The sequence below is a fragment of the uncultured Clostridium sp. genome, assembly GCF_963527835.1.
Lineage (GTDB): Bacteria > Bacillota > Clostridia > Clostridiales > Clostridiaceae > Clostridium.
Genome location: NZ_CAURTC010000008.1, coordinates 1 through 57671 on the forward strand (window position 1 = coordinate 1; position 57671 = coordinate 57671).

General features: G+C 26.2%; 51 protein-coding genes and 3 pseudogenes (1 of these 54 running past the window's edge). 39 read left to right on the forward strand and 15 right to left on the reverse strand.

Annotated elements, in window-relative coordinates; genetic code table 11:
- Nucleotides 1-244 precede the first annotated feature (244 nt).
- The 9 genes and pseudogenes from RYM86_RS06180 to RYM86_RS06215 all read left to right on the forward strand — a co-directional run bounded on the left by RYM86_RS06180 (nucleotide 245) and on the right by RYM86_RS06215 (nucleotide 7126).
- Nucleotides 245-667, forward strand: coding sequence for a VOC family protein (locus RYM86_RS06180; RefSeq protein WP_315078747.1), 423 nt, complete (start codon nucleotides 245-247; stop codon nucleotides 665-667).
- 226 nt (nucleotides 668-893) lie between these two features.
- Nucleotides 894-1133 (forward strand): annotated as a pseudogene (locus RYM86_RS18495) (recombinase family protein); the annotation flags it as partial.
- A 30-nt stretch (nucleotides 1134-1163) separates the two neighbouring features.
- Nucleotides 1164-2123, forward strand: coding sequence for a YafY family protein (locus tag RYM86_RS06185; protein WP_315078749.1), 960 nt, complete (start codon nucleotides 1164-1166; stop codon nucleotides 2121-2123).
- 75 nt (nucleotides 2124-2198) lie between these two features.
- Nucleotides 2199-2831, forward strand: coding sequence for a type 1 glutamine amidotransferase family protein (locus RYM86_RS06190; RefSeq protein WP_315078751.1), 633 nt, complete (start codon nucleotides 2199-2201; stop codon nucleotides 2829-2831).
- Between the two features lie 216 nt (nucleotides 2832-3047).
- A complete protein-coding gene (locus RYM86_RS06195) occupies nucleotides 3048-3419 on the forward strand; it encodes a hypothetical protein (RefSeq protein ID WP_315078753.1) in 372 nt (123 codons plus the stop codon).
- 274 nt (nucleotides 3420-3693) lie between these two features.
- Nucleotides 3694-4743: pseudogene (locus RYM86_RS06200) on the forward strand (IS30 family transposase).
- Between the two features lie 360 nt (nucleotides 4744-5103).
- Nucleotides 5104-5445: a PadR family transcriptional regulator gene (locus tag RYM86_RS06205; RefSeq protein ID WP_315078755.1), complete on the forward strand. Its 342-nt coding sequence runs from the start codon at nucleotides 5104-5106 to the stop codon at nucleotides 5443-5445.
- The gene (locus RYM86_RS06210; RefSeq protein ID WP_315078757.1) at nucleotides 5438-6121 is read left to right on the forward strand and encodes a hypothetical protein; all 684 of its coding nucleotides are present in this window, start codon (nucleotides 5438-5440) and stop codon (nucleotides 6119-6121) included. Before RYM86_RS06205 ends, RYM86_RS06210 begins: the two co-directional genes overlap by 8 nt.
- A gap of 462 nt (nucleotides 6122-6583) precedes the next feature.
- Complete coding sequence (locus tag RYM86_RS06215) at nucleotides 6584-7126, forward strand: YcxB family protein (RefSeq protein WP_252236956.1); 543 nt, start codon at nucleotides 6584-6586, stop codon at nucleotides 7124-7126.
- A gap of 362 nt (nucleotides 7127-7488) precedes the next feature.
- Here RYM86_RS06215 and RYM86_RS06220 read toward each other — a convergent pair whose 3' ends face one another.
- Nucleotides 7489-9588, reverse strand: coding sequence for a glycoside hydrolase domain-containing protein (locus tag RYM86_RS06220; RefSeq protein WP_315078760.1), 2100 nt, complete (start codon nucleotides 9586-9588; stop codon nucleotides 7489-7491).
- A 373-nt stretch (nucleotides 9589-9961) separates the two neighbouring features.
- Nucleotides 9962-10108: pseudogene (locus RYM86_RS06225) on the reverse strand (IS30 family transposase); the annotation flags it as partial.
- A 679-nt stretch (nucleotides 10109-10787) separates the two neighbouring features.
- Between RYM86_RS06225 and RYM86_RS06230 the strand changes: the two are divergent.
- From RYM86_RS06230 to RYM86_RS06265, 8 genes are all read left to right on the forward strand, one after another.
- Nucleotides 10788-11123 carry a hypothetical protein gene (locus RYM86_RS06230; RefSeq protein WP_315078762.1) on the forward strand — a complete coding sequence of 112 codons (336 nt, stop codon included), beginning with the start codon at nucleotides 10788-10790 and terminating at the stop codon, nucleotides 11121-11123.
- 236 nt (nucleotides 11124-11359) lie between these two features.
- Nucleotides 11360-12718 carry an MATE family efflux transporter gene (locus tag RYM86_RS06235; protein ID WP_315078764.1) on the forward strand — a complete coding sequence of 453 codons (1359 nt, stop codon included), beginning with the start codon at nucleotides 11360-11362 and terminating at the stop codon, nucleotides 12716-12718.
- 170 nt (nucleotides 12719-12888) lie between these two features.
- A complete protein-coding gene (locus RYM86_RS06240; protein ID WP_315078766.1) occupies nucleotides 12889-13584 on the forward strand; it encodes a PHP domain-containing protein in 696 nt (231 codons plus the stop codon).
- 63 nt (nucleotides 13585-13647) lie between these two features.
- Entirely contained in the window at nucleotides 13648-14172 is a 525-nt protein-coding gene (locus RYM86_RS06245) for an ECF transporter S component (protein WP_315078767.1), read from the forward strand.
- Nucleotides 14173-14743: 571 nt separating this feature from the next.
- Nucleotides 14744-15496: a DeoR/GlpR family DNA-binding transcription regulator gene (locus RYM86_RS06250; RefSeq protein ID WP_315078768.1), complete on the forward strand. Its 753-nt coding sequence runs from the start codon at nucleotides 14744-14746 to the stop codon at nucleotides 15494-15496.
- Complete coding sequence (pfkB, locus tag RYM86_RS06255) at nucleotides 15493-16395, forward strand: 1-phosphofructokinase (protein WP_315078771.1); 903 nt, start codon at nucleotides 15493-15495, stop codon at nucleotides 16393-16395. The genes RYM86_RS06250 and pfkB overlap by 4 nt, the downstream gene beginning before the upstream one ends.
- A 21-nt stretch (nucleotides 16396-16416) precedes the next feature.
- Entirely contained in the window at nucleotides 16417-18309 is a 1893-nt protein-coding gene (locus RYM86_RS06260; protein WP_315078772.1) for a fructose-specific PTS transporter subunit EIIC, read from the forward strand.
- A 222-nt stretch (nucleotides 18310-18531) separates the two neighbouring features.
- The gene (locus RYM86_RS06265; protein ID WP_003374574.1) at nucleotides 18532-18687 is read left to right on the forward strand and encodes a zinc-ribbon domain-containing protein; all 156 of its coding nucleotides are present in this window, start codon (nucleotides 18532-18534) and stop codon (nucleotides 18685-18687) included.
- A gap of 29 nt (nucleotides 18688-18716) precedes the next feature.
- Here the strand turns inward: RYM86_RS06265 and RYM86_RS06270 are convergent, their stop codons facing one another.
- Nucleotides 18717-19169: a GNAT family N-acetyltransferase gene (locus tag RYM86_RS06270; protein WP_315078781.1), complete on the reverse strand. Its 453-nt coding sequence runs from the start codon at nucleotides 19167-19169 to the stop codon at nucleotides 18717-18719.
- 511 nt (nucleotides 19170-19680) lie between these two features.
- Here RYM86_RS06270 and RYM86_RS06275 point away from each other — a divergent pair.
- Nucleotides 19681-20007 (forward strand): metalloregulator ArsR/SmtB family transcription factor, encoded by a 327-nt coding sequence (locus RYM86_RS06275; protein ID WP_315078784.1) that lies wholly within the window; start codon nucleotides 19681-19683, stop codon nucleotides 20005-20007.
- Nucleotides 20008-20033: 26 nt separating this feature from the next.
- Nucleotides 20034-20438: an arsenate reductase ArsC gene (locus RYM86_RS06280; RefSeq protein WP_315078786.1), complete on the forward strand. Its 405-nt coding sequence runs from the start codon at nucleotides 20034-20036 to the stop codon at nucleotides 20436-20438.
- Nucleotides 20439-20568: 130 nt separating this feature from the next.
- Here RYM86_RS06280 and sfsA read toward each other — a convergent pair whose 3' ends face one another.
- The 5 genes from sfsA to RYM86_RS06305 form a co-directional block, all read right to left on the reverse strand.
- Nucleotides 20569-21261, reverse strand: coding sequence for a DNA/RNA nuclease SfsA (gene sfsA / locus RYM86_RS06285; protein WP_315078787.1), 693 nt, complete (start codon nucleotides 21259-21261; stop codon nucleotides 20569-20571).
- 135 nt (nucleotides 21262-21396) lie between these two features.
- Nucleotides 21397-22005, reverse strand: coding sequence for a hypothetical protein (locus tag RYM86_RS06290; RefSeq protein ID WP_315078788.1), 609 nt, complete (start codon nucleotides 22003-22005; stop codon nucleotides 21397-21399).
- A gap of 548 nt (nucleotides 22006-22553) precedes the next feature.
- Nucleotides 22554-23273: an ATP-binding protein gene (locus tag RYM86_RS06295; RefSeq protein WP_315078790.1), complete on the reverse strand. Its 720-nt coding sequence runs from the start codon at nucleotides 23271-23273 to the stop codon at nucleotides 22554-22556.
- A 196-nt stretch (nucleotides 23274-23469) separates the two neighbouring features.
- Complete coding sequence (locus tag RYM86_RS06300; protein WP_315078792.1) at nucleotides 23470-26616, reverse strand: GGDEF domain-containing protein; 3147 nt, start codon at nucleotides 26614-26616, stop codon at nucleotides 23470-23472.
- Nucleotides 26617-26945: 329 nt separating this feature from the next.
- On the reverse strand, nucleotides 26946-30455 hold the full coding sequence (locus RYM86_RS06305) for an EAL domain-containing protein (RefSeq protein WP_315078794.1): 3510 nt from the start codon (nucleotides 30453-30455) through the stop codon (nucleotides 26946-26948).
- Between the two features lie 426 nt (nucleotides 30456-30881).
- On the opposite strand from RYM86_RS06305, the gene RYM86_RS06310 reads away from it, so the two are divergent.
- Entirely contained in the window at nucleotides 30882-32246 is a 1365-nt protein-coding gene (locus RYM86_RS06310) for a CHAP domain-containing protein (RefSeq protein WP_315078797.1), read from the forward strand.
- 116 nt (nucleotides 32247-32362) lie between these two features.
- Here RYM86_RS06310 and RYM86_RS06315 read toward each other — a convergent pair whose 3' ends face one another.
- Nucleotides 32363-32611, reverse strand: coding sequence for a hypothetical protein (locus RYM86_RS06315; protein ID WP_315078799.1), 249 nt, complete (start codon nucleotides 32609-32611; stop codon nucleotides 32363-32365).
- A gap of 606 nt (nucleotides 32612-33217) precedes the next feature.
- On the opposite strand from RYM86_RS06315, the gene pepT reads away from it, so the two are divergent.
- On the forward strand, nucleotides 33218-34438 hold the full coding sequence (pepT, locus tag RYM86_RS06320) for a peptidase T (RefSeq protein ID WP_315078800.1): 1221 nt from the start codon (nucleotides 33218-33220) through the stop codon (nucleotides 34436-34438).
- Between the two features lie 193 nt (nucleotides 34439-34631).
- On the forward strand, nucleotides 34632-35396 hold the full coding sequence (gene aroD / locus RYM86_RS06325) for a type I 3-dehydroquinate dehydratase (protein WP_315078802.1): 765 nt from the start codon (nucleotides 34632-34634) through the stop codon (nucleotides 35394-35396).
- Nucleotides 35397-35571: 175 nt separating this feature from the next.
- Here the strand turns inward: aroD and RYM86_RS06330 are convergent, their stop codons facing one another.
- Entirely contained in the window at nucleotides 35572-36330 is a 759-nt protein-coding gene (locus RYM86_RS06330) for a DUF3298 domain-containing protein (protein ID WP_315078805.1), read from the reverse strand.
- Nucleotides 36331-36708: 378 nt separating this feature from the next.
- On the opposite strand from RYM86_RS06330, the gene RYM86_RS06335 reads away from it, so the two are divergent.
- Entirely contained in the window at nucleotides 36709-38466 is a 1758-nt protein-coding gene (locus RYM86_RS06335) for a helicase-related protein (protein WP_315078806.1), read from the forward strand.
- Nucleotides 38467-38796: 330 nt separating this feature from the next.
- On the opposite strand, the gene RYM86_RS06340 is transcribed toward RYM86_RS06335, so the two are convergent.
- Nucleotides 38797-39342 carry a 50S ribosomal protein L25 gene (locus RYM86_RS06340; protein WP_315078808.1) on the reverse strand — a complete coding sequence of 182 codons (546 nt, stop codon included), beginning with the start codon at nucleotides 39340-39342 and terminating at the stop codon, nucleotides 38797-38799.
- A 239-nt stretch (nucleotides 39343-39581) separates the two neighbouring features.
- A complete protein-coding gene (locus RYM86_RS06345) occupies nucleotides 39582-40130 on the reverse strand; it encodes a 50S ribosomal protein L25 (protein WP_315078809.1) in 549 nt (182 codons plus the stop codon).
- A 405-nt stretch (nucleotides 40131-40535) separates the two neighbouring features.
- Between RYM86_RS06345 and RYM86_RS06350 the strand changes: the two genes are divergently transcribed.
- The 4 genes from RYM86_RS06350 to RYM86_RS06365 all read left to right on the forward strand — a co-directional run bounded on the left by RYM86_RS06350 (nucleotide 40536) and on the right by RYM86_RS06365 (nucleotide 44398).
- The gene (locus tag RYM86_RS06350; RefSeq protein WP_315078810.1) at nucleotides 40536-41627 is read left to right on the forward strand and encodes a ribose-phosphate pyrophosphokinase; all 1092 of its coding nucleotides are present in this window, start codon (nucleotides 40536-40538) and stop codon (nucleotides 41625-41627) included.
- 276 nt (nucleotides 41628-41903) lie between these two features.
- Nucleotides 41904-42401 (forward strand): sigma-70 family RNA polymerase sigma factor, encoded by a 498-nt coding sequence (locus RYM86_RS06355; protein WP_315078811.1) that lies wholly within the window; start codon nucleotides 41904-41906, stop codon nucleotides 42399-42401.
- A complete protein-coding gene (locus RYM86_RS06360; RefSeq protein WP_315078813.1) occupies nucleotides 42379-43383 on the forward strand; it encodes a hypothetical protein in 1005 nt (334 codons plus the stop codon). Before RYM86_RS06355 ends, RYM86_RS06360 begins: the two co-directional genes overlap by 23 nt.
- A 193-nt stretch (nucleotides 43384-43576) precedes the next feature.
- Entirely contained in the window at nucleotides 43577-44398 is an 822-nt protein-coding gene (locus RYM86_RS06365) for a hypothetical protein (protein WP_315078814.1), read from the forward strand.
- A 238-nt stretch (nucleotides 44399-44636) separates the two neighbouring features.
- Here the strand turns inward: RYM86_RS06365 and RYM86_RS06370 are convergent, their stop codons facing one another.
- Nucleotides 44637-45032: a thioesterase family protein gene (locus tag RYM86_RS06370; RefSeq protein ID WP_315078815.1), complete on the reverse strand. Its 396-nt coding sequence runs from the start codon at nucleotides 45030-45032 to the stop codon at nucleotides 44637-44639.
- Between the two features lie 269 nt (nucleotides 45033-45301).
- A complete protein-coding gene (locus RYM86_RS06375) occupies nucleotides 45302-45562 on the reverse strand; it encodes a hypothetical protein (protein WP_315078816.1) in 261 nt (86 codons plus the stop codon).
- A gap of 366 nt (nucleotides 45563-45928) precedes the next feature.
- Here RYM86_RS06375 and RYM86_RS06380 point away from each other — a divergent pair, with 366 nt between their 5' ends.
- Both RYM86_RS06380 and RYM86_RS06385 read left to right on the forward strand, forming a co-directional pair.
- Complete coding sequence (locus RYM86_RS06380) at nucleotides 45929-46303, forward strand: hypothetical protein (RefSeq protein WP_315078817.1); 375 nt, start codon at nucleotides 45929-45931, stop codon at nucleotides 46301-46303.
- 262 nt (nucleotides 46304-46565) lie between these two features.
- Nucleotides 46566-47567, forward strand: coding sequence for an NlpC/P60 family protein (locus RYM86_RS06385; RefSeq protein WP_315078818.1), 1002 nt, complete (start codon nucleotides 46566-46568; stop codon nucleotides 47565-47567).
- Nucleotides 47568-47839: 272 nt separating this feature from the next.
- On the opposite strand, the gene RYM86_RS06390 is transcribed toward RYM86_RS06385, so the two are convergent.
- Nucleotides 47840-48112, reverse strand: a complete 273-nt coding sequence (locus RYM86_RS06390) for a hypothetical protein (RefSeq protein WP_315078820.1) — start codon at nucleotides 48110-48112, stop codon at nucleotides 47840-47842.
- A 405-nt stretch (nucleotides 48113-48517) separates the two neighbouring features.
- Between RYM86_RS06390 and RYM86_RS06395 the strand changes: the two genes are divergently transcribed.
- From RYM86_RS06395 to RYM86_RS06440, 10 genes are all read left to right on the forward strand, one after another.
- Complete coding sequence (locus RYM86_RS06395) at nucleotides 48518-49000, forward strand: flavodoxin (RefSeq protein WP_315078823.1); 483 nt, start codon at nucleotides 48518-48520, stop codon at nucleotides 48998-49000.
- A gap of 532 nt (nucleotides 49001-49532) precedes the next feature.
- Nucleotides 49533-50273: a SprT family zinc-dependent metalloprotease gene (locus RYM86_RS06400; protein ID WP_315078825.1), complete on the forward strand. Its 741-nt coding sequence runs from the start codon at nucleotides 49533-49535 to the stop codon at nucleotides 50271-50273.
- A 527-nt stretch (nucleotides 50274-50800) separates the two neighbouring features.
- The gene (locus RYM86_RS06405; protein ID WP_315078826.1) at nucleotides 50801-51505 is read left to right on the forward strand and encodes a lantibiotic protection ABC transporter ATP-binding protein; all 705 of its coding nucleotides are present in this window, start codon (nucleotides 50801-50803) and stop codon (nucleotides 51503-51505) included.
- Between the two features lie 2 nt (nucleotides 51506-51507).
- Complete coding sequence (locus RYM86_RS06410) at nucleotides 51508-52257, forward strand: lantibiotic immunity ABC transporter MutE/EpiE family permease subunit (protein ID WP_315078828.1); 750 nt, start codon at nucleotides 51508-51510, stop codon at nucleotides 52255-52257.
- 3 nt (nucleotides 52258-52260) lie between these two features.
- A complete protein-coding gene (locus RYM86_RS06415) occupies nucleotides 52261-53019 on the forward strand; it encodes a lantibiotic immunity ABC transporter MutG family permease subunit (RefSeq protein ID WP_315078830.1) in 759 nt (252 codons plus the stop codon).
- 141 nt (nucleotides 53020-53160) lie between these two features.
- On the forward strand, nucleotides 53161-53751 hold the full coding sequence (locus tag RYM86_RS06420; RefSeq protein WP_315078832.1) for a hypothetical protein: 591 nt from the start codon (nucleotides 53161-53163) through the stop codon (nucleotides 53749-53751).
- A 21-nt stretch (nucleotides 53752-53772) separates the two neighbouring features.
- Nucleotides 53773-54435, forward strand: coding sequence for a response regulator transcription factor (locus RYM86_RS06425; protein ID WP_315078834.1), 663 nt, complete (start codon nucleotides 53773-53775; stop codon nucleotides 54433-54435).
- Complete coding sequence (locus tag RYM86_RS06430) at nucleotides 54423-55784, forward strand: HAMP domain-containing sensor histidine kinase (protein ID WP_315078835.1); 1362 nt, start codon at nucleotides 54423-54425, stop codon at nucleotides 55782-55784. The genes RYM86_RS06425 and RYM86_RS06430 overlap by 13 nt, the downstream gene beginning before the upstream one ends.
- A gap of 346 nt (nucleotides 55785-56130) precedes the next feature.
- Nucleotides 56131-57009, forward strand: coding sequence for an ABC transporter ATP-binding protein (locus RYM86_RS06435; RefSeq protein ID WP_315078837.1), 879 nt, complete (start codon nucleotides 56131-56133; stop codon nucleotides 57007-57009).
- A gap of 1 nt (nucleotide 57010) precedes the next feature.
- On the forward strand, nucleotides 57011-57671 hold the 5' portion of the coding sequence (locus RYM86_RS06440) for a hypothetical protein (RefSeq protein WP_315078839.1). Its footprint extends 422 nt past the window's final position; 661 of the gene's 1083 nt are visible here — the first part of the coding sequence; it begins with the start codon at nucleotides 57011-57013; its stop codon lies off the right edge, out of view.

The window sequence follows — 57671 nt, forward strand, 5'->3', positions numbered from 1 at the left end:
GGTGGTGTGAGAGGACGCTAAATAAAATAATTATTTAGCTCCTACTCGATTATTTTTCCATTTTTATATAGCGAAAGGCTTAATTAAATAGTTCTGATTTTAAAAATTAGCCCTATAAAAGACCATAGATTAATGGATAATGGTTTTATATTGATAATTAAGGTAGTTTGTATAGTATAATAGATAAATAGTGATTTATGTGATAGTCAAATACTATTTTTTAGGGAATTAAGGAGGATAAACATTGATTCAGTCAATTGTACATATAGCTTTAGTTGTAAGAGATTATGATGAAGCAATCGAGTTTTATACAAAAAAGCTACACTTTACATTAGTAGAAGATACATATCAACCAGAACAAGATAAAAGATGGGTTGTAGTATCACCCCCTGGTTCTAATGGAACTGCTATATTACTTGCAAGAGCATCTAAGCCAGAACAAGAGCCTTTTATAGGAAATCAATCAGGTGGAAGAGTTTTTCTTTTCCTAGGAACAGATGATTTTTGGCGTGATTATAATGAAATGAAAAAAGTAGGGATAGAATTTGCTAGAGAACCTAAGGAACAGGACTATGGAACAGTTGCTGTATTTAAAGATTTATACGGCAACTTATGGGACTTAGTTGAATTCAATGCAAATCATCCAATGTTTGAAAGAATTAAGTAAATTACAATTTGTAGGGCCTATTAAATCAAACTAACAATTTTATTAAATGATAAATTACAATATCAAGTGCAACACTAATTAATTGCAAAAAAAATAACCCATACGGGCACGTTCATGTTAAAGTAATAATTGCGAAAAACCACTTTAAAGGACGTGACTATATGAGTTATAAACATATTACTATAAATGAACGTTGTTGTATAGTAGAATATTTAAATTTAGGCTGATAAAATCATTTATGTATACATGTCTAGATTTATCAGAAGACAATCCATATGACTAATTCTTAATTACAATAATGACTGGTATTAACCAATTAGAGAGATATATTATCCATATGCGTAAACATGAAGGGATAGAACTGGCTAAGAAAGAAGGCGGTGTGACTAAAAATCAAATTCGTAAAATTATAAATGTGTCTAGGACTTTATTATATGGAAAGCTATTATCGGAAGGAAACAAGTAATCATTCCTTACTATATAGAGGTGAATTTATATGCCTAAAATTGACAATATGCTAGCGATTTTATGGATGCTTAGTTCGGGTGAAAAAGTTACTGCAAAACAAATTTCAGAAAAGTTGGAGATGAATATAAGAACTGTGTATCGATATATTGATACACTTTCAACAAGTGGTGTACCAATAATTTCAGACACAGGGCATAACGGTGGATACACTTTACTAAACAATTTCATTGAAGCTCCCCTTTTTTTTGATTCTGAGGAGCAAACCTCACTAATTCACGCTGCTGTTTTTGCAGAAGAAGCAGGATATTATGGTGGTGAAGCACTAAATAGGGCTATCTCAAAGTTAAGCAACTATTCAAATCAGGTTCAGGAAATAAACATAAACCAACATTTAACCAGTCTTGAAGTAATAAATCGAGTAAGGTTCCAAACCATGAAACCTTACTTAAAGGATTTGGAGCAGACCATAGCTAACGGATACTCTGTAAAAATTTTATACCATAAAAGTGGTGAAGATCAATCAAAGTATAGATTGGTTGATCCCTACAAAATTATTTATTGGAACAATAAGTGGTATATGATTGGATTTTGTCATCTTAGAAATAACATCCGTAGCTTTAGAGTAGATCGAATTGAAAGTCTAGTGCTTACTGAAAATAAGTTTAATCATCCAGAAGATTTTTCAGCACGTGATTTTTTTTTGAAAAACCTTGTTCCTACAGAATATAATCAAGGGATTATTCCTTTGGTTGTTAATGGAAGTAAAAGTACATTGAATGATGTTTGCCAACATTGGTTTTTGGGAAATTATTTACAAGAACGTACTTCAAATCAAGCAATATTTCTTCTTGAAAAAAGTATACTACATACATATGTACCTTATTTACTTTTACCGTATGGTAAATCTATTCAGGTTATTGAGCCAATAAGTTTTAAGAAAAAACTTATTGAAGTTCTATCAGAATTAATTCAATTTCATCAAGTATGAAAACTTCCCTGACAGTAGCTGTCAGGGAAGTTTTATTATAATAGGTTATATAAAACATGATTGGAGTGTTATTTTATGCAAGGAAAAAAAGTTTATCTTTATGTATTTAATACAATGTCAGACTGGGAATATGGATATTTAACTGCTGAACTAAATTCGGGAAGATATTTCAAAAAAGATTTAGCACCTTTAAAAGTAGTTACTGTAGGAGCTAATAAAGAAATTATTACTACTATGGGAGGGCTGAGCATTAAACCAGATATTTCCTTTAATGAGTGTACTCTTGAGAGTAAAGATCTTTTAGTTTTGCCTGGAGGAAATACTTGGGGAGAAGATATTCATCAACCCATCTTGAAAAGAGTTGGCGAAGCTTTAGAATTAGGCACTATTATTGCAGCAATTTGTGGTGCAATTGAGGCACTAGCAAATGCTGGATATCTAGATTCTAGAAAACATACAAGCAATAGCTTAGAGTATACTAAAATGGTCTGTCCTAATTATAAAGGAGAAAAATTTTATGAGATGGGATCTGTGGTAGCTAGCGAAAATTTGATTACTGCATCAGGAGTAGCACCTCTGGAATTTGCAATGGAAGTACTGAAAAAATTAGATGTATTTGCACCAGAAACATTACATTCATGGTATAATCTAAATAAGACTCATAAACCTGAATACTTCTTCCAGTTAATGAATTCAATAAATAGTTGATATAAAAAAATCAACTAGGTAGATTATATTAGTTTAAATAAAGACCATGCTTTAAGACTATGTCAGAGCATGGTTTTTATTTATAACTTAAAAAAGGTTATAACATACGACAACGATTGGAAACAGCTCCTCTCAGAAATATTTTCACAAAAAGTATACCTCTGAATACATAAAATCATTCAACCCGTTTGGAACAGCGGGTAAAATCGCCTTAAAGTGCTTTTTCCAGTTTACCCAGAGCATTATATGCTTTTACAATCAGGTGTTGTTGAGACTTTAGGAGGACTTCCAACTCATGCAAGTGTAGTTAAAGTTGATCCAATGCCACAATTTGTACTTGATGTAGTTGATAGTGATTATTCTCATAAATCTTATTCTGGTATAAAATTTGAAGATGGTACAATTTGGGGATATGGTTTGACAGAGTATCGTGATACAAAAAAAGGTGCTGAATTCAGACTACATGTTTGGTGGTCATCTGGATCTCCACAAATATTCTTTGATGACCATGCTCGTCATTTTTCAGTTGAGTATCGTAACTTTATAAATTTAGCAGTAGAAGATATTATAGCTAATAGAGAGAAATAAAAAAATTATACTAACTAGCCATTAAATTTCACTTTAGAGACTAGTTATGTATTTTACATAAAGTTAATACCCTTAGAATCCAAATAAATGGATTTTAAGGGTATTTTTGGATTTAACTTTTTATTCAAACTCAATTTTCCTAGTACTAGTTATTTTTTAAATTTAAAATTTCAGATTAATTGTAAAATGAAATTGAACTAATAAAAAATCCATAGTGGATTATCTGTGTTATGATTTAATCGCTAAAGAAAATTCAACACGGAGGATAATCACTATGGATCACCAAAATAATAACACAGAATCACGTAAAAATAAACACTTGAATTTCAAAGATCGTATGACTATTGAGCTTCGTCTTAATGATGGATTTTCACCATATAAAATAGCAAAAGAGCTAAATAGGTCAATAAATACTATTTTAAATGAGATACGTCGTGGCACAACTACACAGATTAAGCAAGGAAACTATGTTGAAGTGTATCTTGCAGATACTGGCGAAGCTGTTTATAAAAATAATCGTCAGAATTCTTGTCGTACATTTAAACGCTTAGAATGTAGTGACTTTATTAATTATGCTGTTGATAAGATAAAAAATCATTCATGGTCACCAGATGCTTGTGTAGGCAACGCCCTTGCCATAGGCAAGTTTGAACGTTCTCAAATTATTTGCACTAAAACTTTATACAATTACATTGATCTTGGCTTACTAGCTGTTATTAATGCAGATCTGCCAATGAAGCTACGTAGAAATACTAAGCCAGCAAAAGTAAAGAAGCATAAGAAAAAGCTAGGTAAAAGCATTGCTGAACGTCCAAGTGATATAAATAATCGTGAAGAATTTGGTCATTGGGAAATAGATACTGTTGTTGGTGAAAAATCCAACAATGACTGTGTTCTTTTGACTATTCTTGAGCGTAAAACTAGGAGTGCCATCATTCATAAAATTGCATCAAAAACTGCTGCAGCAGTTACGGAAGCACTTAATAACATTCGTAACATATATGGTAAGCAGTTTAGTAAAGTTTTTAAAACCATAACAAGTGATAATGGCTCTGAATTTGCTGACTTATTCACATTATAAGCAGACACAGATACAAAGGTATATTTCACTCATCCATATTCTTCATTTGAGAAAGGTACAAATGAACGTCATAATGGTCTGATACGCCGTTTTATCCCAAAGGGAAAACGTATATCAGATTATAGTTTAGATGATATTGCTTTTATAGAAGAGTGGATGAATACTCTTCCAAGGAAAATACTTAACTATAAGACTCCGGAAGAGCTATTTGAAATACACTTAGATGAAATATATGCCGCATGAGTAAAATCGAGCGTTTAAGTCATAAACATAAATTAGTTCAATTTGTTATTGCAATTTATCGTATTTTTTATTTTTAAATATTACAATAAATCCTTATATAACTTATATTCAAATAGATTTAACACTACATTTATGTAACAAAAATTGTAACTAATATGTAACAAAAATTGTAACTAATTTTGTTACATAATATGTGACGTATTATATTACTTAAAATGTAACTTATTTAGTTACATTTTTTTAAAGAGAATAACAGGAAGAAATATTAGTTAAGTAAAATAAATATTTACTTTAACACTACCTTGCTGTACAATATACCTAAAGTAACTTGCACAACAAGATAGTTAGGAGGTAGGTATTTTGGGAGATAAATCTCAATTTTTTAGGGGAACATTAGAGGGATGTATTCTTAAAATTATTAATGATGATCTGGTTTATGGCTATGAAATTGCTGAAAAGCTAAAGGGTTTCGGATTAGATGAAGTTAGTGAAGGTACTATTTATCCATTATTGCTACGTCTTGAAAAAAACGGATTAGTTAGTTCAGAAAAGAAAGAATCCCCATTGGGCCCTAAAAGGAAATATTACAAATTAACCATTTTGGGAAAAGAAGAACTGAAAGAGTTTTTTAAAATTTGGCAAGAGCTAAAAAATAGTGTAGATAGAATATTTGAGAATTATGGAGGAAATACTTATGAGTAGCACTGCTCAAAAAAGAAAAGAAAATAATAAGATAAGTGAAAACATAAATGAAGAAAATCTTAAAATTTATACAGATTTTGTTTGTTATTTGCGAGTAAGTAATTTAAAAAAAGAAGAACAAGAAGAGATTATAAATGATGTATTATTAATGTTCTTACAGTGGCAACAAGAAGGAAAATCAATAGAAAATATGGCTGGTGGAAATTTAAAAAAGTTTACAGATAATATTATAGCAGCAGTAAATCCAAGTAAAACTTTATCTCAAAAAATTAAAGAAAATTTAGGAATGATAATAGAGTGTTTCTGTATTATGCTTACAATAGATTTTATTTTCCTATACTTAAATAAGGTAGTAAAGGGGAATATAAGTATAAACTATGATTATGATTTAGCTATGTTTTTAAGAACTATAATATTTGTAGGGTTCTCATACCTTTTTGTAAACTATATTGGTAAAAATAGCTTTAAACTTAGTATTAAAGGAAAATTTTCAAAGTCTGCTAATTTTATTTTTGGTGCAAGTATCGCAGCACTATTAATATTTACAATATTAATGTCAAAAGTATTAAATAGTATAGTACTAGTTTCATTTAATATAATATATGTGATGTTAATAATGGGAATATATTGGATTAATAAAGTTATACATAAATTTGTAATTAACAAATTAGGATAAAACATTTTTAAAGACATTTTTCATTAAATACAAAAAATAAAATTATATTAAAAAGTCTTTCCTTTTATTTTAGGGAAGATTTTTTAGTTATATAATTTAAAATATTGCTTAAAAAAACAACAGTTGTTTAATGTGTTTAGACACCTCTTGAACCCAGTAGACAAGCTATTTTATGTCGCACTTGATTATACAATTAATCTCATTCTTTATATTTTCAAAAAGTATGTAAATAATTTATAAGATACCTTACTTTACAGATATAACAAGTATCATTAAAGAATAAAAATTATTCCTTGAAAATTTAATAATATTATATTTACAAAATATGTTATAATTAATCAATATAAAAATAGTAATGTATAAATCTCATGATAAAATTTAACTTAATTTACTTTTATTTATACATATATTAATATTTTCCCAAATATACATTAAAGATTTAACGTCAGGAGGGCATTATAGATGGAAGTAGAATTTAAGATTTCCAAAGAAGAATTAATAGATTTTCATATGAAATATATTGCTAATACAACAATTTTTAAATATCAAATGATCTCTAATTTTATATTTAATTTTATGGTTTTTTTATTGATAATTTTTTGTTTTAAAGATCCTCTATATAGGGGTGCTGGTTTAATCACTTTATTTGTGATGCTATTATTTAGAAAGAGAATTTTTAGACATAAATTAAGAAAAAAATTCTTTAAAATATATTCCTTCGATAAGTATAAGAATTTATTTGAACAAACTAATTTAACTTTTACTGAAGATGGATTAAAGACTAGTACTAAATTTTCAGAAAAGGTTTATAAATGGGATTCTATAAAGAGTATACATTTAGTAGAAAATTATATATTTATAAGAACAGTTAATAATGAGGACTTATTATTTTCAACACTTTCTTTTAATCCAATTGAAAATAAAGAACTATTTTTAGATACAATAACTAAAAATACAAAATTAGAAATAGAAAAAGAATATCCTAAGGATGTTAAATATCTTTAAAACTAATTTTAAAAAATAGTTATTTAAGAAAATATTTTTAGTAATCATAGATTCCAAGGATATTTTCTAATTTCTATTATTTTTTATTTTTGTTAAATTAATTCTATTAAGTACACTAATAAACCAATTTTATATGACGTTCATATGGTGCTTGCCCATAGAGTCTTTGATTTTCTAAATTCTAAGTTAGAAGCAGTTTTAACAGCTTCAAAAATATTAATTAAAAAACAAAGAGTTAAATAACATAACTCTTTGTTTTTTAATTGAAATATATATGTTGCAATTTTAATTCTTTAAAAAATTAAATATATATCATCTATTTAAGTATAGATTATTTTTTGCGACATATATAATAAAATTTTCTAAGCTAATTTAGATGTTAATTGGGATAAGAAAGTTACAATAAATACTACAATAGAAGTAAGTCCTTCAATAATACCAGAAATAATAGCACCTACGGATAAATCAGCTCCTAAGAATATTATAGCTGCAATAATTGCAATAACTGTTATTACTCCTATAGCAGGATGTTCTTTAACAAGATCAATTACACTATCTACAGCAGAAGATACTTCTTCTTTTACTTTTTTAGGATCTATTCTAAATTCAATAGATAAAGTTTCTGATAAGGATATTTTTTCTGCTGGTTCTTTAGAAATTTCTGCATTAAAAGTATTTTGAATATCTATCTTTAAGTTATCACCTTTTGATGATACTTTAATTGCTAATTCCATAGTGCTTAATTTTGCAATAGTATTTGATAACTCTATAGAACCATTTTTACTTAAACCTTCTTGAATATTCTTAATGGCAGTTTGTAATCCAATTCCATCAAACTTTCCTTCTTTAAATTTTATAGTAGTATTGCCATCACCTAAAGCACTACTCATTGATAAACCTAAACTTATCTTCATACATCCTGTATCAATTAAAATAATTTCTCCATCAGGAGATGAAAACTCTAAACCTAGTAGTTTTGCAAAACTATTATTGTTGGCAATTTTTAGAATATCTACAGTAGGAGTAACCCCACCAACACCAACATTTCTACCAGAAGCAATATTATTATCAATTTCTATTTCAGCAGCTCCATGTAAAGTTATTGTTGAAATTTGGTCAAATGCCCAGTCCTTTGGAAGTGGATATCCAAGATTACCACTAAATCCAGTAGACATATCACATACGAAGCTACTACAAGAATAACCAGCATTAGCAACACGACTACATACATTTCTAGGTGCATAAATACCTATCTTATATTTATTACCATAATCATTAAAGACTTCATTTATTGCTTTAAAATAAGGAAGAATATTATTTGTAACATTATAATCTAATGCATCAAAATCAACAGCAAAATATATTATAGTATCTTTACCAAATCCAAAGTTGGTAGAAGTTAGCATCGCAGAATGAGCATCAGCAATTCCTTGATTATAGTTAAAATAATCTAATCTATATCCGCCAACTTCAAAAATTGGAACAACCTTAAGTCCATTATCAAATATAGTTTTTAATTCAGAAGAAGTCATTCTATATCTTCCAGTAAGATATCTTCCTACAATTTTATATCCATTAGATTTAAGATTAACAGCCATTGCTGGAGTAATAGATGTAGAACAATCACAAGCCGTACCTTTTCTATTTCTATCTCCAGTACTAACTAAAAGTGAAGCCCAAACTTGTTTTCCAGCATATCCATCATCGGGTAATGCACAAAATCTTTGAAATTCTTTTATTGCATTAGATAAACCTGAACCGAATAACCCGTCAAAACCATGAGGGTCTACACCATTTACATATAAAGAATATTGAAGTAATAATACAAATCTTTTATTTGATCTACTTCCTGGTATTGTAGGACATAAATTCATTGTGTTATTTCCCCAAATACCATCGGCACCAACACCTTCTTCATGTTGCAAAGCTTTTATTAAAGCTCTATTAGTTTCTCTAGAATATACACCATTACAAGGTATTAATCCAATAACCATATAATAGTCTCTATTAAGATTTTGTTGGATTTTACGTACATTAGAATCTCCTCTGCTAGCTAATACAAATCCATCCATAGTTGATAATAATGCCTTAAATATTAGTGAGGTTGCAGTACCAGAAGTATCAGAAAGTCCAGCATCTTTTCTTAAGTTAGAAATACCTTCAGCTGTTCTTGATGTAAATTTACCATCTATATTACCACCATCATATCCTTTACAATATAAACCACATTGTAAAATAGTGATTATATTTTTATTGTCATTATTTGAACTTATAGTAGGGCATTTTTTTTCTGTACCTTGGCCCCATAAACCATCAGCATCAACCCCTAGTTCTATTTGCAAAGCTTTAGTTAATGCTATAATTGTACTCCAGCCTGTCATACCATCTTCTTTTAATTTTGAAATTTTTCCGTTATAATTTTTGTTTAACCACTTTTGAGTAGCTAATACCATTTGATCCATTTTTCATTTCTCCCTTTTATTAATTATAAGATTTTTAAATTAGCTAATTTTTAGTTCTTATAATTAATAAAAGTAAAGAAAGATTAAATTTGTAAACCTAAAATTCAACATCTTTGCTTTTTAGATCCATATGACATTAATATCTTTCTGATTCTAAGAAAAAGCTATCTTCAGTTTCTAAAATTTTAAATACAGTTTTGTCGGTGTTATTAAAACTCTTAAAACAATTTAGGAGGGATTAAATGCCTACAAATTTATTACAATAAATTATAATATTAACTGAGAGTTTAGAGAAATTTATAAAGATCCCAATTAGATTTGAAAAGAAAAAGAGTTTTTACAAATTGCAATAACAAATTGAACTAGTTTCTATTTATGACCTAAACACTGGAGTTTTATAGTTAAGTATTCTCCTAGGAAGAGTATTCATCCAATCAGCTATGAAAGAAATATCATCTGAAGTATAGTCAGATATACGTTTTCCCTTTGGGATGAAACGGCGTATTAGACCGTTATGACGTATCGATCTCCCATTTTTTTATTAGTTCAATTTCATTTTACAATTAGTCGACGATTTTTTCATATTATTTTAAGTAAAAATATTTCTAAATTCAAGGCAAGTCCACTTCGGGAAACTTTGTTTACCTAAATGTACTTGCCTATTTATCTATATTCATTTAGAGTTTTATTCCATATTTAATAATTAGCATTTCTATATGCTTTTTAATAATTAATATTTTTCTATATAGTATATGTTTTTTATATTACAGATAGTTATATAAAGAACTCTTTATCTAACTAAATTATTACATACGTAGAAAAATATATGACAAGTGATTCTTGAGGAGCATTAAAAAATAGAACATGTAAAGTGGACTGGGAGAGAAAGCATTAAAAAAATTAATACATCTATACATGGTGGGAAACTGTATAAGAGTATGTTGCAGGAGCAAGTTTGGGTAAGAGGACCATCTACAATCCTAATTTTTATTGGATAAAGGTTTATGATTGAATTAAAGATTATGGATACAATAAATTTGATAAATGGATTGAATAGTTGCTTCAGAGTTTAACTAGCTTAACAGCAGAAAGAACGATAGATAAATCAAAGATTAAGTGTAACTTATTTTGTAACTAGTATAGATACAATTTTTGTAACATAAATTGGTACTAAAAGTGTTACATTTATTGTTACAAAAATGGTATTTTGTGAAGAATCTGCAAGATACTTTCATGGTGATATATTAAATGCTAGAATTTTTGAAGACTGTGTAACTGCAATAATAAAAACTCTTACAAGCAGTAAAAAAGGCTTTAAGGAAGACAGTTATGCTGAAGAATTAAAGCAGATTATTACTAAACAATATTCAAGTAACATAACAAAAGAAAATACTAATAGAGTATTGCAATGGTTTTATACTTCAAAATTTGTTAAAGATTGCGATAAGCTCATAGATTTTGTTTATAGAAATAGAGAAAATGGATATGTTTATCCCTTCGGGTATTGCGTAAGCACATTCTTTAAAAATTTATGAAATACTTCAGCATCATATTTTTCATTTTACAATTTTTGTTTACTCAATAACCTATTATATAAAAAATAATTTATATTGATTAATGATATTAAGAGATGTAACATAAAATATGGTAATAATTTAGTAGGATTTTACCGTGTTTTATTTTGCATAAATATTGTGTTTTAAAATAATATTTATGCAATAGAAATAAGCACAACAATAATAAGGATTTTTATGAAAGAAAGGGAGAAAAAATGAGTAGTATAAACACATTAGAGAGGACAACTGAAAGAACAACATCTTTATTTAAATTGACATGGCCTATTTTTATAGAACTTATTTTACAAATGCTTGTAAGCAATGTGGATCAACTTATGTTAAGTAGAGTATCGGAAAATGCTGTTGCTGCTGTAGGAAATGTAAATCAAATCATGAATTTCTTGCTTATTACTTTTAGTATTATTACTATGGCAACAACAATACTTGTATCTCAATACTTAGGTGCAGAAAATTATGGAAAGGTTTCCAAAATATATTCTGTAGCCGTATTTTCTAATTTAGTATTTAGTATTTTAATAAGTATATTATTATTATGTTTCAATGGTATATTTTTTAAATGGTTAAGAATGCCAAGTGAACTGCTTAGAGATGCTAAAACATATATAAGTATAATTGGTGGAGGAATATTTCTACAAGCTATGTTTATGACTTATTCAGCCATATTAAGAAGTAACAGTTTAATGAAGCAAGGAATGTATGTTTCCGCAATCGTAAATGTTATTAATATACTGGGAAACTTTCTTTTCATAAGTGGTACATTTGGTATACCAAAGCTTGGGGTAGAAGGAGTTGCTATATCAAGTGTATTAAGTAGGCTTATAGGAGTTATAGTTATAATATACATATTTAAACAAAATATAAAACAAAAAGTATCATTAAAGCACTTAAACCCATTTCCTAAAGAAATATTTAAAAAGTTAATGATGATTGGTATTCCATCTGGAGGTGAATCAGTATCATATAACTTTTCGCAAATGGTAATATTGACATTTATAAACATGATGGGTACAAGCTCTGTTGCAACAAAAGCATATGTTGGAATGTTGGTTTGGTTTTCATTCATATATGGTTCAGCAGTATCGCAAGCAAATCAAATAAGAGTTGGGTATCTTATTGGTGCTAATAAGAAAGATGAAGCATATAAGAAAGTTTTAGAAACATTAAGACCAGCGGCATTTATTTCATTAGGCGTTTCAATAGTGCTATTTATATTTAGTGATAATTTACTCGGTATATTTACATCTAATCCTGAAATTTTAAGATTAGGAAAACAAGTTTTATTTATAGATGTATTATTGGAGTTTAGAAGATCATTTAATGTTGTAATAATAAGAGGTATGCAGGCCGCTGGTGATATTAAATATCCTATATTTATAGGAGTTTTATCAATGTGGATTGTAGCAACAGGACTTTCATATGTTTTTGGAATAGTTTTAGGATTAGGACTTAGAGGAATTTGGATTGCAATGATGTGCGATGAATGTTTAAGAGGATTAATTTTCTATATAAGATGGAGAAGAGGAAAGTGGAGATCTAAAAGCATAGTGAATTAAGCCTAGAATAAATGTCATGTTCTATATATTAAATTTTTACAGTTGAATCTATTTTGAATATATTTTTATGATGAAATAGAGAAAATATTTTTATATAAAGATAAGAAATAACTCTTGAACTATAAATTTCATACAATGAAATGTGGTATAACGTTTTAAAGGAGCTATTAATGTATAAAAAAGGAGATTTTCATATTCACTCAACATCTTCAGATGGTGGTTATACCCCAAAACAAGTTGTTAATTTTGCTAAAAAAAGAGGCGTTGATATAATTTCTTTAACAGATCATAACAATACTTGTGGTATAGATGAAGCTATATTAGAGGGGGAAAACATAGGAGTTAAAGTAATTCCAGGAGTTGAACTTTCAACTAAGTATGAAAATGGAAGTAGAGTTCATATTTTAGGGTATTTTAAAGATGAGAGTTATAAAGATGAACTTCTTGTTAAAATTTTAAAAGATGTGAAAAATCATAAGATAAATAATATAAAAAAAGTACTAGGAAGATATATGGAAATTAATAAAGGTGATAAATTATCTGTTGATAATGGAATTAAAATATTAAAATCTTTTGGAGCAACAGTTATATTGGCACATCCAGTGTTACTTAACAGAAATGATTTTGAAAAAATTATAAAATTAGATTTTGATGGATTAGAAGCTAAGCATTTTAGCAATAGAGAAGAAGATACTGAATATTTTTTAGAAATAGCTAAAAATAAGAATCTTCTTTATACGGCAGGATCAGATTTTCATAATTATAAAAAAGATTATAGAGAGCATGGACTTATAGGAGATGTATATTTAAATGAAAATGAAATATATAATTTCCTCACAAAGGGAGGATTGTATCCATACATTTGACTAAATTATCCTTAATTACTATTATAAAGTAAAGAATGACTTTATTTTCAAGGGGGCATAAAAATGAAATTTTCAACTAAAAGAATAGTATTAATAGGGGTAATGGCTGCAATATGCTTTATAGGAACATATCTTCATATTCCAATCAATTTAGGTGGATCTGCTTCTATGATTCATTTAGGTACGACTGCAATTTTTATTGCTGCAGTTTTGATTGGTCCAGATGCAGGAATATCGGCAGGAATAGGATGTGCATTATATGATGCCTTAGATCCTACATTTGCTGCATGGATAATTCCTACATTAATAGTTAAAGGATTAACTGGATATGTTGCTGGAAAAATAGCTTTTGCTAATAATAAAAATGGTGAGAGTATAACCTATAATATAATAGCATTTGTATTTGGGGGAATAGTTTCATTACTTGGCTATTTTGTTTTTAATTGGTTAGTTTTTGTGGGATTAGCTGCAGCTATAGCAAAACTTTTAGCTTCAATAGGAACAACTGCTATAGGTCTTATAATTGCTATTCCTTTATCAATAGCAATTAAAAAAGCTACGTTAAAAGCAATAGGAGTGATTAATTAAATAAATTTTAAAATGCTAATTCTAATTAAGGCTTTACAAATATTACAATATAGACATTCAACTTTTATAAAGCTTTAGTTCTAATAAAAGAGATGTATCAAATTCTTTTTGATACATCTCTTTTTGTATAAAAAGTTATAGAATTTTTGAAATTTAGAAAATTTATAATAACTGATGCGTAGGGAAAAATATTAAAACATGAAGAGTGGAAATATTTATCTATATATAAAACCTGTAGATTTAAACTTAAACTAGTACCTACAAATTAAAAAATAATAACTTATAGTACAGTAATTATAGCTTATGGAATAGTATGATTAGTTTTGAAAGATTTATTAAAAATGATATTATATTAGGAGTAAATATAAAAAAATAATTATACAATATGACTGAAAATTAATGAATTGAATTGAAAAACAGTTACAAACGATCAAAATATATTAATATATAACCATATAACTATATTTTAATATAAAATATAAAAATTTTTGAATGTTTTTAAATTATTTTGAACGAAAAAGATTGATTTTTAAAAAGAAATAGTTTATTATAAAGATATGGAGTGGTGATAATGTTTACAGAGGAAAGATATAATATAATTCTTCAAGAACTAAAAGCAAAAGGAATAATTTCAGTTATGGAATTAGTTAAATTGCTAGAGGCTTCTGAATCTACAATAAGAAGAGATTTAAATAATCTTCATAATGAAGGATTACTTAAAAAAATTCACGGAGGAGCAACACTAATAAATGAAGGTACAGCAAAACATGACTATAAAGTAAATGTTCGAAAATCATTAAATGCAGATGAAAAAATTGAGATAGCAAGATATGCAGCAAGTTTAATTGAAGATGGAGAATTAATTTACTTAGATGCTGGTACAACAACAGAAGCTTTAATATCGTTTATAGAAGCAAAAGATATAACAGTTGTTACAAATGCTATAGTTCATGCAAAAAAATTATTAGAAAAAAATATAAAAACCTTAATATTAGGTGGAGAATTAAAAGCGGTTACTGAAGCAATTGTAGGTCCAATAACTGTTGAACATTTAAAAAAATATAATTTTACAAAAGGCTTTTTTGGAACAAATGGTGTAAGTAATGCAAATGGTTATACAACTCCAGATGTAAATGAGGCTATGGTAAAAGCAGAAGCAATAAAAAGATGTAATAAAGCATTTGTTTTGTGTGATGAATCTAAATTAGATGAAGTTAGTTTTATAACTTTTGGAACAATAAAAGATGCAGAATTAATTACAAGTAGAATAAAAAATTCAGAGATCAGATATGATACTAATGTAATAGAGGTGAGTAAAAAATGATTAATACAATAACTCTTAATCCTTCATTGGATTATATAGTAAAAGTTGATAATTTTAAAGTTGATTCATTAAATAGAAGTAATGATGAAGAAGTTTACGCAGGAGGAAAAGGAATAAATGTTTCTATAGTCTTAAATAATTTAGGCATAGTGAATACGGCATTAGGTTATATTGCAGGTTTTACAGGAAATGAAATAGAAAGACAAGTTAAAAATCACGGTGTTGATTGTGACTTTATAAAATTAAAAAATGGTATATCAAGAATTAATGTAAAGCTAAAAAGTAATGGAGAGACAGAAATAAACGGAGCGGGTCCAGAAATTACAAATGATGATTTAAATAAATTATATGAAAAACTTTCTGACTTAAAGGAAGGAGATTATTTAATATTGTCAGGTAGTATTCCAAATAGTGTACCAGATGATATTTATCAAAACATAATGGAAAAACTTTTAGAAAAGAAAGTAGAATTTATAGTTGATGCAACAAAAGATTTACTTCTAAAGGTGCTAGAGTATGAGCCATTTCTAATAAAACCTAATCATCATGAATTAGCTGAAATGTTTAATGTTGAGCTGAAAAATGATGAAGATATAATAATTTATGGTAAAAAGCTTCAAGAAATGGGAGCAAAAAATGTATTGATTTCAATGGCTGGAGATGGAGCAATTTTATTACCTGAAAATGGAGAACCTATAAAAAGAGAAGTACCAAAGGGAATATTAAAAAACTCAGTAGGAGCTGGAGATTCTATGGTAGCAGGATTTTTAGCAGGATATCTTAAAAATAATGATATAAAAGAAGCATTTAAAATGGGAATTGCAACAGGTAGTGCAAGTGCATTTTCTGATGAATTAGCAATAAAAGAAGAAGTTGAAAAATTATTATCTAAAATGTAAAAATGTAGGGAGGAATATTTAATGAGAATTGTTGACTTATTAAAAAAGCAAGGCATTGAGTTAAACTTTAACCCATCTTCTAAAGATGAATGTATTGAGAAATTAGTAAACCTAATGGATAAAACAGGAAATTTAAATAACAAAGAAGAATATAAAAGGGCTATTATGGCAAGAGAAGCACAAAGTACAACAGGTATTGGTGAAGGAATAGCTATACCACATGGAAAAACTAATGCTGTTAAAAAAGCTTCACTAGCTGCAGCAGTATGCAAAAATGGGGTAGACTATGACTCACTAGATGGAGCTCCAGCAAACTTATTCTTTATGATTGCAGTTCCAGATAATAGTGATAACTTACATTTAGAAGTTTTAGCTAGATTATCTACTATATTAATGGACGAAAAATTTAGAGAAACTTTAATTAATTGTGAGGATAAAGACAAATTTTTAAAATTAATAGATGAAAAAGAAAGTGAAAAATTTCCAGAAGAAGTTAAAGAAACTAAACAAACATCAAGTAATGGTGCATACAGAGTTTTAGCTGTTACAGCATGTCCGACAGGAATAGCTCATACTTATATGGCAGCAGAAAGTCTTGAAAATAAGGGAAAAGACTTAGGTGTCACAATAAAAGTTGAAACTAATGGTTCAGGAGGAGCTAAAAATGTTTTAACTAAAAAAGAAATTAAAGAAGCAGAATGCATTATAATTGCAGCAGATAAAAATGTTGAAATGAGTAGATTCAATGGAAAAAGAGTTATAAAAACTAAAGTTGCTAATGGAATACATAAAGCGGAAGAATTAATAAATGAAGCTATAAGTGGAAATGCACCTGTATATAATCATGAAGGTAATGGTAGTGCAGAACAAGATAATATAGAAAATGAAAGCTTTGGTCGTCAAATTTATAAGCATCTTATGAATGGTGTATCTCATATGTTACCTTTTGTAATAGGTGGAGGTATATTAATAGCATTAGCGTTTCTTTTTGATAATTATGAAATTGATCCAAGTAATTTTGGAATGAATACACCACTTGCAGCATTCTTAAAAACTGTTGGTGGAACAGCGTTTGGGTTTATGTTACCTATATTAGCAGGATTTATTGCAATGAGTATTGGAGATAGACCAGCACTAGCAGTTGGTTTTGTTGGAGGAGCATTAGCTAATGATGGTGGTTCTGGATTCTTAGGAGCATTACTTGCAGGATTTATTGCTGGTTATTTAGTTGTGTTATTAAGAAAATTATTTGATAAATTACCTCAAAGTTTAGAAGGAATAAAACCTGTATTATTATATCCTTTCTTTGGTATATTACTAATTGGAGCAATTATAGTATTTGTAGTTAATCCTCCAGTTGGAGCTTTAAATACTATGATTACAAATGGTCTTAATTCAATGGGTGGAACTAGTAAAGTTCTTTTAGGAATTCTTTTAGGTGGAATGATGTCAGTTGATATGGGTGGTCCTGTAAACAAGGCAGCTTATGTATTTGGTACAGCATCACTTGCAAGTGGAAATTTCGAAATAATGGCAGCTGTTATGGCTGGTGGTATGGTTCCACCGCTTGCAATAGCATTAAGTACAACTTTCTTTAAAAATAGATATACAGTAAGGGAAAGACAATCAGGTCTTACTAACTATATAATGGGTCTATCATTTATAACAGAAGGAGCAATTCCATTTGCAGCAGCAGATCCATTAAGAGTAATACCAGCTTGTGTAGTTGGTTCAGCAGTTGCTGGTGGATTATCAATGTTCTTTAATTGCGCTTTAAGAGCTCCACATGGTGGATTATTTGTAATAGGTATTATAAGTAATAAATTGGGTTATATTGGAGCAATAGCGGCAGGTGCAATAGTAGGTATGATAATACTTTCAGTATTAAAAAAACCAATAAAAGATAATAAATAAACATCCAATACGCCCCTTTAGAGTAAATGATTATTTACTCTAAAGGGGCGGTTTTTTATGATGTTAAAAAATATATATTTGATAAAAAACATTGTAATTTTGTCTAAAGTATGTTATACTGAATTAGTAATATATAAAGATTTTGTTAAGATAAATAGATTTCTCCTTTTAGAGAATTATATGAGTCAGTAGGAATCTTTAAATAATAAGGAGGAATTTAACATGGAAGATAAGACAATTGTATGTAAAGACTGTGGTCAAGAATTCATTTTTACAGTAGGAGAACAAGAATTCTACAAAGAAAAAGGATTTTCTAACGATCCAGTAAGATGCGCAGCTTGTAGAAGAGCTAAAAAAGAACAAAACAATAGAAGATAATTTGTAATTTTTAGAGTTATAAGATTTTCTTATAACTCTTTTTTATATATTTTAACATAATCTCCAGAGTATTCAACTCCATCTTCAAAGTGCTTCCAATCGAATTTTTCATAATAGTTATCAATGTCTGTATATAAAAAGATTTCAGAAAATCCAGCATTTTTACAGTAAGTTAGTACAAAATTTTGTAATTTTTGTCCAATGCCTTGGTTTCTGTAATTTTCTTTTACATACAATGCTGATAACCAAGGAAATAAATCTTGTCTACTCATCAAATCACTTCTCCATACACCTACAGTTCCAACTAATTCACCATCTAAAAGTGCAATAAATGTTAATGGTAGACTATTTTTTTTACAACTATGTTTTATGATGCTTTGAAAAAAATCACGATTTGTTTCATTTCCAAATTCACGCCATAACCAACTTATTATAGTTTCTGTATTTTCTTTGTAATCAGCTAAATATGCAATTTTAAGCATATTGAATTCCCCCTCTTTTGTATAGAACTTATTGATTATTTATAACTTTATCTTTTATAGATACATAAATTAAATACCATATAATAAATAGCAGAAATACTAAAAATACTAGTATTTCATGTTTACGAAATATTATAATTGAAGACATTAATAAGAAATAGGTTGCTGTATGAACTATTTCTAGTAATAAAAATTCGTTTTTATCAAAAATTTTATTTTTTTCATTTAACTTGGTAGTGATCTTTTTATATTCATAGATATTTCTTGAAATAATAATTATTATAAAACAAAATAGAGCAATCATTTAATTCTCCTTTGAAACAACATACATTTAATTGAAAAATATACTTTAAATTTAAATATAGTATAATTATAACATGAAAATGAATAAATTATAATATAATTTTTGGTTATTGCATATTTGAAATATCAGTAAAACATAATAATTATTGACGTTAATGATAAAGTGTTTTAATCTGTATATAGATAACTATCTATACTAGGAGGCGTTATGGAAACAAAATATGAATTGAATTCAAAAATATTTAAAGCGTTAAGTGATTCAAATAGAATAAAAATATTAGATTTACTTTCTTGTGGAGAAAAATGCGCTTGTAATATACTAGAGAATTTTGAATTTACTCAACCAACATTATCACATCATATGAAAGTATTGATAGAGTGTGGGCTAGTAGATTGTAGAAAAGAAGGAATATGGAATCACTACAAACTAAATAGTGTAAATTGTAATAAGTTAGTTTTATTTTTAATGAATATAGTTACAGAAACAGAAGATTGTATTTGCAATAATATATTAAAATCCAAAGATAACAAATAGTTAACATTTAGAGAGAGGTAAAGTAGATGAAAACAAAAGTTGCATTTATATGTGTGCACAATTCATGTAGGTCACAAATGGCAGAGGCATTAGGAAAGCTTTATGGAAGTGATGTGTTTGAAAGTTATTCAGCAGGCACAGAAGTTAAACCAGAAATTAATCAAGATGCAGTAAAAATAATTAAAAAATTATATAATATAGATATGAATAAAACTCAAAAGTCAAAATTGTTAAGTGATATACCTAAAGTTGATATAGTAATAAAGATGGGATGTAATGTAGTATGTCCATATCTTCCAGCTAAGCATACTGAAGATTGGGGCTTAGAAGATCCTACTAATAAAAACGATGAAGAGTTTGTAAAAGTAGCAAAATCAATTGAAGAAAAAATACTTGATTTAGCTAAAAGAATAAAAATGAATGAGATTTAAAAATAGTTTTGTTTTAAATGTTTGCTTATGCATATAGGATACTTTGCTAAAATTAAATGATAAGACTATAATAAATTTTGTGTAAAGTAAAAGTTTATTATAGTCTTCATACTTTTATAAAGAGTTAGGCTTATAATTTTAAGTCAACAGCTTGAGACAGTTCAATAAAAGTTTCACCTAATTTACAGTCATATACAAATATATCTACACCCATAGAGTTTGCTTTTCTAAGTGCGTTAGCAAATTTAGGATCAGTATCATCATTTGGTGAAAAACTTTTTACATTTTCTAATTGAACTAAAAAAATAACCCCAGCACCCATATTATTATTTTTAACTTCAATTAATTCTAGCAAATGTTTTGTGCCTCTTTCTGTAGGAGCATCAGGGAATCTGCAAAGTCCATTTTCCTCTAACGTAACACCTTTTACTTCTAAGTAATACTCATTATTTAAAGAATCTTCTAGTTTAAAATCAAATCTACTATTTCCAAAAGTTTTTTCTCTACAGATTTTTGTATACTTTTCTAACCCTTTAATTTTTTTATTAATAAGAGCTTCTTCAACAACTTTATTTGGTATTTGTGAATCAATATTTATTAAATTTTCACCTTTATATGCTCCAATTAAGCTGAATCTAGTTTTTCTATTTGGTCCATTTTCTTCTCTTATTAATGCTCTGCAGCCGGGTATTAATATTTCTTTACATCTACCAGTATTAGGTACATGTACTAATTCTTCTTTTCCATCTATAATAACATATCCTTGAAATCTATTTGGGCGTCTTACAAATTCAACTATTTGTGTGTTTTTCTCAAATATCATATATTCCTCCAATATTTCAAATGTCATATTAAAATTTTTATAAGCAAATTATGGCCCATTTTTATGAAATAAATACCACTAAAAGATTAATGATTTAGTGGCATTTTTCATTAAGCAAATTATAGTATATTTTTATTATTTTTCAAAACTAAATAGTGAATATGCCGTATCATTACGTACATAGTCTAGTGTTCCAATTGTAAAATCATAAGTAGTTATATAGCCATAATCATTAGCTCCAAATTGAACTGCTCCATAACTAAAATTTGCATTAGGATTATCAGTAAGTGTCTCTATTGGGATTAATTTATCTTTAAAAGAATTATTCATAGGTTTGTATTTTGTTTGTTGTAAAGTATTTGTATTCACAGAATATAAATACATATCGTCACTATTAATATTATGTAATTGTATAGTATATCCATCATTACTAACAACTACTTCACAATAATCATCTCCTTGTGTCATAGAACAATCAATTTCTTGTAAATCTATACTACGAATAATTTCTAATTTATTTAAATCATAAATAAATAATCCAAAGTAATCATGAAATATTACGGTATCATTAGATGCGTAATCAAGAGTTACCATATCGGTACCTACACTTTGTTCTAAAGCCCATTTAGCTGGTGATGGCTCAAAGGTACTTTTATTTGAAATATTACAACCCCGTAATAAAGTTAAACAAGTTAAAACTAATAATAAAGATAATGAATTTTTAATATGCTTGTAAAGTATCATATAAACATACCCCCTATGTATAATATGATTTGTTAAGTTTTAATGAAAATACAAGTGAAAATTGTTCAGAAACCTAACAAAATCTAAGTGATTTAATAATAATATCATTTTGAAGATTATAGCATAAATATAACTTAATTACTATTTAAAGATGCTGATTAATATAAGTTAGAATAACACTGTTTATCTAAAAGAATATCAATAATATATAAGAAGTAGTTAAGGATGAAAGTTAATTTATTTTATTAATGAAGAAGTGCACTAAAATAGATTTAAAGAATTAATGATAATCATTACTATAGGTTAATTATGATATAATATATACATATAAATACAGTAAATTAAAATATTTGAAACGGATAGTATTTTCATTATAGGTGGTCCAACAGATGTATCATTAGGTGAAAAGGCTTCTAATTTTAATACATTTATTTCTATGAATAAAGATCTTAAAACTATAATAGAAAGTATAGTAAGCTCAAAGTAAAATAAGATTTAATTATAAAAATAGGTGCCTAAAATCATTTCTGAGGCACCTATTTTTTTAGTTATTTAATTAGGTCTTTATTCCAAATAAAAAGTTGATCTGAATTATTTAAGCAGCCAAAAAGGTTCTTTTTAAAACCTGGCATTTTATTATTAAGTTCATCAATTAATTCTTTTATATCCTGTCTTTTTGTTTTACCATCAGCAGGACAAGGATTTTTTATAACCGGAAAATTAAATTTTTTAACAACACTTCTAATACTATGTTCTTCTATATAAACCATTGGTCTTATTAATGTTATAGTATTTTTATGCATAAGTGTTTTTGGTGAAAAACAGTTAATTCTTCCTTCATAGCACATTGATAGTATAAGAGTTTCTAAAGCATCATCCTTATGATGACCAAGTGCAACTTTATTGCAACCTAATTCTTCTGCATTATGATGCAAAGCACCACGTCTAAGATTTGCACATAAAGAACAAGGATTTTTTTCTTTTCTTAAGTCAAATACAATCTTTTTTATATCTGTTTGTATTTCATAAAAAGGAACTTCTAAATTTTCACATAAGGTATATAGTGGAGAATTATCTACACCACCTGGATTTAATGTAATTGCTATAAGCTCAAACTTTTGGGGTGAAAATTTTTTGTATGTATTTAAAAGATGCAATAGTGTTAAACTGTCTTTTCCACCAGAGAGTCCAACTGCTATTTTATCTCCATCTTGAATCATATCAAAATCATTTATTGCTTGCCTCATTTTACTAAGAAGTTTTTGCATTTAATATATTCCTCCTAAAACGTATGTACAAATAATTATAGTATAGAAAAAACATAATTTCAAAGATATTAAATTTTTACTTTAACTATTTTATTTTCACAAATAAAAACCCTTATAGTAGCCCAAAAATTACATGATCATTTTTGTATCTACTATAAAGGTAATATTTTATTAAAAGCAAATTATTTTTCTATATTTAATAATTAAATTTCTTTTCAAATTCATCAACTGGTATGGGCTTTGAAAAAAAGTATCCTTGAACCATATCACATCCAATTTGGGTTAAAAAATCTACTTGGTTTTGAGTTTCTACTCCCTCAGATAAAACTGAAATATTAAGATCTTTGGCCATTTTCACAATATTAGATACGATTATTTTTTCCTTATCATTTACATTGTTATTAGGAAAAAAGCTTTTATCTAATTTTAAAACATCTATAGGCAATTCTTTTAAAAGATTTAAAGAAGAATATCCAGAACCAAAATCATCCATTGAAAAAGTAAATCCAAGATTTTTTAATTTAGTTATTCTACTTAATACTTCTTTTATATTATCAAGAAAAATATTTTCAGTCAGTTCAAGCTCTATTAAATTTATTGGAATATTGTATTTTTTAGTTAGAGTTATTAATCTAGAAATAAAAGTATCATTATTTATATGAGCTCTTGATACATTCATAGAAATTGGTAGAAGTCTCTTTTTATTATCAATCCAATTACGAAGAACTTTAAAAACTTCTTCATAAACATAAAAGTCTAACTCAACAATAAATCCATTTTTCTCAAACAAGGGAATAAACTTTCCAGGATAAAAAATTGCATTATCAGGGGTAATCCATCGTACAAGAGCTTCAGCACCAACTAATTTTCTGTTAGAAAGTTGAATTTTGGGTTGTAAATAGATAGAAAATTCTCTGTTTTCTAATGCATAAATCATACGATTTTCTATTTTTTTTTCTTCAGTAGCTCTTATATGAAGCTTAGAATCATAAAATACAAATTGGCTTTTATGTGAACCTTTAATAGTTTTTCGAGCTATATTTGCTTTGTCAATCATTGAAACTAAGCTATCATTTACATTAGTTATCAAATAAATTCCACTAATTACAGATATTTTTATATGATTAAATTCTTCTTTTTGAAATTTTAATATTTCATTATTAAAATTTATCAGTCTATTTTTTAAGTTTTCAATATCAGTATATTTTATAAGAGCTAAAAAATTATCAGCAGAAGCTCTACATACTAATTCATCATTGTCAAGAAGTGTAGATAAAAGATACGAAAATTTAACTAAAACTTTATTTCCAATAGCATAACCAGCAGTTTCATTTATATATTTAAATTTATCAAAATCTGAATATATAAGTGCATATTTATTACTTGATTTATTTAACAGTTCATTAGCCATAACTTCGAATTTAGGCAATGTCATAAGACCTGTTAAAGCGTCTTTAGAGATAATTCTATCTAAAAAATTTGTTATATCAGAAAAGTACATTAATTTTGCTCCAATATTTTCAGGCAATTTTATTTTAGAAGCGGTCATACTTATCCAAGTTTCAAGTATTGGATTAAAAAATTCAACTGTATTAGTATTATTATTTTCATTTAATTTGGATAACGGACAATGCATACAAGGAATATCGCTATTGAAAAAAGCTTTATAACATACGTCACCGCATTTTGCATTTGGAAAAGTGTTTTTTAAATTAGGACTTATATAGAGTAATTCATAGCTATTGTCTTTTAAAACATAGGTATATATTTTTTGATTTTTAGTAATAGATTGGAAGAAAAGTTTTTCCTCTTCAAGGCGTTGAGTATTACGTATTTTTAATAAATAAGAAGTTATTATTTTGGTTATTGTAGTAAATAACTTAATTTCATTTGCAGTCCAAAAATGTTTTTCAGAAGAATTGTAGAAATTAACACATCCTTTGTATTGTTCATTGTCTTTTATAAGACATTGTAAAAATGATTTTACATTAAGTTTATCATAAAGCTTTTTGTTTTTTTCTGGTAAGTTTAAATTTGATGAATAGTCATTACAAATAAATACATCACTTTCATTAAAACTAGAGAAATAACATAGCCAATCATTGAATAATAGATTTTTTAGTTCGTTTTTATAACAAGGTGTTTCATAATTACACCATTCATGAGTAATATTAAAGTTGATATCGTTTACCGAATATTCTAGTATACTTATTCTGCTTAAATTAAAATATTCACCAATTTTAGATAGAATCAAGATTATAGCATCATCTGTATCTTTAGTTTCAGATAATATATCAAATGAATATGAAATTAATTTATTTTTAAAAGTGTTATTATATCGATTGTACAAATTATTTTTTGAATGAAAATTGAAGATGTCACTTTCTTTAAAAACATCTATTTTATTTTTATCATAGAGTTCAAAACAATCCTTACCATATCTTTTAGCTAAATAAAGAGCATGATCAGATTTTTCAAAAAGATCATAATAATCAATTCCATCAGCTGGAAAAATGGATATTCCAATACTACAAGAAATACTGTGTTTTTTATCTATATAGATTTTTTTTATTGAATTACAAACTTTATAAGCCTTAGTAGAAATCATTTCGGTATTAATAACATTTTTAAAAAATACAATAAATTCATCACCTCCAACACGTCCAACAATATCATCCTTCTCAAAACAAGATTTTAAAGTATCAGAAACTTTTAATAGAATATTGTCACCAAACATATGGCCTAAATTATCATTTATAGATTTAAAATTATCAATATCAATAATCATAAGAGCATGTGAGGTTAAAGTATTACTTTTTAAGAAATCTTCAATTAATACTTTACTTGCGGTTTTATTATATAACTTAGTTAGAGGATCTAATTGAATTTTTAATTTTAATGTTTCAATCTCTAATTTTTGCTGAGTATTTTTATTTTCTGTTATATCATTAAGAATACATATAAATTGATAATTGCAATTTTTATTAGATATACAGCGACCCATTAGAAGTAGCCAACTAAAATTATTATCATTTTTATTAATTCTAAATTCAATTTTAATATTGTCTCCAACATTATGTTTAGTCACAAAAATGTTCTTAAACAAATCTATATCTTCTTTATAAATTATTGAAAGAATATCATTTTTATAATCTTTATTAAAAATATCTTTCTTTAATCCAAGAATCTTAAAAAATTCAAGAGTTGCGTAAGAGATTTTAAAAGAATTATTAAAAATAATAGTAGCTAATCCACATAAATTAGAATTATAAAAGAATTTAATTAAAAATTTATTCAGAAGTGGTTGTAGTAAAGAAGTTATTTTATCTTTAAGTTTGCTCATAATATATCCTCGCTTTTATAAAATATAAAATAGTATTAAGAAATTGTAAGTTTAAGTTGTTATTTTATCACTATTTTTTTATAGATATTAAAATTATATAAGAGAAGGGGAGTGATAAAATAAATTTTTCTAATCTTAAAACAAAGTTAACCATTAACACTAAGGAGAAGTTAACTAATAGATTAGAATGATTAAAAATAAGTTTCTTAATTCATTATATTTATATACTAATGCTAAGGTGCAATTTTATTATAAAGATTATAGAGCCAAACTTTGTAGAGAGATGATGCTAATATTTAAATAGAAAAAAAGTGGCTAAATGCCACTTTTTATCCCCATAACCTTTCCTCAAACATTTTAATAGGCATAGGCTTATCAAAAAGATATCCTTGAGCCATATCACAACCAATTTCAGTTAAAAAATCTGCTTGTTCCTTTGTTTCAATGCCTTCGGAAATTACGACTATATTTAAATCTTGAGCCATTTTAACTATATTGGATATTATTACTTTTTCCTTTGAATTTATAGATGAATTAGGAAAAAATTCTTTATCTAATTTTAAAACATCAATAGGTAAATCTTTTAAAAGATTTAATGATGAATACCCAGAACCAAAATCGTCAATAGAACAAGTAAAACCAAGAGCTTTTAACTTAGTAATTGCATTAAGTAAAACGTGAATATTATCAAAGAATATGCTTTCAGTTAACTCAAGCTCTATTAAGTTAGTTGGAACATTATATTTTTCTGTTAATTTTTTTAATCTTGGAATAAAGTCACTATCATTTATATGACATCTAGATACATTTAAAGAAATAGGTATAACTTTTTTACCATCTTGCATCCACGAATTCATTTTTTTAAATACTTCTTCATAAACATAAAAATCTAATTCAATTATAAAACCGTTCTTCTCAAATAATGGAATGAATTCATTTGGTGGTATAAGTTTTTTACTAGGGCTCATCCATCGTACCAAAGCTTCAGCTCCAACTATCATTTGTGTTGGAAGGTCAATCTTAGGTTGTAAATATACTAAAAATTCGTTGTTTTCTAGTGAAGAAAACATTAAATTTTCAATTTCTTTCTCTTTGGTAATTTTTAAATGCAAATCATCATCATATAAAGCATATTTACTTTTATGAGATCCTTTAATAGTTTTTCTTGCAATATTAGCGCGATCTATCATTAAAGATAAGTCCGTATCTTCTGAATCTATTAAATATACTCCACATATAACTGGTATTTTTAAATTATTAAAATGCATTTTTTGAGTTTCCATAAATTTTTCATTAAAAACTTTAAGTCTATTTTTTAAAGATTCTAAATTATAATATTTTAATAATATAATAAAATTATCTGCAGAAGCACGACAAATCAATTCTCCACTAAATAAGAATGAAGAAATAAAATGTGCAAAATGAACTAAAACTTTATTTCCCATTGCATATCCAGAAGTTTCATTTATATATTTAAATTTATTAATATCACAATAAATAAGTGCAAATTTAGTATATAATGTATTTGTTAATAAGTTGTTTGCAAGTACATCAAATTTAGCTAAAGTAAGAGCACCTGTTAAAGTGTCTTTTGAGGTTATTCTGTCAATAAAATTCGTTACATTAGAAAAACAAATTAAATTTGCTTTATTATCTAAGGATAAGTTTATTTCAGAAGCAGTAGAGCTAATCCAACCCTTTAAATAATTATTATAAAATTCTATTGTGTTACTATAAATATTCTTTTTATAAAGATCAGTAAGAGGACAGTGCTTACAAGGTACATCGCTATTACCAATAGCTTTATAACATGATTCTCCAACTCTAGCATTAGGATATAAATCCTGAGTGTTAGGACTAAGATATATAAGTTTATAAGAATTTGGTTTTAACATGTAGGTATATAAACTTTGATTTTTAGCAACAGCCTCAGTTAAAAGTTTTTCACTTTCTAAAAGTTCTTTAGTACGCATATTCAAAAGATAAGAACTTATTATTTTAGTTATTGAAGTAAAAGACTCAATTTCACAGTCTGTCCATGCATGATTTTCATAGCAAATATCAAAGCAAACACAACCCTTAAATTTACCATTATCAAGAATTGGACTCTGAAAAATAGATTTACTTTTAAGTGATTCATATAATTTACTTAATTCGTAAGGTAAATTATATGTATAAATATTGGAACAATTTAAATTTCCGTTTTTGTGAAAATTAATCAAATAAGTTTTCCAATCATTAAATTCTAAGTTTTGCATTACATACTTTGAAGGGGATATGTTTTTATCACACCATTCATAAGTAGTTCCAAGTAAAAGGTCATTATGGGAAGTTTCTAATATGCTTATACGACTTAGTTTAAATGAAGAACCTATCTTAGCTAAAATTAAATTTATTGCACTATTTACATCTTTTGTTTCTGACATTATATCAAAGACATAATTACAAAAGTCATTTTCAAATCCATGGCTAAATCGTTTATAACCTTCATTTTCAGTATAATAATTAAGTAAAAGACCTTCATTTTTATTAAAAGAGTCTAGCTTAGGATTAAATAATTCAAATTTGCTTTTTCCATTACTTTTTGAACTGTAAAGAGCTTTATCTGCTTTTTTAAATAGTTCATCATATGTAATGCCATGAGTAGGGTAAATAGCTATACCTATACTACAGGAGATTTTGAAATCATTATTTTCTCCAGTATAAATACTTTTGAAAATAGTGCAAAGATCATTTGCTTTTTGAGATATTACTTCATATGAACTAATGTTCTTTATAAAAATTATAAATTCATCCCCACCGATACGTCCAATAATATCAGATTCTTTGAAGACTTTTTTTATATTAGATGAAACTTCAGAAAGAACTGAATCACCAAACATATGACCTAAATTATCATTTACAGACTTAAAATTATCAATATCAATAATCATAAGAGCATGATATTTTTCTTTAGCAACTGTAGTAATATAGTTTTCAATAAGGGATTTAGTAACCACTTTATTATAAACTTTAGTAAGTGGATCAAGTTGTGCTTTTAATCTTAAAGCTTCATTTTCTCTTTTTTCTTTATCTATATTTACTATGTTTCCGATTGCTTTAATTGGTTTTTTATCTTCAAATAAAATAGTTGCTTGTATTTTAAACCATCTATATGAATTATTAAGTCCATTAATTCTAAAATCTGATGTAATAAACTCTTTCCCAGATGAAAGTGATTTCATTAAATTTAAGAATTTAGGCAGATCTTCTTTGTAAATTAAGTTATTATTTATTGTATCATGAACAAAATTAGTAATAGTATAGTCTTTTCCAGTGATATTAGTGAATTTCATTGAATAAACCATTTTACAAGTTGGGATGTCATAATCAAACAGTATATTATTTGATTGTTCAGCAATTATTTTATAATGTTTTTTTTCTAACTCTGAAGCATGTTGTATTTGCTTAGATTCTGTAATATCAACAATTATGCAAAGAAATTCTGATAAATTATTATCTGCAGTAAATTTATGACCACTTAATAAAATCCAAATTATTTCTCCACTTTTTTTCTTTAATTTAATTTCTGCTTTCGTGCAGTTATTAGCTGTATTAACTAATAATTGATCTCTTAATTTAATTAAATCTTCATTATTAATAATTTTAATAACTTGATTATTCATTAAGTTTTTGAATTCTGCACGCGTATAGCCTATTAGCTTATAGAATCCATCATTTGCATAATTAATTGAAAGGAATTCATCACAAGAAATAGTAGCAACGCCGCCATCAACACTATTGGTTATATGTTCAATTTTTTTAGCGAATATTTCTGCTTGTTGAACAAGTTTATCCATAATATAGGCCTCTCCTTCACACAAATAAATCTTATAGTAAATGATAATGTTTTTAATATAAAAAATTCAAAATTAAGTCAGTTTATAACAACTTATAGTATAACATATTATAAGTTATAGGAAAATATTATAATAAAAGCACTTTTATGTTAATTTATAAGATTATAACATATTAATTTAAGAAAATTATATATTAATGTATATAATTTTTCTTAAAAAAGTAGTAGGTAAATTAAATATAAAATTAATATAAAAAACTATTGATGAATATTGTAAAAATAATTAAAATATTGTGGAAAGTAACTCAATGTTTGCTATTATATATGATATAATTATGTCTAACATATTAAATTATTAAAATAGCAATGCTATTTTAATTCAAATGACAAAAAACATTAATAATTGACTTAAGGGGAGAAAAAATAGGTGAAAAAAAGATATCTAACGAAGATAATATTTACATCTTTAACAATTACTATGTTATTAAGTTTAAATTCAGTGACGGCATATGCTGCATGGCAAAAAGATTCACAAAATAAGTGGAATTGGCTCGAAAATGATACTAAAGCAACTGGATGGAAAGATATAAATAGTTCTTGGTACTATTTCAATATAAACGGCATTATGAATACAGGCTGGTTAAAAGACAATGATGGAAGATGGTATTACTTAGCAAGTAGTGGAGAAATGCAGAGTGGATGGTTTAAGGATAATGATAATAAGTGGTATCACCTATCTAGAAGTGGTGCTATGGATATCGGTTGGCTTAAAGATACAGATAATAAATGGTATTATCTTTCAAATAGTGGGGTTATGCTTACTGGATGGTTAAAAGATAAAAATGAAAAATGGTATTACTTATCTAATGATGGCTCAATGGATATTGGATGGTTAGAGGATAATGGTAATATTTATTATCTTAATTCTAGTGGTGAAATGGTAACTGGAAAATTAACAATTGATGGAGATGTATATGTATTTTCTGAAAATGGTCAATTACTAAGTAAAGAAATATCTAATTCAATCGAAAGTGATGAGACAAGCTCTGACAAAATTAGAAAAGGATATGTTATAACAGAAAGTTCACCATTAAATGTAAGAGAAGAACCATCAGCTTCATCAAATATATTGGGAACTGTACCTAAGAAAAGTAAAGTAAAGGTTATAGGGAAAGAAGTAAATGGTTTCTATAAAATTTCATATAATGATTTAACGGGATGGTCAAGTAGTGAATGGATAAAATTTATAAGTGATGACGATGAGATAATAGATGAAGAATTAAATGAAGATAATAAAGAGGATTTAGATGAAGGGCTAAACGTAGAGCTTGGTGAAGAAAGAACGGCACCGCCAGCTTTAGATAATAAATATTATTATTCTAATAATAATATATTTTATAAAGTAAAACTTTCTCCACCATTTTTAAAAGATGATGGAAGTCCTATATTAGGAAACTGTACATGGTATGCATGGGGACGTATATGGGAACTTACTGGACAAGCACCAATTGATGCAAAATTCCTAGGGAATGGATATGAGTGGTGGCAATCTAATCTTGATACTGGTAAATATAAAACAGGCAATAAACCAAAGGTAGGGGCTCTAGCTGTATGGAAGCCATCTTTAGCAGGTTCAGGTGGATTTGGTCATGTTGCAGTAATTGAAAAAATAGAAAATAACAAGGTATATATATCAGAATCATCTTGGCATGGATCACTATTCAAATATAGAGAACTATATAATACACAAGATTTATATGGATATATATATTTAGATGAACTAAATTATTAGTAAGAACATAGTAAATTGCCCTAACTAAATTTTCTAATCTAGTTAGGGCAATTTATATATTTTTTTTAAGTTATAGTTGTATAAATAAATATGAGTACTATTTATCTTTTATATTATTAAAAAAAATTTTTTTTATTATTTAAGTAGTTTTTATGAACTGCATTAAAGAAGAAATTGGTGATTTTTTCATCGATTTTATCGTCACTTATCTTATTTGATATTTTATTGGAATAATTTTTAGATTCTTTGATTTTATTATTGGATTTCAATGGGATTATTTTAGATTCACTTTTAATTAGGTTATTACCTTCTTTTATAGTAGTTGACTTCATGGTATTTTTATATTTAATATACATTAAATCCATAGCTATTTAACCTCTCAACATTATATTTTTTATGTGAACTTGCTTATGATTTAATATATGTTAATTATTTTTATATATACATAATAATTTATATATATTGTAAATTATTTGATATAATACTATAAGTAGGGCTATTAGTTAGATTAATCTATTTGATTGAGTATTTTATGAAGAAATATTTTTTACAAAAATTCAAATATTTAAATATGACTGAACAGTAATAGAATTCTTATTGATATTTGAAAAAAAGTAATATTTGTTAAAAATAATAAGTAAGATACTATGAAATTTATAAATAGATATAGAAACTAATGAAAAGGATTAAAATTAATTTGGGGGATTAATATTAGAAGAAAATATTGAAGAAATATAATATTTAGATGATAATAATTATATAAAACAATACGAAAATACAATGATTAGTTAAACAAAATGTTATATTAAAAATTATCAATTGCCATGGAATTGGCAACATATAATAAAAAAACCATATTAAAAAATTTAATTATAGACTATATTGTTTATATGTAGTCGATGCATGAAATGAGTAAAATCAATCCGTTTAGCGTAGGCTACACGAGATATTTAAGGAAGAAGGTAATTTAAATGAAAGCTTATGAACGTTTATTAAAATATGTAAAGGTATATACTACATCAGATGAAAATTCTTTAACACATCCAACAACTAAAAGACAATTTGATTTAGCAAATTTACTTGTAGAAGAAATGAAAGAACTCAGGTTTAAAGATGTTAGATGTGATGAGCAGTGTTATGTTTATGGATTTATTCCAGCAACTAAAGGCTATGAAGATAAAAATAGTATAGGACTTATAGCTCATATGGATACAGCACCAGCTGCTTGTGGAGAAAATGTAAAACCTCAAGTGATTGAAAATTATGATGGCGGAGATGTTATATTAAAGGGAAATAACAGCATTTTATCTCCAGAAAGATTTCCACATTTAAAAACTTTAAAGGGAAGAACACTTATTACAACAGATGGAACAACACTTCTTGGTGCTGATGATAAAGCAGGCATTGCTGAGATACTTACTGCATGTGAAACTATAATGAATGAAAATATACCTCATGGAAAGATTTGTGTAGGATTTACTCCTGATGAAGAGGTTGGTCAAGGTGCGGATCTTTTTGATGTTAAGAATTTTGGGGCAGACTTTGCTTATACAATTGATGGGGGAATAGAAGGCGAAATAGCATATGAAAATTTCAATGCAGCAGGTGCAAAAGTAGAGATAAGTGGAGTATCTGTTCATCCAGGAAGTGCTAAAAATACTATGATAAATGCTTTGAATGTAGCTATAGAATTTAATTCTATGTTACCAGCATGTGAAAGACCTGAATATACAGAGGGATATGAAGGGTTTTATTATTTAGAAAAATTAAGTGGAAATACAGATAATGCAAGTATGGAATACATTTTACGTGACCATGATGCAGAAAAATTTGAAGTTAAAAAATCTACTATGAAATTAGTTGAAAAACTTATTAATGAAAAGTATGGAGATGGTACTGTTAAAGTTACATTAAAAGAACAATATAAGAATATGGTTGAACTTGTAAAACCATGTTTCCATTTAGTAGATAATGCAATAGAAGCTATGAAAAGTTTAAATGTAACACCAATTGTTGAACCAATCAGAGGTGGTACTGATGGTGCAAGATTAAGTTATATGGGGCTTCCGTGTCCTAATTTAGGAACTGGTGGATTTGCGTATCATGGTGAATTTGAACATATAACAGTTGAAGGTATGGATATTTGCACAAATATCATTATTGAAATATTAAAAAGATATGCTGAAGAATAACTAAAGATAACAAAGAATTAATAACTATAGTTGATTATGAGGATAAGTATATAAAACTAATAAATAATAATTTAAAAGGCGAAAACATTGCAATAGAAGTGTCAAAGATACTAAATAAAGATTAAATTGTGATATGTTCATAAAAAAGTATATAAATTTACTACAACAGAGAAGAAGTATGGGGGCAATAAATATGAAGAGGGTAGTACAAGTAAAAAACGTGAAAATAGGTGAAGGTATACCTAAAATATGCGTACCTATTGTTGGGGCTACAAGTAAAGAAATATTAGATGAAGCAGAAAAGTTAAAAGATTTAAATTTAGATATAGTTGAATGGCGCGTTGATTTTTACGAAGAAGTTTTTGATATAGAAAAAGTAAAGGATACTCTTTTAAGATTAACAACAACTTTAAATGAAATACCACTTATTTTTACATTTAGAAATAAAATAGAGGGTGGAGAAAAGGAAATTTCAATTGAATACTATATGAAATTAAATTCAGAAATAGCTAAAACTCAATTAGTAGATTTAATTGATGTTGAGTTGTTTATAGGTGATGATTTAGTAAAAGAGATAGTAGAAGTTGCACATGATAATGAAGTTAAGGTTATTATTTCAAATCATGATTTTTTTAAAACTCCATGTAAAGAAGAAATTATATCTAGATTAATTAAAATGATACAATTGAAAGGTGATTTACCTAAAATAGCTGTTATGCCACAAAGTGAAATAGATGTTTTAACTTTACTTTATGCTACAAATGAAGTAAAGCATAAATGTCCCAATAATTCAATAATAACCATGTCTATGAGTGGAAGAGGTGTTATAAGTAGAATTTCAGGAGAAATTTTTGGATCTTGTTTAACTTTTGGTGCTGCAAAAAAAGCATCAGCACCTGGGCAAATAGGAGTGGAAGAATTACATTCTGTACTTCAATTATTGCATAAAAATATATAATTTAAAGGGAGCTACTACTAGAGCGGCTCCCTTTTGATATATAGAAAATTGTAGAATTCTAATATATATTTTTTTATAAAGTCTATAGATTTTCAGAGTCTTAATTTTCAACTTTTATTTATCTAATGTTAACTAAAACTTAGTGAAGTCACTTAGTTTATTGTTTTAATTTTTTCTAATCAGCTATAGAGTTATGGTATAAATAGTTTTCACCAAATAAACTTAAAGGAATTTTGAATTCTGGTATTCCCATGCAGTATGGTGCTATTTCATATTGTTGATAGTATATTACAAGATTATCTCCATCAATATAAAAGTTTACGTCATCATTAACTCCTTCAAAATTTAGTAATGAAGCAAAATACTTTTCAGAATCACTGATAATTTGTTTTGATATTGCATCATTTATTATTTGTTTATAATCATATCCTTTTATAAACAAATTATTTAAAGATAATAAATCTTTTGTATTGTTGTCTACTGTATATGCATTTCTTAAAGTGCTTCCATGAGCACCACCAGTAAATGAATAAATGTCCGTATATAAGCTTGTTAGTGAAGTAGAATTATTAGTTAACTTATAATTTACATTTAGTTCATATGGATAAGTTGTAAATTCTTTTCCAAACATATCAAAATATTCTTTACTTTGAATTTTCATATTATATGCTAATGAGTTAATACAATTATTAATTTTTTCATTTATGATATTAATTTTTTCATTATTGCTTTCAGTTTTAAGATTAGGTAATGTAATATCTTGATTGAAATATGAGGAAGTTTTAGCTAAATTAGTTTCTATTACTTGTACTTGTGAGCTAGTGGTATTTATAGTAGAAGCACTTGCTTTTTGTCCAGTACTTAAAAGTAGGCTAGTAGTCATTATTAGCGCTAGGCTAGCTAATATTATTTTTCGTATATAATTTCTTTTCATAGTATCGTCTCCTTATTATTTGTTTATTATTCCTTTAGTAATATATTAATTCAAAATTTACCATACTTTGTTACAAATGACTTACAAAATAATTTCAAATAGTTTGCTTTAATAAAATTAAATTTAATAATGTAGATATATTTTAGTGGAGTGTTGATATAGGTATTTAAAATAGAATGAATAATTTATTAGTTTATATAGCCTTTAAGTAAGAAAATTCTTAATTGTGATATAATAAAAATACAAGGTATTTTAAGAAAATTTTAATATAAATATAAATTATAGACATAGTTTAAAAGTAAGTGGTTTAAACTAGAAGGATATTAAAAACAGAAGGTAAATAAATTCTTCAGTATTATTTAGTTGGAGGTTTTGTTAATGAAGAAGAATGCAGCGCAAAGAGAATTTAAGAAATATAAGAGCCAGATAAATCAAATAGAGGAAATAGTAGAGCATTCAAAACCAGGAGCACTTATAGAACATGAAAGCTCAATTAGAAAGAAATTAAGGCATCTTAAGGAATTTGAGAATCAAGGGTTAAAGGATTTCAACCAGGTGTATGAAAAATATGAACAATTATTAGAATATGTTTCAAAGAGAATGCTTGATTATTATAATAATAAAAATAATACAGATTTTGATTTTTACCAAGTTGTACGTGGAAATTATAATAACTTTTTAAATCAAGGTTTAATGACTGTATTAACTAAAATGCATATACCAAAATTAATAGCAAAAGAATTCGAAGAAAAATTCCCAACTAATCCAAAAGATGAATATATTCATACTAGACATATGAAAAGAAAATTTTATATTCACTTAGGTGATACCAATACTGGTAAAACTTATAATGCAATAGAGCGCCTTAAAACTGCAAAGAATGGAGTTTATTTATCTCCACTTAGAATTCTTGCGTTAGAAAATTTTGAAAGGCTTAATAAAGAAGGCGTAGTTTGTGATTTATTAACTGGAGAAGAAGAAATAATAAAGGTTGGAGCTACTCATGCTTCATGTACAATAGAAAAGGTTAATTTAAAAGAACATTACGATATAGCTGTAATTGATGAAATTCAAATGATTAGCGATACTCATAGGGGCATGGCTTGGAGTAAAGCTGTACTTGGATTGCAATGTGACGAAATACATATATGTGGAGCATCTAATGCAAAATATATATTAGAAAAAATGCTAAAAGATTGTAATGATGAATATGAAATAAAAGATTATAAAAGATCTATTCCTCTCGAGGTTGAATATAAGAACTTTAATTATAATGATGTTAAAGACGGAGATGCTATTGTAGTTTTTTCAAAAAAAAGAGTATTAGAAATAGCAGAGGATTATTCACGAGAAGGAATAAAAGCTAGTATAATATATGGGGATTTACCACCAGAAGTTAGAAGAATGCAATATGAACAATTTGTTAATAAAGAAACAAAGGTTCTTGTAACTACAGATGCTATAGGAATGGGAGTTAATTTACCAATAAGAAGAATTATTTTTATGAGCATAAGAAAGTTTGATGGAGAAGAAGTAAGAGAATTAACGTCGCAAGAAGTAAAACAAGTTGGTGGGCGTGCAGGAAGAATAGGAATTTATGATGTAGGATATATTGCTGGAGTAGGCGGTACAGCTGACTTTATTAAATCTAAATTAGAAGCAGAGGATAATACTATAAGAAAAGCTGTAGTAGGACCATCAGATGCAATACTTAAAATAAAAAGTTTACCTTTGAATGAAAAGTTAGCACTATGGAGTACTAGAGAAGAAAAATTAGATTATTATACTAAAATGGATATTAGTGAGTATATTTTAATTTTAGATAAAATAAAGAAATATAAATTAAAAGAAGAGGATGAATGGGATTTATTAAAAGTACCTTTTGATGTTTCAAGAGATGACTTAATGGAAACATTCTTAAATTATGTAGATGAATTATTCATTAATAAACAAGATGAGTTGTTTATTCCACAGTGTTATACAGGTAATTTAGATGATTTAGAAATATATTATCAAAAGGTAAATATGTATTATTCACTTTCTAAAATATTTAATTTAAAGTTTGATGCTGAATGGGTTTATGATGAAAGAATAAAAATAAGTGAAGCAATAAATGAAATATTAATAAGAATGTAAAAAGATTTTTATTTAAGGTTATGTTGATAATGTGCCACTTTGTCAATTGCATATATCAGCACATATTTAAAATATATAAAGCACATTATAATAATAGACCAATATATAAGTTATATTATGTTAAATAAGTAAATATGTTTAGTATTAGTTAAGCTTATTTATTTGTATTAAAACAAAATATATAAAGATATTTGGTCTATTATTTTATGTGTTTAATTTAATTTATTATATTAAAATAATCCATTTCTTAAAAAATAATAATATACATATCTCTTAAGCACTATATTAATTATCTAAACAATATCATAGTATATGATATTTGTTAAAAAACTATAAGCAAGGATTTATAACAGCTAATAATGTTTTAGGATCAGTTGTCACCAATATATCCTTTGGTACATTAATATTTTCAACAAATAATTTATCCTCACAATTCATTTTAGATACATTAACTTCAAGAAATTCAGGGATTTTTTCAACATCTCCTTGGAAATCTATAAAAGGAGTAAATGTTTCTAATACTAATCTTTTTGTTTCTAAATTTTCTTGTCCAATATATTTAATAGGTATTCTCATCTTAATTTTTTCATTTGGTTTTACAGATTGAAAACTAACATGTAAAATTTCTCTAGGATTAAGTTTTTGTATCTCTTTAACTACACAGTTAAATTTTTTATCCTCTAAATCTAGAGTAATAATAGAACCACTATTATTATTTCTTATCATCCTATGAAGTTCAGCATTACACATTTTTACTGAAATTGATTCCTTTAGGAATTCACCAAAAATTATACCCGGAATTAATCCAGTTTTTCTAAGTTTGTTTTTACTTTCCTTTGTATTTCTTTCATAGACCTTAAATGATACATTTGCCATAATAAATAACCTCTTTTCTAATTTTTGAATTTTAATATGGTTTTTATTAAGCTCATAAAAAATAAGTTAAGGTGCATAAATCCATACAAAAATGAATTTGAATGCATAAAAACTATATAGAGAGCTTAACTTTGAAGCTCCACATATGCATCAACCTCCTTTGCTTATTAATTAAAGCATAATAAATATATACTTAAAAGTCAAATTTAGGAAGAGAAAAGAGGCAATATAAATATGAACTATTCAATAAAAGGAGTTATTACAGCTAGTAATGTCTTAGGATCAGTCATTACTAATACATCATCGGGTACATTGATATCCTCAACAAATAATTTATCTTCACAACTCATTTTAGATACATTAACTTCAAGGAATTCAGGTATTTTTTCAACATCTCCTTGGAAATCTATAAAAGGAGTAAATGTTTCTAATAATAACCTGTTTGTTTCTAAATTTTCTTGTCCAACATATTTAATAGGTATTCTCATCTTAATTTTTTCATTTGGTTTTACAGATTGAAAACTAACATGCAAAATTTTGCTAGGACTAAGTTTTTGAATTTCTTTAACCACACAATTAATTTTTTTATCGTTTAAATTTAAAGTTATAATAGAACCACTATTGTTGTTTGTTATCATCTTATTAAATTCACCAGTAGTCATTTTTACAGGAATTGATTCCTTTAAGAATTCACCAAAGATTACACATGGAATCAATCCAGTTCTTCTAAGACCCTTTTTATTTTCTTTTACACTTCTTTCGTATACATTAAATGTTACATTTGACATAAAAAAACCCCTCTTTTCTAATTTTAATAAAGTACATGTTTTATTAAGCTTAAAAAATAAGTTAAGCTTAACAAAATACATGAAAGAAAAATTTGAATACATATTAATTACATAAGAAATTTTCTTTAAATATGATAAATGCATTCTTCCCTTTATTATTTAGTATTTCAAAGGTGTACCAAATATACATTTAAGTCAAAAAAAGTAAAACAAAAGATATGAAAATAAATAAGTATTTTCCAATAATGTGGATTATGCAGATTAATAAATATATAGTATAATATATATATAATATTTTACTAAAATTATGATAACATATTTATAAATATGTATTTTTAGTATATACTGTTATAGGTAATATATTTAAAAATAAAAGATAAATTATAAATAAAGGGAGAGAAACTAATGACTGAATTAAATCATGAACTTGGAATAATAGCATTAGAAAGCTGTAAAGAATTAGGTAAGGCCATAGATGACTTTATAAGAACTACTAGAAAACAAGAGGAGTCATTTTTAATACCGATTAATGAAATAAGATTTTCTAATGGTGAAGGAAAGGTTAAGATTTCTGAAACAGTGAGAGGAAAAGACATTTACATATTATGTGACGTTGGAAATTATAGTTGCACATATAAAATGTTTGGTTTCAAAAATCATAAAGGTCCAGATGAACATTTCCAAGACATTAAAAGAACAGTTTCAGCTATTAGAGGAAAAGCTGCTAGAATTACTGTAATAATGCCACTTCTTTATGAATCAAGACAGCATAGACGTAAAGGAAGAGAATCTTTAGACTGCGCTTTAGCACTTCAAGAACTAGAAAGATTAGGAGTAGACGAAATTCTTACATTTGATGTTCATGACCCTAATATTCAAAATGCTATTCCATTATTATCTTTTGAAAATATTTATCCAACTTATGATATAGTAAAATCAATTATATTAAATGAAAAATCATTAGAACTAAATAAAGAAAAATTACTAGTAATAAGTCCGGACACTGGAGCAATGGATAGAGCTATTTACTATTCAAGTGTATTAGGTGTTGATGTTGGATTATTTTATAAGAGAAGAGATCATACAACTATAGTTAATGGTAAAAATCCTATAGTACAACATGAATATATGGGAAGAGATGTTACTGGAAAAGATGTTTTAATTGTTGATGATATGATAGCATCTGGTGAATCTGTTCTTGATATCGCAAAGGAATTAAAAAGCATAGGCGCTAGAAATGTATATGTAGCTGCAACATTTGCATTCTTTACTGAAGGTCTTAATAAGTTTAATAAAGCTTACGAAGAAGGATTAATAAAGAGAATTTACTCTACTAATTTGACATACATACCGCAATCATTAAAAGATGCTGAGTGGTTTACAAGTGCTGATATGTCAGAATTTGTATCTAGAGTAATAAATAGATTAAATCATGGAAAATCAATTGCTAAATATATGGATGCAACAAGAATAATACATACTTTATTAAATGAATAATATTTAAGGCATTAAAAATAAGCTATATTATTGTTTTTTCAATAATATAGCTTATTTTAGTATAATAAATTATATTACATTAATATCAAAATAATAATTTTTAATCATTATCTTAATACTTTTAAAAAGTAATTGTTGTAGTATAGCTTGGATATTAAATGAATAACAAGAAAAAATATAGTATTAAAGATAATTATAGATAAATGAAAAAATTTCATATTAATGCAACATTTTATGTTCCTTAATTGTTTTACAAGTGAAGGGGGAAACTACCTTATGGGTAATTCACTATATATAGATGAACATATTTCACAAGATTTAGATAAATATGGGGATATGATATTAAGACTTGGATATTCATATATGAAAAATATACATGATGCTGAAGATGTATTACAAGAAGTTTTACTTAAACTAATTCAGGGTACAAATGAATTTGAAAATGAAGAACATAAAAAAGCATGGCTTATATGTGTTAGTAGAAATATTTGTAAAAATAAATTAAAATCTTCTTGGTTTAAAAAAAGAGAAGAGTTTCAAGAGCTTCCATACTATGATAACTATTTAAATCATGATGTCTTTGAGGCTGTTATGAAGTTACCTACTAAATATAGAGAGGTTATACATTTATTTTATTATGAAGATTACTCTACAATTCAAATTTCAAATTTAATTAATAAAAAGGAATCTACAGTACGGTCATTATTGCATAGAGCCAGAAACATACTAAAAGACAAATTAAAGGAGGAATATGATTTTGAGCAAGAATTATAAAAAGACTATGGATAAAATTACTGTAGATGATGAAATGAAAAAAAGAATACTAAATAATATAGATTTTATAAATCAAGAAAATACAAAAGGCAAATTGAAAAAGAGAAGTTATAGAAGTTTAGGAGCTTTAGCAGCAGCAGCATGCTTTAGTATTATTGTATTTTCAGTTAATATAAAAATGAGTTTAAATGATAAAATGAAAATGTCATTAAATGACAATAAAGAAATATCATTTAATCAAACAAAAGATAACAGTAATGAAAGCTCAAATGTAAATGGCATAGATGCAGATGCATATGAAAATAATGAGAAGAACTTAGAGTTAGGTGAAGAAACTTCATCAGAAAAAACTAAAGATAATTATAATAGAACTTCAGCAAGCAATAACTCAATAAGTAATAATATGTCAAATAATAATGCAACTAATAAAAGTTCAAATAACATCAAAGAAGAAATTCCCAAAGAGAAAAACATAGAACAAGAAACAGAAACAAATATAAAAGAAGATTCTTTAAATAATTCGAAACCAATAATACAAGCAGCATATGATAATAATTACACTGATAGTAAAATTAAATTAGTTCAGAGTGATAAAAACTTAAATAAAAATTTTAAAAATTTAGATGAATTAAATTCCAATTTAGATTTTTCTATAAAAACACCTCAAGAAGTTATAGAAAATAAAGATATAAAAAATATAAACCTTAAAGAAAATAATAATATATTAATAAGTTACGAAAATAGTGATGTAAAATTAGATCTTGAAGTAAAGAAAGAGGTTTCTAAAGAAGAGAAAATTAATGATTCTAAATATGAAATAGAAAAGAACATAAATATAAATGATAAAATTGTTTCATTAAAAGGAAATGATGAGGTAATTAACACTGCAAACTGGAGTGATGAGGATTTATCATATTCTATAAATTCAGATAAAGGAATAAGTGAAGATAAAGTAATAAAAATTATTGGAAGTGTAAAATAATTTTTTATGAATAGATATTATTTTTGGGAAAGAATAAATTCGGGAATATTAATAATTTAAAGTATTATATCTTAACATATAATACAAAAAGAAAAGCAGAGTTTGGGAAGGCTCTGCTTTTTGTTTTATTCTAGAAAGCTTTATGGTAAAATTATAACAAAGCAAATAGTATTTTTAGAAAGGAAGTTCACAAATGAATTGGCTTAATAAACTAGAAAGAAAGTTTGGTAAATATTATATACCTAATTTAATGTGGTTAGTTATTAGCTTAAGTGCTTTTGTGTATGCGGTGACATACATTATTTTAGGTAACTTTAGTTATGTAGATAAATTAGTTTTATCCCCACAAGCTATAATGAATGGTGAAATTTGGAGACTTATTACATTTGTATTAATACCGCCTCTAAGTGGAAGTATATTCATGGTAGCGTTAGGACTATATTTTGATTATATTGTAGGCACTACATTAGAGAATGTATGGGGCGGATTTAAATTTAATGTTTATTTCTTTGTTGGAATGTTAAGTACTATAATAATATCATTTTTAACAGGAATGCCTGCAACCGGTGCAGCCGTGACATTATCAATTTTCTTAGCATTTGCAAAACTATTTCCTGAATATACTGTATTATTATTTTTTATAATACCTGTAAAAATGAAATGGCTTGGATATCTAGCATGGGCAAAAATAATATTTGATATAGTTTTTTCATTAATCAATGGTGGAGGATTTATAGGGGTAATTATATGTCTAGTACCAATAATTAATTACTTGTTGTTTTTTGGGAAAAGTAATTATAAAGAAACAAAAGTTAGAACAGGTTCTGTAATAAGAATGAGTGAATATAAAAAATCGATAAAAGGAAATAAAAAAGAATACAGACACAAATGTGTAGTGTGTGGAATGACAGATAAAGATGATCCTAATATGTTATTTAGATATTGTAGTAAATGTAAAGGTGATTATGCATATTGTGAAAAACATATATATGATCATGAGCATATTATAGAGTAAAGAAAAATTTTGAGAAGATTTTAGAGCTGTTGCTAATAAAATGCAACAGTTTTTTTATTCTTTAGGAAATTATATTACTAAAGAATATGTGGATAACTTTTAAGATACTATATTTTAAAGATATTATGAGTACCCCTAAAGAATGAATGAGAAAAAAGAGACTAACAAAATCATTGCAAAAATCAATTTGTTAGTCTCTTCTTGGTTAAATAAGATTTTGGGAATATATAAAACAAAACTATGAATTTTTACGTTCAATTGCTTTGTTTATAAAGCTATCTTTTTTTACGCATACACGCTCATGCTCACCAGTAGCAATTAAGCCATTGTTATCAAATGCCTTTAATGAAAAAGAATATTTACGACCGTCTACGGCTGTAAGTTCAGCTTCAGCATAAACTTTAACACCTTCTGCAGTTGCTGCTAGATGATTTACTGTGATTTTGGTACCAACAGTAGTATAAATATCTTCTAAAAAAGTTTGAGCTAAATCAGCAGCAGCGCCTTCCATGATAGCTGCAACCATTGGAGTCGCAAAAACTTCAACACTTCCGCTTCCAACATTAACTGCTAGTGTATCTTTTGTAACCATAAGTTCTCTTTTATATATTTGTCCGATTTTTGGTTCGTTCATTATGTATTCATCCTTTCATTTAAAGTATAGTTAAATTGTAGCATATTTAATACGATTACACCAGGAAATATGGAAGGTTTTGCACAACCGATTTTACGTAACACATAGCTTAAAATGTGGCATATATTAAGGTAAAGTATAAATATTAAAATAAATTTAGAGATTATAGAAATATGAAAAAAGGAAGTCTCAGACTGCTTTATTAAAACAGTCTGAGACTTCAATAATAATTATTGTATAAAATTTATATTAATTGTAAAATATTCATTTTAATAAAAAGTTCTTCTTGATGAAATTAATGTTATCTCAGTAGGGTCTTCAACTGTATATTTAGTATTATGATTATAATACTTGTTACTATAATAAATAGATTCCGAATTATTATTAAATAAATTAGAAATACAATTCCATAGTTTTGTTAAAATTGCTAATAAATCTAATGAATTTTCTAAACTTTTATTTTGAGAGATATTTTTAGTAGCGTTAGCCACTAAGTGTAATTTAGATTTTTTTAGTGTTCCATAGTTCATAATAATCCCTCCGATTCAAAAAATATTTTATAATAAATTCTTTAAGTTTAAAATCTTTTCTTAAGTATAATATAACTTACTTTTTTAAAATTTACATCTTAGATAAATTAACAATCTATTAAAAAAATCATAAAAAACCGAAAAAACATCCATGGATAAGTTTTAAATTAATATTATAATATTAATTTATTAATTTTATATCATATTTAATAAAAATAGTAAAATATGAAAAATTTTCTAGTAGCATTATTTGATATTTTTATTAATATAAAAATTATGTCAAATATGTTTCATAATTTAGACTATTGAGTTATAATTTATTTATAAAATAAAATACAAGAGATTAAATGTGGGGAGAATACAGCTATGAATATTATTGGATGTGTATTAATATTAAAAGATGATTTTAACAACATTTTAGTTTTAAAAAAGAAGGTTAAAAGAAGACAACAGGAAATATGGTCATTACTTAACACACCCTTAAAAGGAAAAAAAGATTGTCAAAGATCTTTAAGTAAAGCAGCAAATAAAATGTTAAAAACAGTACTTTTTCAACTTGAAGAATTTAAAGAATTCAGTATAAATGAAGAAGAAGCAGTAAAGGCATATACTGGAGTACTTAGAGAAAGATATGTTTTGGACAAAAGTTATGCTGATGCAAATTGGATAAGTAAAAATAATTTAGAAAAATATGAATTTGAAAAACTTGATAGAAGAATCTTAGAAGAATATTTTAAATAATATGTTACATAAAGACAAATTTATATTTCAATTCATAAGATTTTGAGGAAAGTGGCTATATTAGCCACTTTTTTGTTTGAAAAATTATAATTTTTTATTAATTAATGAATTATTAATAAATTCGTAAAAAATAGGAACTGACTTTGCTTTATAATAAAGATAGTCTTCTATACTCATAAAATTAAATTTACTGAGATATCCATTGGATGAATAGATAGATATCAAGGTTTTATATTGTATAAAACTATATAAGGAGAATATGATGAAAAAGAAGTTTACAACTATAATTATATCAGCAGTTATACTTTTTAATTCTGTGAGTAGTACTACACCAGTCCTTGCAGCTCCAAATAATTTAAGTATAAATGAAGTTATTCAAAACATACAAGAATATGATAGTAAAATTGAAACAAATATGGACAAGTTAAATAAATATAAAGAGCAAATTTTAGAAAAAGAAAATGAAATAAAAGCAAATGAAGAAGAGCTAGAAATAGCTAAAAAGAATTTACAAAAAAAGGATGAACTATTATCTGAAAGATTAAGAAATGTTCATATGGATGGTGGATTTGAAGTGACACCATTAAAATATTTAGACGCTTTATTTACTTCAGGAAATGTAATGGATGCTGTAGAAAAAGTTCAAGTAATTTCTCAAATGTGTAAGAGTGATAAAAAGCTTGTTACAGAAGCTAAAAATGCTGAACAAAATCTTAATGATATGCAAAATAAAATAGAAAAAGAAAATGAAGAATTACAAAAAAATAAAGATGAAATAGAAAAAAATCTTAAAGAGCTAGAAGATCAAAAGAAGCAACTTGTAGATTATGTACAAGAAAATAGTGATATATTAATAGATAGTACAAGCAGTATAATACCAATAACATTATCGTCTGATATATCAGATGAAGCTAGAGCTATAATTAAGGAAGCTCAAAAGTATTTAGGAATTCCTTATTTATGGGGAGGAACAACTCCAGAAGGGTTTGATTGTTCGGGTCTTATGCAATATGTGTTCAACTCACAAGGTATAGAGTTGCCAAGAGTATCACAAGATCAACAAAGCTTTGCAGAAACTATTAATTTATCAGAATTAAAACCAGGTGATTTGGTATTTAATAAATCATCAAATTCAACACATGTTGGACTTTACATAGGGGATGATAAGTATTTACATGCACCACATACTGGTGATGTTGTAAAGATAAGTACATTAAGTACATCTAATATGAAATATGCTACAAGAGTACTAAAGGTAGATTAGATGTTGGTTTCAAGTAGATTATAATTTGATTTTTCACTTTTCACATCATTATTAAATTTATAAAAATGATGTGGGGGGTGATTTTTTATGCATAATTTATTTCCTAGTATTTTAATATTAGCTAATTTAATAACAAGTATATCATATTATTTGGAATTTATGTTCACAATAGAATATCAATAAATGCTTAATGTATACTTTTAAATAAATATAAAAATTGGAGTATAAGCATGTTTAAATATTACCTATACTCCGATTTTTAAAGGGTTATATTAAATTACTTTTTCCGATATAGAATTTAAGTTATCCTTAGTTTCTGTACTGAATTCTGTTAAATTTGCTGTTTGATCGTAAATGGTATCAAGTTTTTTATTTATATTTGAAACATCAGATTGCAATTTAATTGCATCAATCTTAGTAGAAGAAACATCAGACTTTAATATATTAATATCAGCTTGCAAAACATTAATATCAAACTTTATTGAATTTTGATTTTGCTCAATAGCATCAAGCTTAGATAATATAGTATTAAATATTTGCTCCATCAATAATACTCCTTTGTATAAAATAAATTACATATAGTTTTCTCATTCCTTAGAATAAAATACTAATCTTCTAAATTAGTTTATTCTTATAGTAATTTGTTGATATATTTAAAATAATCATTAAATTATATATTGTATTTAATAATATACTTTTTCTTAATTTACTTTAGATTATACAACATATATAAGAAAATATATGTAGGTAAAATTTAGAAAATTATATATAAGTGTTGCATTAAGTCAAAATCAAAGTCTAAGTTTATGATATAATAGTATAAAGAATATGATATTATGAAATTCTAATTATCAAAAAACTGTGTAATTAATGCATATTTCCAATATTAAAATAGTAAAAATTAAATATTAGTATCTTACTAAAATAAATGTGAAAAGTAGGGAGTATATATGAAAAATTTAGTAGTATTTTATTCATTAGAAGGAAGTACAAAGCTTATAGCAAATACTATAGCTAAAAAATTGAATGCTGATATTTTAGAATTGATACCAGAGAAGAGTTACTGTAATTCAGGATTTAAGAAGTTCTTTTGGGGAGGCAAAAGTGTATTATTTAAAGAAAAGCCAAAGCTTAAGAACATAGATATTGATATAGAAAAATACGCAAATATTTTTATTGGAACACCTATATGGGTAGGCACATATGCACCACCATTTAATACTTTTTTAGATACTTATAATATAGAAAACAAAAACATAGGATTATTTGCTTGCCATGGCGGCGGTGGAGCATCAAAATTCTTTAAGAATATAAAGAATGAAATTCCTAATAATAATTTTATAGGAGAAATTGATTTCCTTGAACCAATTAAAAATGATAAAGATAAAAATATAGAAAAAGCAATAAAATGGATAGATGAAATTATTATGTAAATTGCTTAAAAGTGAGCTTTTAAAGGCGATTAAAAATATATTGGCAATTTATGCTGTAATAAAGATATACTATTTAAAGATAGGTATTAACAATATGAAAAAATATCTTGTTGTGAGGATGTAATTATGAGGAGAATACAAACTATTGAGTTTAAATTAAGTATAATAATATCCATAATTATTACATTTATTATACCAGCTACTATCATAAAAAATGGAAGTATAATTGAATGTTTATTTGGATTTCCGTATAGGTATTTATATATATATCAATTGAATGATAGTAATTCAAATTTATTTGTTAATCTATTTAATGGCAATAAAGGAATGAATATTAACATATTTGAACTTTTTATTAACGTAGTAATTATATATTTTTTATTATTACTAATAAAAAAAGTTTATATTAATATACGAAGAACAAAAAGTCAGTAACTCAAAATTGTTACTGACTTTTAAAGTATAACTATATAATTTAGGAATAGATATTTATTAAAAAGAAGAATAGTTATGTAACTTTGGAGGAATTTAAATGAATTTTGAATACAAAGGTGAAAGTATTGATTTTCAGATTATAAGGAGAAAAAGAAAGTCTATTTGTATAAAAATAGATATAAATGGAGAAGTACAAGTTATAGCACCTATGAGAATATCAAAAGAATATATATTAAATTTTCTTAATGAAAAAAACGATTGGATTATTGAAAAGAGAAAAGAATTAAAAACTGTTTTGAATAAAAAAGTGAAGAGAGAATTTAAAGAAGGAAACACATTTATGTACTTAGGAAAAGAATATCCCATTCATTTAATTTTCAATGATAAAGTGAAGAAAATATCTGTAGATTTTATTGATGAAAGTTTAAATTCCAATATAGAGGGTCAATCTGAATTTATTATAAAAACTAATACATATGATGTTGAAAAATTGAAAAATGCTTTAGAAAATTGGTATAGGTGTAAGACTTTAAGTATAGTTAAAGAGCGAATAAAATTATACGAATTCAAGCTTAAAGATAAGATAACTAAGGTAACAGTTAAAGAACAAAAAAGGAGATATGCCAGTATAAATATAAAAAATGAAACTTTTTTCAATTGGAGAATAAGCATGGCACCACTTGAAGTGATTGATTATATCGTTGTACATGAAATGTGTCATATGGATTTTAGAAATCATTCAAACCAATTTTGGAACAGAGTAGAGGACGTTATGCCAAATTATAAGAAGTGTCATGAATATTTAAAAGAAAATGGAATTAATATGACGATAGATTAATGAAATAAGTAATGCTTATTATAAAGATAAATAGTTTTCTATTAAATGTTACCGATAGATTATAAAAGGATATTTTTTAGTAAGATGTTTATATATGCATAAGTAAAGTGGACGGAGTAATTGAACTTAGGAATACTAGAAATGATTATAGTCCTATTTTAGCTTGTTCCAAATATAAAATTGCGACAAGCAGTAAATATGAATTAAAAATAAAACTCGACTCCTATATAGTCGCTGAGTAAGTTTGAGAAACAAAATATGAAATGCACTGTGTGAGAGCTCATTTTACAAAATGTAAAATTTGGACATTCACTTTTTAACTCTCACTTAACTATTCTCAAAGTCCAATTACAATGCCACTTTACCTATCGCATATATAAACACATATTTAAACAAAGCCTATAATTTAGAAATTTAATATAAGAAAACAAAAAGATTCATCAATTTTTAGTGATGAATCTTTTTTCATTTCCTTATAGTTTTCTTATAATTAGAAGTTATTCTTTTATTGTATGGAGGAATGAAAAATGAAGGATATTATTTTAGAAACAAAAAATTTAAGTAAGAGATTTAAAAAACAAGAGGCAGTTAAGGAGGTATCTATTAAAGTTGAGAAAAATTCTATTTATGGCTTATTAGGTCCTAATGGTGCAGGAAAGTCAACTATATTAAAGATGATTACAGGGATGATTAAGCCTAGCTTTGGAGAAATATTATTTAATGATCATAAATGGAATAGAGCAGATTTAAAGTTTATAGGGTCTTTAATAGAAAGTGCTCCATTATATGAAAATTTAAGTGCAATGGAAAATTTAAAAGTTAGAACTACAGTACTTGGACTTCCAGATTCAAGAATTGATGAAGTTCTTGATATAGTTGATCTTAAAAATACTGGAAAGAAAAAATCAGGGCAGTTTTCAATGGGAATGAAACAAAGGCTTGGAATTGCAATTGCATTACTTAATAATCCTAAACTATTGATTTTAGATGAACCAACTAATGGTCTTGATCCTTTTGGAATACAAGAACTTAGAGAACTTATAAAATCTTTCCCAAGCAAAGGAATTACAGTTATATTATCAAGTCATATATTAAGTGAAGTAGAGCATATTGCTGACCATATTGGAATTATATGTGGTGGTGTTTTAGGCTATCAAGGAGAATTAAGAAAAGGTGAAGAATTAGAAAAACTATTTATAGATATTGCAGGAAAGTATAGAAGGGAAGAGTAAAAATGCTTAAATATTTTTTATCAGAAAATAGAAAAACAAAAAATACCTTTTTAAATAAACTTGTATGGTTAGCGCCAATATTAACAATTTTATTATCAATGTTTCTTGCAGTGGATTATTTTCAAGTTGACAGTTATAACTGGTGGTATACAATGATGTTACCTGGCTCACTTTCATTAGGTTGTTGTCTTTTAAGTAGAGTCGATGGGAAAATGAAAAATAAAGGTGTATTATCGCTTCCGGTAGATTTAAAAAAAATATGGATTGCAAAGATTTTAGTAGGGATAAAGAATTTATCTATTTCATGTATTATTATTTTGTTATGTAGTCAGTTAGGTGTATTTTTAATTAACTTAGACAGTATGAAAGAAATCGCTTTAGTAAACAGAGTTTATGCAACAATATTAATTATTATTACGTTTATGTGGCAAATTCCATTAAATATTTTTTTAGAAAATAAGATAGGATTATTTGGGACTATAATTTTAGGTCTAGGAGCTAATATTTTCTTTGGAATTATGGCTATAAAAAGTTATTGGTGGATGATTCCTTTTTCTTATCCATTTAGAATGATGTGTCCAGTTTTAGGGGTTTTACCTAATGGCTTATTAGCAGTACCAGAAAGTCAAACATTTACGCCGGAGTTACTTTCTTATTCATCTATTCCATTTGGCATAATAGTCTCAACTATTTTATTTTTAATACTAACTTATTTAAGTGCTAAATGGTATGAAAGAAGAGAGGTATCATAAATTATGAATGCAATTTTTCGTTTAATGAAAGCAGATTTTATCAAGTTAAAACGTACCTCATTTTACTGGATTCACATTTGTGTGCCACTTATAGGAGCATTTCTATTCTTATGGTATTTTTCTTTTTCATCATTGAGTAGTACAGGCAAGGTACAAGGATATTTAGAAGCTATAGCATTAGCATATCCTATGATAATAGGTATTGTAACTTCAATGGTAGTAGAACAAGAATCTATGGCTGGAGGATTTAAAGAAATTTTAGGAACTGAATATGGAAAAGGAAAATGTCTCATAAGTAAAGTACTTATATTGCTTTGTACAGGATTTTTATCTACTATATTAGCAATAGGAATTTTCTTTATTGGATTTCAATATGTTTTAAAGCAAAACTTATTGCCTTTAAATTTTTATATTTACCAAACATTAATTATATTTGCAAGTCAGATTTTTCTTTATTTATTTCATTTATGGATAAGTTTCATATTAGGAAATGGCGGATCTATTGGGATTGGTATATTTGAAAGTTTAACTTCAGCATTGATGCTTACAGGCCTTGGCGATGGCTTGTGGCAATGGATACCATGTTCATGGGGAGTAAGATTTTCAGATTATTTTACTATGAATTGGCTGAATTTAGGATCTAAATCTAATGAATTTGCAAGTATTTACGTTGGAACTCAAAATAGTATTGCAATAACAATTTTATTAGGAGTACTTTTTGGAGTCTGGTTTAAATTTTATGAAGGGACAAAGTATGTTTAAAATATAAAGATCCTGTTTTAAACAATGTTAAAATTTAAAATAACCTTTTTGGAGATTATTATAATATTTTAAGTTATCTCTTATTTCAGTATAATAAACATATATTAATAAGAAAATGATTAATATTTGAAGGGGATTACTGTGAAGAGGTTAGTTTTAGTGTTATTAACTTTGATATCATTTACAACACTTGTAGGGTGCCAAAAAATCACGAACAATATTAAATTAGTATATGAGCCATTATCAGAAAAAGAAGAATGTTTGTTAAATCTTACGGAAAATAGAATATTAATGTACAAATTAAATAATATACCTGGTGATATAAAATATCATATTTCATTAATTTATGAAGTTTATAAAAATACAGAAAAAATAAAAGAAGAAGTTATTACAGGTTTTACGCAAGATGAACATAGTGGAAAAAGCGAGAATAAAAAAATGGGATTAAATATTCAAAATAATGAAATAAGATTTATTTGGGGCAAAGAAGGAGCTTATGCTATTGGAAGCTATAATTTAGAAGAAGATTTGAGTAAGTATTCAAAGGCTTTTTTTATGAATAATGCAAATTTAGCAATTGGAACAGATATATACATTTATTATGCTAATTTAGGAGATGGAATTAGTATGGATATCCCTTTAGGAGTACCAGTTGATTTAAATGACCTAAATGATCTTTTAAAAGATAGCGAATATACTGTTTTAATTAAATTATCTTTTGAAGAAATATAAAAAATTTGGAGGAGAATAAAGTTGGCTCATATTTTAGCTATAGATGATGAAGTGGGAATATTAAACATTATAAAAGTTGCATTAGAAAAAGAAGGACATATAGTAACTATTGTTTTTAATGCTAACGAAATATCATATAATCAATACACTAAATATGATTTAATACTTCTGGATGTAATGATGCCAGAAATTGATGGCTTTACTTTATGCAATAAAATCAGGAATTTAGTAGATTGCCCTATTCTATTTTTGACAGCAAAGACTATGGAGGAAGATATAGTTAAGGGACTTAGTTTTGGTGGGGATGATTATATAACAAAACCTTTTGGAATAAGTGAACTAAGAGCTAGAGTAAGTGCACATTTAAGAAGAGAACGTAGAGAAAAACAAAATGCCTTTTATATTTCTGAACTTAAATTTTATATAAATGCAAAAGAAGTATATCATGATGAAGAATTAGTTTCATTTACTAAAAGTGAATATAATATATGTGAATATTTAGCATTAAATCATGGGCAAGTATTTTCAAAAGAGCAAATTTATGAAAGTGTTTTTGGCTTTGATGGTCATAGTGATACAACAGCTATTGTAGAGCATATTAAAAATATAAGAAGTAAGCTTAAGAAAATAGATATAAACACAATAGAAACAGTTTGGGGGATTGGCTACAAGTGGAAAGATTAAAGAAACAAAAAAGTATAGCTAAGATATTTGCCATGTATATAGCTATGTTTTGCATAATTACAATCCTGCAAATTCTAATTATTTCATTTTTATTTTTTGTAGGTCTTAGAAGTGGAATTATTTTACCAGCTAATTATTATGAGCAAATGATAGAAAAACATAGAGATGAGATTGCAACAGTAGACAAAGTAACAGAATTTATACCTAAGGAATGTAATTATGTAATCTATGATTTAAATGGAAAAATGAATAGTGGTAATGTATCAGAAGAAAATGCACTAGGAATATGGAAAATGATTAAAGATGATAGAACTAGTTATGGTAATAATTATTATAAGATAATACCAAGAGGCAATGAAATTTGTGCTATAGGATATAAATTAACAGCTCAGTTCTCCAATCCAATTTTACGTAAATATCTTCCAAGTGCTGAAGGTTGTCCAGTAATTTTATTTATTATAACATTTATATTAGGAGTAATAATATTATCTAAATGTTTTAGTAAAAGAGTAGCTAAAGAAATGAAGATTTTAAAAAATATTACTGAAAGCATAAAGGTAGAGAATTTAAATTTTGAGACAGAAGAATCAAGTATAACTGAAATTAACGAAGTACTATTAGCTTTAGACAAAATGAGATTAGAATTAAATGTATCACTTAATAAACAGTGGAATTTAGAAAAATCACGAAAAGATCAGATAGCAGCTTTAGCACATGATATAAAGACTCCATTAACAATTATTAAAGGAAATGCAGAACTTTTAAATGAACTTAATTTAAACTCTGATCAAATTATATTTAATAAAAATATATTAAGTGAAATCAATAATATAGAGTATTATATAAAATCTTTAATAGAAATTATGAAATCAGAAAAAGAAATGATTCTTAAAAAAGAAAATGTAAATTTAAAAACATTTGTAGATGAAATAATAGAGCAAGGAATTTTATTAACAAAAAATAAGCAAATTAAATTTATAGATGAAGTTAAAACAAATATAGAAATAATTAATGTTGATAGGGTGTCTTTAAAACGTGCAATCACAAACATTATTACTAATGCAATTGATTATTGTTCTGTAAAAGGTGAAATTTTATTTAGTGTTTACTCGAGTGAGGAGCATATAAGTTTTTCAATTGAAGATAGCGGAAGAGGTTTTACTAAGGAAGAATTAGATTCAGCAACAGAACAGTTTTATCAAGGTGATAAAAGTAGAAATTCTAAAAACCATTATGGTATGGGTTTATATATCACTAGAAATATTATAAAAAAACATGGTGGAAATCTTATATTAGAAAATTCAAAGGAAATGGGTGGAGCAAAAGTAATTATTAAATTACCATTATAAAAAAATTAAATAAACTATTTTAAAACACTAATAGTTATATAAGTTTAAATATTAGTACAATTAATTTTTATTGAAATAAGTGCAATAGCATACAATAATCTTCGATGGAAACTAAACGAGTAAAGCTAACATCATTTTTTATCTTAAAAGATTTCTTATAAAGATAATCATTCGATTTGAGTATTGCAACATACGAAAAATCGAATGAAATGTCATTGAAACACAAGACTGTGAATATATGTTAAGATATTTTTAAGAAATAACTAATGTTTTTATAAGCTATAGTTTATTATAATTTAAGTGTACTATATAAAATAGTACACTTAATACAAATAGGAGGATTGCTATGATTATTGAAATAAAAGATTTAGAAAAGAAATTCAATAAAAATACTATTGCTCTACACAATATAGATTTAAGCATTGACAAGGGAATTTTTGGTTTACTAGGGAAAAATGGATCTGGTAAAACAACATTAATGAGAATAATAACAACATTGATGGAACCAACAAAAGGACAGGTTAATATTTTAGGATCAGAAGCTAAAGCAAAAAATTATGCAGAAATCAAAAAGAATATAGGATATCTTCCACAAGAGTTTGGATTTTATAAGGATTTTACTGTATTAGAGATAATGAATTATATATCTATATTATCAAATATAGACAAATCTTCAGTGAAGGAGAAGATAGAAAAAACTCTAAAAAATGTAGGTATGTACAATGATAGAAAGAAAAAATATAAAGAGCTATCTGGTGGGATGAAAAGACGAGTAGGTCTAGCACAGGCAATGTTAAATGAACCTAAAATTTTGATAGTTGATGAACCAACTGCTGGTGTAGATCCGGAAGAAAGAATAAAAATAAGGAATCTACTAAATGAGTATAGTCAAGATAACACAGTTTTGTTCTCAACTCATATTGTGGAGGATATTGAGAATACTTGCAACAAACTTGCTATTTTAAATGAAGGCAAGTTAATATTTAATGGGGATTTAAGCAGTTTGCTTAAGTCAGCTTCTGGAACTTTGTGGGAATGTTCATTTTCTAGCATAGAAGAGTTTAATAATTTTAAAAATAAGCATAATGTTTTATCTTATAAACATGAAGAACAAGGAATTATTGCTAAAGTTATAAATGAAGGTTCACATTTGAATAATAGCAGGCCAGCAAATGTTTCTCTTGAAGAAGCTTATGTATATATGACTGTAAAGGAAGGGATATAGTATGCAAAGCTTAAAATTAACGTTATTTGAAATGAAAAAACAAATTACAAGTATAAGTTTTATAACTATAACTGCAATATTTATTATTTTTGCTATAATTCAAATGGGAGAAATTTTTCATTATCCAGTTAAGAATAATCAAGATATTACTTACCTTAAGGAACATGGTGAAGATGATTATTTGTATGTTAATGCATCTCCGGAAGAATTAAGGATTAATACCATAGATTATTTAAATAGAACTATATCTCAGGACCAAATGAAAAAAGAGGATGCAAATGTAATTAAAAATTTAATTACTAAAATGGAACAAGAAAATTTAAATTTTGATCAAGCATATAAAATTTTATCAAAAGAAAATCTAGATTTAATCTCTTGGTTAGATGCCTGTAAGGCTCAATTTGGGCATAAGGTAGGAACAATTGATGAGATTAATCAGAACATGAAAATCATTTTAGACGGAAAAGGATACAGTACTGTTTTTTTTGAAAAGTATGTAACATATATGCAATTAATATGTGCAATGCTTATTCTTCCTTTATTCATATTATTGTTTACTAAAGATGTAGGATATAATATGAATGAGATTATATCTATCCAGCCAATATCTGCGATTCGTTATATTTTATGTAGATATATTGGATGTCTTTTACCAGTTTTAT

What these genes read in the sequence shown, in the direction of transcription:
- RYM86_RS06265 (WP_003374574.1), top strand. Translation starts at nt 18,532, where the DNA reads ATGGAAGATAAGACAATTGTATGTAAAGACTGTGGTCAAGAATTCATT.
- RYM86_RS06220 (WP_315078760.1), bottom strand. Translation starts at nt 9,588, where the DNA reads ATGGATCAAATGGTATTAGCTACTCAAAAGTGGTTAAACAAAAATTAT.
- RYM86_RS06400 (WP_315078825.1), top strand. Translation starts at nt 49,533, where the DNA reads ATGAATTTTGAATACAAAGGTGAAAGTATTGATTTTCAGATTATAAGG.
- sfsA (WP_315078787.1), bottom strand. Translation starts at nt 21,261, where the DNA reads ATGATATTTGAGAAAAACACACAAATAGTTGAATTTGTAAGACGCCCA.
- RYM86_RS06380 (WP_315078817.1), top strand. Translation starts at nt 45,929, where the DNA reads ATGAATATTATTGGATGTGTATTAATATTAAAAGATGATTTTAACAAC.
- RYM86_RS06385 (WP_315078818.1), top strand. Translation starts at nt 46,566, where the DNA reads ATGAAAAAGAAGTTTACAACTATAATTATATCAGCAGTTATACTTTTT.
- RYM86_RS06300 (WP_315078792.1), bottom strand. Translation starts at nt 26,616, where the DNA reads ATGAGCAAACTTAAAGATAAAATAACTTCTTTACTACAACCACTTCTG.
- RYM86_RS06335 (WP_315078806.1), top strand. Translation starts at nt 36,709, where the DNA reads ATGAAGAAGAATGCAGCGCAAAGAGAATTTAAGAAATATAAGAGCCAG.
- RYM86_RS06230 (WP_315078762.1), top strand. Translation starts at nt 10,788, where the DNA reads ATGGTATTTTGTGAAGAATCTGCAAGATACTTTCATGGTGATATATTA.
- RYM86_RS06340 (WP_315078808.1), bottom strand. Translation starts at nt 39,342, where the DNA reads ATGGCAAATGTATCATTTAAGGTCTATGAAAGAAATACAAAGGAAAGT.
- RYM86_RS06190 (WP_315078751.1), top strand. Translation starts at nt 2,199, where the DNA reads ATGCAAGGAAAAAAAGTTTATCTTTATGTATTTAATACAATGTCAGAC.
- RYM86_RS06350 (WP_315078810.1), top strand. Translation starts at nt 40,536, where the DNA reads ATGACTGAATTAAATCATGAACTTGGAATAATAGCATTAGAAAGCTGT.
- RYM86_RS06435 (WP_315078837.1), top strand. Translation starts at nt 56,131, where the DNA reads ATGATTATTGAAATAAAAGATTTAGAAAAGAAATTCAATAAAAATACT.
- RYM86_RS06305 (WP_315078794.1), bottom strand. Translation starts at nt 30,455, where the DNA reads ATGGATAAACTTGTTCAACAAGCAGAAATATTCGCTAAAAAAATTGAA.
- RYM86_RS06315 (WP_315078799.1), bottom strand. Translation starts at nt 32,611, where the DNA reads ATGGATTTAATGTATATTAAATATAAAAATACCATGAAGTCAACTACT.
- RYM86_RS06330 (WP_315078805.1), bottom strand. Translation starts at nt 36,330, where the DNA reads ATGAAAAGAAATTATATACGAAAAATAATATTAGCTAGCCTAGCGCTA.
- RYM86_RS06360 (WP_315078813.1), top strand. Translation starts at nt 42,379, where the DNA reads ATGATTTTGAGCAAGAATTATAAAAAGACTATGGATAAAATTACTGTA.
- RYM86_RS06375 (WP_315078816.1), bottom strand. Translation starts at nt 45,562, where the DNA reads ATGAACTATGGAACACTAAAAAAATCTAAATTACACTTAGTGGCTAAC.
- RYM86_RS06275 (WP_315078784.1), top strand. Translation starts at nt 19,681, where the DNA reads ATGGAAACAAAATATGAATTGAATTCAAAAATATTTAAAGCGTTAAGT.
- RYM86_RS06410 (WP_315078828.1), top strand. Translation starts at nt 51,508, where the DNA reads ATGCTTAAATATTTTTTATCAGAAAATAGAAAAACAAAAAATACCTTT.
- RYM86_RS06235 (WP_315078764.1), top strand. Translation starts at nt 11,360, where the DNA reads ATGAGTAGTATAAACACATTAGAGAGGACAACTGAAAGAACAACATCT.
- pfkB (WP_315078771.1), top strand. Translation starts at nt 15,493, where the DNA reads ATGATTAATACAATAACTCTTAATCCTTCATTGGATTATATAGTAAAA.
- RYM86_RS06390 (WP_315078820.1), bottom strand. Translation starts at nt 48,112, where the DNA reads ATGGAGCAAATATTTAATACTATATTATCTAAGCTTGATGCTATTGAG.
- RYM86_RS06245 (WP_315078767.1), top strand. Translation starts at nt 13,648, where the DNA reads ATGAAATTTTCAACTAAAAGAATAGTATTAATAGGGGTAATGGCTGCA.
- RYM86_RS06290 (WP_315078788.1), bottom strand. Translation starts at nt 22,005, where the DNA reads ATGATACTTTACAAGCATATTAAAAATTCATTATCTTTATTATTAGTT.
- pepT (WP_315078800.1), top strand. Translation starts at nt 33,218, where the DNA reads ATGAAAGCTTATGAACGTTTATTAAAATATGTAAAGGTATATACTACA.
- RYM86_RS06345 (WP_315078809.1), bottom strand. Translation starts at nt 40,130, where the DNA reads ATGTCAAATGTAACATTTAATGTATACGAAAGAAGTGTAAAAGAAAAT.
- RYM86_RS06210 (WP_315078757.1), top strand. Translation starts at nt 5,438, where the DNA reads ATGAGTAGCACTGCTCAAAAAAGAAAAGAAAATAATAAGATAAGTGAA.
- RYM86_RS06365 (WP_315078814.1), top strand. Translation starts at nt 43,577, where the DNA reads ATGAATTGGCTTAATAAACTAGAAAGAAAGTTTGGTAAATATTATATA.
- RYM86_RS06280 (WP_315078786.1), top strand. Translation starts at nt 20,034, where the DNA reads ATGAAAACAAAAGTTGCATTTATATGTGTGCACAATTCATGTAGGTCA.
- RYM86_RS06415 (WP_315078830.1), top strand. Translation starts at nt 52,261, where the DNA reads ATGAATGCAATTTTTCGTTTAATGAAAGCAGATTTTATCAAGTTAAAA.
- RYM86_RS06355 (WP_315078811.1), top strand. Translation starts at nt 41,904, where the DNA reads ATGGGTAATTCACTATATATAGATGAACATATTTCACAAGATTTAGAT.
- RYM86_RS06405 (WP_315078826.1), top strand. Translation starts at nt 50,801, where the DNA reads ATGAAGGATATTATTTTAGAAACAAAAAATTTAAGTAAGAGATTTAAA.
- RYM86_RS06185 (WP_315078749.1), top strand. Translation starts at nt 1,164, where the DNA reads ATGCCTAAAATTGACAATATGCTAGCGATTTTATGGATGCTTAGTTCG.
- RYM86_RS06260 (WP_315078772.1), top strand. Translation starts at nt 16,417, where the DNA reads ATGAGAATTGTTGACTTATTAAAAAAGCAAGGCATTGAGTTAAACTTT.
- RYM86_RS06295 (WP_315078790.1), bottom strand. Translation starts at nt 23,273, where the DNA reads ATGCAAAAACTTCTTAGTAAAATGAGGCAAGCAATAAATGATTTTGAT.
- RYM86_RS06370 (WP_315078815.1), bottom strand. Translation starts at nt 45,032, where the DNA reads ATGAACGAACCAAAAATCGGACAAATATATAAAAGAGAACTTATGGTT.
- RYM86_RS06395 (WP_315078823.1), top strand. Translation starts at nt 48,518, where the DNA reads ATGAAAAATTTAGTAGTATTTTATTCATTAGAAGGAAGTACAAAGCTT.
- RYM86_RS06270 (WP_315078781.1), bottom strand. Translation starts at nt 19,169, where the DNA reads ATGCTTAAAATTGCATATTTAGCTGATTACAAAGAAAATACAGAAACT.
- aroD (WP_315078802.1), top strand. Translation starts at nt 34,632, where the DNA reads ATGAAGAGGGTAGTACAAGTAAAAAACGTGAAAATAGGTGAAGGTATA.
- RYM86_RS06215 (WP_252236956.1), top strand. Translation starts at nt 6,584, where the DNA reads ATGGAAGTAGAATTTAAGATTTCCAAAGAAGAATTAATAGATTTTCAT.
- RYM86_RS06240 (WP_315078766.1), top strand. Translation starts at nt 12,889, where the DNA reads ATGTATAAAAAAGGAGATTTTCATATTCACTCAACATCTTCAGATGGT.
- RYM86_RS06250 (WP_315078768.1), top strand. Translation starts at nt 14,744, where the DNA reads ATGTTTACAGAGGAAAGATATAATATAATTCTTCAAGAACTAAAAGCA.